The organism is Carboxydocella sp. ULO1 (assembly GCF_002049255.1).
Taxonomy (GTDB): Bacteria; Bacillota.
Genome location: NZ_BDLQ01000123.1, coordinates 1 through 48,672, shown reverse-complemented (window position 1 = coordinate 48,672; position 48,672 = coordinate 1). Strand labels below are relative to the sequence as shown.

At 48.3% G+C, this 48,672-nt stretch carries 44 protein-coding genes, 4 pseudogenes and 1 CRISPR repeat array; of the genes and pseudogenes, 42 read left to right on the top strand and 6 right to left on the bottom strand.

From position 1 onward, the window contains the following. The 33 genes from ULO1_RS12595 to pth form a co-directional block, all read left to right on the top strand. On the top strand, positions 1-186 hold a 186-nt coding region (locus ULO1_RS12595), incomplete at its 5' end, for a 3D domain-containing protein (RefSeq protein ID WP_200806968.1). A 61-nt stretch (positions 187-247) separates the two neighbouring features. Further along, positions 248-835, top strand: a complete 588-nt coding sequence (gene rnmV / locus ULO1_RS12590; RefSeq protein ID WP_200805693.1) for a ribonuclease M5 — start codon at positions 248-250, stop codon at positions 833-835. After that, positions 795-1,670: a 16S rRNA (adenine(1518)-N(6)/adenine(1519)-N(6))-dimethyltransferase RsmA gene (gene rsmA, locus ULO1_RS12585; protein ID WP_078665745.1), complete on the top strand. Its 876-nt coding sequence runs from the start codon at positions 795-797 to the stop codon at positions 1,668-1,670. Before rnmV ends, rsmA begins: the two co-directional genes overlap by 41 nt. A gap of 34 nt (positions 1,671-1,704) precedes the next feature. Next, on the top strand, positions 1,705-2,541 hold the full coding sequence (yabG, locus tag ULO1_RS12580) for a sporulation peptidase YabG (protein WP_242946689.1): 837 nt from the start codon (positions 1,705-1,707) through the stop codon (positions 2,539-2,541). Between the two features lie 75 nt (positions 2,542-2,616). Further along, entirely contained in the window at positions 2,617-2,790 is a 174-nt protein-coding gene (locus ULO1_RS12575) for a DUF362 domain-containing protein (protein WP_078665743.1), read from the top strand. Positions 2,791-2,897: 107 nt separating this feature from the next. Continuing rightward, entirely contained in the window at positions 2,898-5,318 is a 2,421-nt protein-coding gene (locus ULO1_RS12570; RefSeq protein WP_079933695.1) for a heavy metal translocating P-type ATPase, read from the top strand. 13 nt (positions 5,319-5,331) lie between these two features. Continuing rightward, complete coding sequence (locus ULO1_RS12565) at positions 5,332-6,135, top strand: electron transfer flavoprotein subunit beta/FixA family protein (RefSeq protein ID WP_078665741.1); 804 nt, start codon at positions 5,332-5,334, stop codon at positions 6,133-6,135. A gap of 21 nt (positions 6,136-6,156) precedes the next feature. Continuing rightward, positions 6,157-7,407: an electron transfer flavoprotein subunit alpha gene (locus tag ULO1_RS12560; protein WP_078665740.1), complete on the top strand. Its 1,251-nt coding sequence runs from the start codon at positions 6,157-6,159 to the stop codon at positions 7,405-7,407. A 5-nt stretch (positions 7,408-7,412) separates the two neighbouring features. Then, positions 7,413-8,705: an FAD-dependent oxidoreductase gene (locus tag ULO1_RS12555; RefSeq protein WP_079908029.1), complete on the top strand. Its 1,293-nt coding sequence runs from the start codon at positions 7,413-7,415 to the stop codon at positions 8,703-8,705. Continuing rightward, positions 8,702-8,980: a ferredoxin family protein gene (locus ULO1_RS12550; protein WP_200803484.1), complete on the top strand. Its 279-nt coding sequence runs from the start codon at positions 8,702-8,704 to the stop codon at positions 8,978-8,980. The genes ULO1_RS12555 and ULO1_RS12550 overlap by 4 nt, the downstream gene beginning before the upstream one ends. Before the next feature lie 142 nt (positions 8,981-9,122). Further along, a complete protein-coding gene (locus tag ULO1_RS12545; RefSeq protein ID WP_079908031.1) occupies positions 9,123-9,578 on the top strand; it encodes a chemotaxis protein CheW in 456 nt (151 codons plus the stop codon). 15 nt (positions 9,579-9,593) lie between these two features. After that, positions 9,594-11,621 carry a chemotaxis protein CheA gene (locus ULO1_RS12540; protein ID WP_079933694.1) on the top strand — a complete coding sequence of 676 codons (2,028 nt, stop codon included), beginning with the start codon at positions 9,594-9,596 and terminating at the stop codon, positions 11,619-11,621. A gap of 12 nt (positions 11,622-11,633) precedes the next feature. After that, positions 11,634-12,212: a chemotaxis protein CheC gene (locus tag ULO1_RS12535; RefSeq protein ID WP_079908034.1), complete on the top strand. Its 579-nt coding sequence runs from the start codon at positions 11,634-11,636 to the stop codon at positions 12,210-12,212. A gap of 12 nt (positions 12,213-12,224) precedes the next feature. Next, complete coding sequence (locus ULO1_RS12530) at positions 12,225-12,713, top strand: chemotaxis protein CheD (protein WP_079933693.1); 489 nt, start codon at positions 12,225-12,227, stop codon at positions 12,711-12,713. 17 nt (positions 12,714-12,730) lie between these two features. Next, positions 12,731-13,087 (top strand): response regulator, encoded by a 357-nt coding sequence (locus ULO1_RS12525; protein WP_078665733.1) that lies wholly within the window; start codon positions 12,731-12,733, stop codon positions 13,085-13,087. Positions 13,088-13,099: 12 nt separating this feature from the next. Then, the gene (locus ULO1_RS12520) at positions 13,100-14,179 is read left to right on the top strand and encodes an HD-GYP domain-containing protein (protein ID WP_079933692.1); all 1,080 of its coding nucleotides are present in this window, start codon (positions 13,100-13,102) and stop codon (positions 14,177-14,179) included. Between the two features lie 13 nt (positions 14,180-14,192). Further along, a complete protein-coding gene (locus tag ULO1_RS12515; RefSeq protein WP_079908040.1) occupies positions 14,193-14,663 on the top strand; it encodes a chemotaxis protein CheX in 471 nt (156 codons plus the stop codon). 85 nt (positions 14,664-14,748) lie between these two features. After that, positions 14,749-15,516, top strand: a complete 768-nt coding sequence (locus tag ULO1_RS12510; protein ID WP_159446650.1) for a cyanophycinase — start codon at positions 14,749-14,751, stop codon at positions 15,514-15,516. 6 nt (positions 15,517-15,522) lie between these two features. Then, on the top strand, positions 15,523-18,174 hold the full coding sequence (gene cphA / locus ULO1_RS12505) for a cyanophycin synthetase (protein WP_079908043.1): 2,652 nt from the start codon (positions 15,523-15,525) through the stop codon (positions 18,172-18,174). A gap of 3 nt (positions 18,175-18,177) precedes the next feature. Beyond that, positions 18,178-19,059, top strand: a complete 882-nt coding sequence (gene ispE / locus ULO1_RS12500; RefSeq protein ID WP_078665728.1) for a 4-(cytidine 5'-diphospho)-2-C-methyl-D-erythritol kinase — start codon at positions 18,178-18,180, stop codon at positions 19,057-19,059. 30 nt (positions 19,060-19,089) lie between these two features. Further along, the gene (locus tag ULO1_RS12495) at positions 19,090-19,785 is read left to right on the top strand and encodes a GntR family transcriptional regulator (RefSeq protein ID WP_078665727.1); all 696 of its coding nucleotides are present in this window, start codon (positions 19,090-19,092) and stop codon (positions 19,783-19,785) included. Then, on the top strand, positions 19,785-20,504 hold the full coding sequence (locus ULO1_RS12490; RefSeq protein ID WP_078665726.1) for an NTP transferase domain-containing protein: 720 nt from the start codon (positions 19,785-19,787) through the stop codon (positions 20,502-20,504). Before ULO1_RS12495 ends, ULO1_RS12490 begins: the two co-directional genes overlap by 1 nt. A 104-nt stretch (positions 20,505-20,608) precedes the next feature. Beyond that, positions 20,609-21,460 (top strand): pur operon repressor, encoded by an 852-nt coding sequence (gene purR / locus ULO1_RS12485; RefSeq protein ID WP_242946690.1) that lies wholly within the window; start codon positions 20,609-20,611, stop codon positions 21,458-21,460. A gap of 8 nt (positions 21,461-21,468) precedes the next feature. Next, a complete protein-coding gene (gene ilvA / locus ULO1_RS12480) occupies positions 21,469-22,656 on the top strand; it encodes a threonine ammonia-lyase (protein WP_079933699.1) in 1,188 nt (395 codons plus the stop codon). A 14-nt stretch (positions 22,657-22,670) separates the two neighbouring features. After that, on the top strand, positions 22,671-23,054 hold the full coding sequence (locus ULO1_RS12475) for a RidA family protein (RefSeq protein WP_079908046.1): 384 nt from the start codon (positions 22,671-22,673) through the stop codon (positions 23,052-23,054). 122 nt (positions 23,055-23,176) lie between these two features. Next, positions 23,177-23,455, top strand: a complete 279-nt coding sequence (gene spoVG, locus ULO1_RS12470) for a septation regulator SpoVG (RefSeq protein WP_078665724.1) — start codon at positions 23,177-23,179, stop codon at positions 23,453-23,455. Positions 23,456-23,574: 119 nt separating this feature from the next. Beyond that, the gene (locus tag ULO1_RS12465) at positions 23,575-24,051 is read left to right on the top strand and encodes a hypothetical protein (protein ID WP_079908048.1); all 477 of its coding nucleotides are present in this window, start codon (positions 23,575-23,577) and stop codon (positions 24,049-24,051) included. Between the two features lie 135 nt (positions 24,052-24,186). Next, complete coding sequence (glmU, locus tag ULO1_RS12460; RefSeq protein ID WP_079908049.1) at positions 24,187-25,575, top strand: bifunctional UDP-N-acetylglucosamine diphosphorylase/glucosamine-1-phosphate N-acetyltransferase GlmU; 1,389 nt, start codon at positions 24,187-24,189, stop codon at positions 25,573-25,575. A 3-nt stretch (positions 25,576-25,578) separates the two neighbouring features. Further along, positions 25,579-26,520 (top strand): ribose-phosphate pyrophosphokinase, encoded by a 942-nt coding sequence (locus ULO1_RS12455; protein ID WP_078665722.1) that lies wholly within the window; start codon positions 25,579-25,581, stop codon positions 26,518-26,520. A 79-nt stretch (positions 26,521-26,599) separates the two neighbouring features. Beyond that, positions 26,600-27,238: a 50S ribosomal protein L25 gene (locus ULO1_RS12450; protein ID WP_079933691.1), complete on the top strand. Its 639-nt coding sequence runs from the start codon at positions 26,600-26,602 to the stop codon at positions 27,236-27,238. 113 nt (positions 27,239-27,351) lie between these two features. Continuing rightward, a complete protein-coding gene (locus tag ULO1_RS15270; protein WP_242947961.1) occupies positions 27,352-28,053 on the top strand; it encodes a hypothetical protein in 702 nt (233 codons plus the stop codon). Further along, a complete protein-coding gene (locus ULO1_RS15265; RefSeq protein WP_242947960.1) occupies positions 28,032-28,919 on the top strand; it encodes an IS200/IS605 family accessory protein TnpB-related protein in 888 nt (295 codons plus the stop codon). Before ULO1_RS15270 ends, ULO1_RS15265 begins: the two co-directional genes overlap by 22 nt. Before the next feature lie 310 nt (positions 28,920-29,229). Then, a complete protein-coding gene (gene pth / locus ULO1_RS12440) occupies positions 29,230-29,802 on the top strand; it encodes an aminoacyl-tRNA hydrolase (RefSeq protein WP_079933698.1) in 573 nt (190 codons plus the stop codon). A 90-nt stretch (positions 29,803-29,892) separates the two neighbouring features. On the opposite strand, the gene ULO1_RS15465 is transcribed toward pth, so the two are convergent. The 3 genes and pseudogenes from ULO1_RS15465 to istA (ULO1_RS12430) form a co-directional block, all read right to left on the bottom strand. Continuing rightward, a complete protein-coding gene (locus ULO1_RS15465) occupies positions 29,893-29,985 on the bottom strand; it encodes a transposase (RefSeq protein WP_143325466.1) in 93 nt (30 codons plus the stop codon). A gap of 10 nt (positions 29,986-29,995) precedes the next feature. Next, positions 29,996-30,569 (bottom strand): annotated as a pseudogene (locus ULO1_RS15260) (transposase); the annotation flags it as partial. Between the two features lie 99 nt (positions 30,570-30,668). After that, positions 30,669-31,400: pseudogene (istA, locus tag ULO1_RS12430) on the bottom strand (IS21 family transposase); the annotation flags it as partial. A 301-nt stretch (positions 31,401-31,701) separates the two neighbouring features. On the opposite strand from istA (ULO1_RS12430), the gene cas6 reads away from it, so the two are divergent. The 8 genes from cas6 to cas2 are packed head-to-tail and all read left to right on the top strand — an operon-like array spanning position 31,702 to position 40,121. Continuing rightward, positions 31,702-32,463: a CRISPR-associated endoribonuclease Cas6 gene (cas6, locus tag ULO1_RS12425; RefSeq protein ID WP_242947959.1), complete on the top strand. Its 762-nt coding sequence runs from the start codon at positions 31,702-31,704 to the stop codon at positions 32,461-32,463. Then, on the top strand, positions 32,447-34,312 hold the full coding sequence (locus ULO1_RS12420; protein ID WP_159446902.1) for a TIGR02556 family CRISPR-associated protein: 1,866 nt from the start codon (positions 32,447-32,449) through the stop codon (positions 34,310-34,312). The genes cas6 and ULO1_RS12420 overlap by 17 nt, the downstream gene beginning before the upstream one ends. A 41-nt stretch (positions 34,313-34,353) precedes the next feature. After that, the gene (gene cas7b / locus ULO1_RS12415) at positions 34,354-35,265 is read left to right on the top strand and encodes a type I-B CRISPR-associated protein Cas7/Csh2 (protein ID WP_079933689.1); all 912 of its coding nucleotides are present in this window, start codon (positions 34,354-34,356) and stop codon (positions 35,263-35,265) included. A gap of 12 nt (positions 35,266-35,277) precedes the next feature. Continuing rightward, a complete protein-coding gene (gene cas5b, locus ULO1_RS12410; protein WP_079933688.1) occupies positions 35,278-36,006 on the top strand; it encodes a type I-B CRISPR-associated protein Cas5b in 729 nt (242 codons plus the stop codon). Then, positions 35,981-38,356 carry a CRISPR-associated helicase/endonuclease Cas3 gene (locus ULO1_RS12405; RefSeq protein ID WP_079933687.1) on the top strand — a complete coding sequence of 792 codons (2,376 nt, stop codon included), beginning with the start codon at positions 35,981-35,983 and terminating at the stop codon, positions 38,354-38,356. Before cas5b ends, ULO1_RS12405 begins: the two co-directional genes overlap by 26 nt. Before the next feature lie 59 nt (positions 38,357-38,415). Then, positions 38,416-38,850: a CRISPR-associated protein Cas4 gene (gene cas4 / locus ULO1_RS12400; protein ID WP_242947958.1), complete on the top strand. Its 435-nt coding sequence runs from the start codon at positions 38,416-38,418 to the stop codon at positions 38,848-38,850. Beyond that, the gene (cas1b, locus tag ULO1_RS12395) at positions 38,847-39,839 is read left to right on the top strand and encodes a type I-B CRISPR-associated endonuclease Cas1b (protein WP_079933685.1); all 993 of its coding nucleotides are present in this window, start codon (positions 38,847-38,849) and stop codon (positions 39,837-39,839) included. The genes cas4 and cas1b overlap by 4 nt, the downstream gene beginning before the upstream one ends. Positions 39,840-39,857: 18 nt before the next feature. Beyond that, a complete protein-coding gene (cas2, locus tag ULO1_RS12390; RefSeq protein WP_079933684.1) occupies positions 39,858-40,121 on the top strand; it encodes a CRISPR-associated endonuclease Cas2 in 264 nt (87 codons plus the stop codon). Positions 40,122-40,342: 221 nt separating this feature from the next. Next, positions 40,343-45,809: a CRISPR direct-repeat array (repeat unit 30 nt; unit sequence GTTTTGAGCCTACCTATGAGGAATTGAAAC). Positions 45,810-45,897: 88 nt separating this feature from the next. Here the strand turns inward: cas2 and istB are convergent. From istB to istA (ULO1_RS12380), 3 genes and pseudogenes are all read right to left on the bottom strand, one after another. Then, positions 45,898-46,371 carry an IS21-like element helper ATPase IstB gene (gene istB, locus ULO1_RS12385; protein ID WP_278308239.1) on the bottom strand — a complete coding sequence of 158 codons (474 nt, stop codon included), beginning with the start codon at positions 46,369-46,371 and terminating at the stop codon, positions 45,898-45,900. A 27-nt stretch (positions 46,372-46,398) separates the two neighbouring features. Then, on the bottom strand, positions 46,399-46,620 hold the full coding sequence (locus tag ULO1_RS15335; RefSeq protein WP_278308238.1) for a hypothetical protein: 222 nt from the start codon (positions 46,618-46,620) through the stop codon (positions 46,399-46,401). Beyond that, positions 46,608-47,909 (bottom strand): annotated as a pseudogene (gene istA, locus ULO1_RS12380) (IS21 family transposase). Before istA (ULO1_RS12380) ends, ULO1_RS15335 begins: the two are co-directional and overlap by 13 nt. Positions 47,910-48,145: 236 nt before the next feature. Between istA (ULO1_RS12380) and ULO1_RS12375 the strand changes: the two are divergent. Then, positions 48,146-48,672, top strand: a pseudogene (locus ULO1_RS12375) (transposase); the annotation flags it as partial.

Here is a 48,672-nt window from a genome sequence, read left to right as displayed (position 1 = left end):
GTGGCGGTGGATCCCAGGGTGATACCTTTTGGCACCCGCCTCTGGATTGAAGGGTACGGGGAAGGGATTGCAGCCGATATGGGCAGTGGTATTAAAGGCAACCACATTGACCTGTTTTTCGACAGTTACGGAGAGGCCATCAACTGGGGTATGCGCAATGTAACTGTATATGTTCTGGAACGTTAAGCAAAACTGTAAGGAGAGGGAGTATTCCCTTTCCTTTTCCTCTTTTACGGGAGGTTTGATGATGAAAATCAAGGAAATCATAGTAGTTGAAGGCCGGGATGATATTGCGGCTGTCAAAGCGGCAGTAGATGCGGAGGTAATCGCTACAGGTGGTTGCCGGATCAGCAAAAAGGTGATAGAACGGATTCGCACAGCTCAGGCCAGGCAGGGGGTTATCATTCTTACCGATCCCGATGCCGCCGGAGCGGCTATTCGCAGGCGGCTGGCTGAACTGGTGCCAGGAGCCAAACATGCCTATTTACCCCGGGCGGCAGGCACCAGAGAGGGCAATATCGGAGTGGAAAATGCCAGTCCTGAAGCCATTCAGGCGGCATTGGCTCAGGTCAAGACGCTGGTAAAGGAACGGCAGGAGACATTCACTGCTGAGGATTTAAATCTCTGGGGCCTGGCCGGAACAGCTGATGCTGCCTGGCGCCGGGAACAGGTGGGGGATCGCCTGGGTATCGGCTATGCCAATGCCAAACAGTTTTTACAAAGGCTAAATGCTTATGGAATCAGCAGAGAGGATATAGAAGCTGCTGTACAGCAGATTGACGAGGAGGAGAACCATGAAAATTGCCACTCCGGCCCGGACCAGGGCCATTCTTAATCAATATCAGTTGCGGGCCAAAAAGAAACTGGGTCAGAACTTTCTTATCAGTGAAAGGGTAACCTCGGCAATTGTACGAGCTATCGATTTACAACCCGATGATGTGGTGGTAGAAATTGGCCCGGGAATCGGCTCTTTGACTGAAGAGCTGCTGCAAAAAGCAGGGCAGGTAGTGGCGATTGAACTGGATCGGGAATTGATCCCGGTATTGCAGGATCTGTTTCGCGACTACTCCAACCTGAAACTGGTCAACCAGGACGTTCTGAAAGTGAACCTGGATCAATTGGTTCAGGAACAGACAGGAGCAACCCGGTATAAACTGGCTGCCAATTTGCCCTACTACATAACTACCCCGATTCTGATGCATTTACTGGAAAACCGGTACCGGATCAGTGAAATGGCTCTGATGGTACAGAAGGAAGTAGCAGAAAGAATCTGTGCCCAGCCCGGTGGCAAGGAATACGGGGCCATAACTGTAGCGGTCCAGTATTACTGCCAGGCCAGAATTTTCGTACAGGTACCGGCCACTTCCTTTATACCGACCCCGGAAGTGGAATCGGCGGTGATCCACCTGAAAAAACACAACCAGCCCCCGGTTGATCCAGGGGATGAAAAAATCTTTTTCCGGGTGGTGAAAGCTGCTTTTGCTCAGCGGCGCAAAACTCTGCTTAATACCTTGAGCAAAGCAGGCTTTAATTTAACCCGGGAGGAATGGTTACAGCTGCTGGAGAGCTGTCAGATTGAACCCGGCCGCCGGGGTGAAACCCTGAGCCTGGAGGAATTTGCCCGTATAAGTAGGGAATTAAGTGTCAACCCAGCCCTGACCGGTGCATAGGATAAAGAAAGCGATAGGCACCGGAGGGATGGGTGTGACAGCCTTTAAGATAGGGGATATTGTAGCGCGCCGTTCATATCAGGCCGATGTATTTTTTCGCATCGTCAGAATACGAGGTAATCACGCTTTATTGCGCGGGATAGATGTCAGGCTGGAAGCTGATGCTCCTTTGGATGATCTGGTTTTATTGAGTGATGAAGAAGTGCGTCGGCGGCGGCTGGAATTTATCAAACACCATCATGAGCATTTGCGGCAGATTCTGGTGCGGCAGGCGGCCAGTGGCCAGGAGGAACAGGATTTTTTTGAATTGCCAGGCCGGGTATTGCACCTGGATGGGGACCAGGAGTATCTTAACCTCTGTCTCAATTCCTATCAGCAGCTGAAAATAAACTGCTGGGGCTTTATGGTGCCGGAAATGGAGCAGCCGCAACGGGTGACGGAGTTACTGGCCAAATATCAACCGGATATTCTGGTTCTGACCGGCCATGATGGTTTGCTGAAAAAAAACAGTGACTGGAAAAACCTGGACTCCTACCGTAATTCCCGTTATTTTATCGAAGCTGTCAAGGCGGCCCGTTCCTGGCAACAGGATAAAGATGCTCTGGTGATTTTTGCCGGCGCTTGCCAGTCCTATTATGAGGCTTTACTGCAAGCGGGGGCCAATTATGCCAGCGCACCCCAGCGCATATTAATCCATGCCTTTGACCCTGTACTGGTAGTAGAGCGCGTGGCCTACTCCCCCTTCCAGATGACGGTGCCGGTGGAAGAGGTAATTAAAGCGACTATTTCCGGGGTAGCAGGAATTGGTGGGCTAGAAACAAGAGGTAAATTAAGAAAAGGTAAACCCAAAACAAAAAATTTTTTTCAATAAAAGCTCAGGAAAATGATGAAAAAGCCTGCCTTCCGTGGTAAAATATCAGCGATACCACTGAAGGGGGTGAAAAGAATGTCCTATCGGATTAGTGATGAATGCATCAGCTGTGGCGCTTGCGCTCCCGAATGCCCCGTCGATGCTATCAGTGAAGGTGATGACAAGTACGTCATTGATGAGGAAAAGTGCATTGAATGTGGCGGCTGTGCCGATGTTTGTCCAGTTGGTGCACCCCAGCTGGCAGAATAATTTTGTTGAAACCCTCCCATGCTAAGGGAGGGTTTTGAATTTTTGTTAATAACTTGACTTGAAACTACAATATATAGTATGGTGAGATTGAGGAAGGAGGAATGGAAATGAATGGTGTCGAAAAAAATCTGCAGAGGATACAGCTGGGAATTCGGGGGATGACCTGTGCAGCATGCGCCTCCAGAATAGAAAAGGGATTAGGGAAACTGCCTGGAGTACACACAGCAGCAGTCAACCTGGCGGCTGAGCAGGCAACAGTGGAATTTGACCCGGCTCAGATTCAGGTTGCGCAGATCCTGGCCAAGATCGAAGATCTGGGTTATCGTCCAGTTACGGAAAAAGTAGAATTCCGGGTTAAAGGTATGACCTGTGCTGCCTGCTCCGCCCGGGTGGAAAAGGGTTTAAACCGGTTACCGGGAGTAGTGATGGCCCAGGTAAATCTGGCTACTGAACGGGCTACAGTTACTTATCTGCCGGCTCAACTGGATTTTCAGCAGATTAAGGCTAAAGTTACCGATTTAGGCTATGGGGCGGAAACTCTGACTGAAACAGGAAAGGCTGTGGTGGACCGGGAGAAAGCCGAACGGGAACGGGAAATACGGGAGCAAAAGTTGAAAGTATTCATTTCTGCCCTTTTAAGTTTCCCCTTGTTCTTGGCCATGTTATCCCACGGACTGGGCTGGCATCTGCCTGATTTATTGACCAATACCTATTTTCAGTTTATTCTGGCTACCCCTGTTCAATTTGGTACAGGCTGGCAGTTTTACCGGGGAGCCTATAAAGCATTAAAAAATGGCAGTGCCAATATGGATGTGCTGGTGGCTCTGGGTACCAGTGCCGCTTACTTTTACAGTGTTGCCTTTACCTTCTTTCTGCCCGGCGGCCAGGTCTATTATGAGATCAGTGCGGTGCTTATTACCCTGATTCTGCTGGGCAAAATGCTGGAGGCCATAGCTAAAGGACGGACATCGGAAGCGATTCGCAAACTGATGAGCCTGGGGGCCAAACAGGCCAGGATCCGCCGGGACGGGACGGAAATGGAGATTCCGGTAGAAGAGGTACAGGTCGGCGATCTGGTTGTAGTAAGGCCCGGAGAAAAAATACCTGTGGACGGCAAGGTAGTGGAAGGTACATCGGCAGTGGATGAATCCATGTTGACGGGGGAAAGCCTGCCGGTAGACAAAGGACCGGGGGACCCAGTTACCGGGGCCACTGTTAATGGCCAGGGAGTGCTGGTAATCGAGGCGACCCGGGTGGGAAAGGATACGGCCCTGGCCCAGATTATCCGGGTGGTGGAGGAAGCTCAGGGTTCCAAAGCGCCGATTCAAAGGCTGGCCGATGTGGTTTCCGGTTATTTTGTACCTGTGGTAGTCGCAATCGCTGTTTTGACCTTTATTTACTGGTACTGGCGCACCGGTGACTTTACCACTTCTTTGCTAAACTTTACCGCTGTTCTGGTGATTGCCTGTCCCTGTGCTCTGGGGCTGGCTACGCCTACTTCGATTATGGTCGGTACCGGGCGGGGAGCGGAACTGGGGGTTTTGTTCCGCGGCGGTGAATATCTGGAGAAAACCCATAAAATCAATGCCATAATTCTGGATAAAACGGGTACAATCACAAAAGGGAAACCCACTCTTACCGATTACCGCAGTTTTGGTTCATGGCAGGAACGGGAAAGGGAATGGCTGTCCATTGCGGCCTCCTGTGAGCGAATGTCAGAACACCCTCTGGCCCAGGCTATTACTGCCTGGGCAGAAGAACAGCAATTGCCCCTGGTCAGCGTGGAGGAGTTTCAAGCTCTGGCCGGTAAAGGTATTAAGGCTAAGGTTGGACAACAGCCGGTACTGATAGGTACGGTGCGGTTACTAGAAGAAACTGGGATTGATATGGCAGAAGCCCTACCCATGAAAGATGAGCTGGAAGGCCAGGGCAAAACTGTCATGCTGGTAGCTATTGCTGGTGAACTGGCAGGGTTACTGGCTGTTGCGGATACTGTCAAGGAAAACTCCGCTCAGGCCATCAAACATTTACAGGAAATGAATATTGAAGTCTGGATGATTACCGGAGATAACCGCCGCACAGCAGAGGCAATAGCCCGGCAAGTAGGGATTACTAATGTGATGGCCGAGGTATTGCCTCAGGATAAAGCGGAAAAAGTAAAAGCCTTGCAGCAACAGGGTAAAGTGGTGGCTATGGCGGGAGATGGCATCAATGATGCCCCGGCCCTGGCCGCAGCCGATGTCGGGATTGCCATGGGTACGGGTACGGATGTGGCCATGGAAGCGGCAGCCATAACCCTGATGCGGGGGGATCTGCTGGGGATTGTGACAGCAGTGGAATTGAGCCGGGCTACAATGAGCAATATTAAACAGAATCTGTTCTGGGCCCTGATTTATAACATTATCGGTATTCCGGTTGCAGCTGCCGGTATGCTCAATCCGATTATTGCCGGAGCAGCCATGGCTTTCAGCTCCGTTTCGGTTGTCACCAATGCTCTGCGGCTTAAGCGTTTTAAAGTAAAGTGGTGAGGAGGTAGCAAGAATGCACATAGTTGTTTGTTTGAAACAGGTACCCGATGCTACGGAAGTAAAAATCGATCCCAAAACCAATACCCTGGTGCGGGAAGGGGTACCATCCATCATCAATCCCTATGATGCCCATGCCTTAGAAGAGGCACTGCGAATCAAGGATGAGCTGGGGGGAAAAGTCACCATTATCACCATGGGACCTCCTCAGGCAGAGGAAGCGGTACGCAAGGGTCTTTCCTATGGAGCAGACCAGGCTATCTTGCTCAGTGACCGCGCCTTTGCCGGTTCTGATACCCTGGCCACCAGTTATATCCTCACCCAGGCTATTCGCAAGCTGATGGAAAGAGAGCCGGTAGACCTGATTTTCTGCGGTAAACAGGCCATAGACGGGGATACGGCTCAGGTGGGCCCGGGAATAGCGGCCCGGCTGGGCTGGCCCCAGTTGACTTTTGTGGATAAAGTAGTTGAAGTAAATCCAGAGGAAGGGACTGTTACCGTACAGCGGAAGCTGGAAGCGGTAAAAGCGGTGGTCAAGGCAAAATTACCAGCCTTGATCACTGTGGAGAAAAGCATTAATGAAATCCGTTACGCCTCCTTGCCCAATATGATTAGAGCTGCTCAGATGCCCATAACTGTCTGGGGCAAAAAAGATTTTGACCTGGATGATAATGAAATCGGTTTAAAAGGCAGTCCAACCACCGTTAGCCGCATCTTTGCCCCACCCCAGCGGCCCGGTGGTGAAATCCTGGGCGGAATCGAGGCTGTGCCCAAACTGGTGGAACTCCTGGTGAAGGAGAAGATTGTAGCAAATAAATAAGGCGGGAAAGGAAGGGGAACCATGGCCGTAGAGATTAATGCCAAAGCCTGTATCGGGTGCGGAATTTGTGTGGATACCTGTCCTGTTCAGGCCCTCTCCCTGGTGGACGGGGTATCAGTAGTAGATCCCAAACAGTGTGTGGATTGTGGAGCCTGTGTCAAGGTTTGTCCCACCAATGCTATCACTCTGGACAAACCTTTAGCAGCCCAGAAAAAACAGCCCGCTACTCCGGCTGAGCCGGCAGTAAAGAAAGCTGCCCCTGCTGCTGAGGGTGACTATCAGGGGGTTTGGGTTTTTGTCGAACAAATGGAAGGCGAAGCGGCTCCCGTTTCCTGGGAGCTGATGGGGGAAGGGCGGAAACTGGCCGATAAACTGGGAGTGGAATTGGCCGGGGTAATTCTGGGCGCTCAGGTTGAACACCTGGTTCCGGAGGCCTTTGCTTATGGTGCCGATAAAGTCTATATTATCGATGACCCCGTTCTGGCCCGCTACCGGACTGAGCCCTATTTGCACGGGTTGGTGAAATTGATCAGGCAATACCGGCCGGAAATCGTTTTGATGGGAGCTACTACCCTGGGCCGGGACCTGTCCGGGACAGTGGCCACAGAGTTGCGGACCGGATTAACAGCAGACTGCACGGTACTGGATATTAATCCTGAAACCCGTTTGCTGGAACAGACCCGTCCTGCTTTCGGTGGCAACATCATGGCTACCATTCTCTGCCGTACCCGCCGGCCCCAGATGGCAACCGTTCGTCCCCGGGTGATGGCCATGCCGCCCCGCCAGGAAGGGCGCAGCGGCCAGGTGATCCGGGAAGAACTGGGCCTAAAAGAAGAGGAGATTCAGACCAAGGTACTGGAATACATTACCGCTGGAGCGGCTGGAGTTTACCTGGATAAGGCGGAAATCATCGTGGCCGGTGGCCGGGGCGTAGGGGCGAAAAACTGGCCTTTGCTGGAAGAGTTGGCCCGGGTATTAGGTGGCACGGTTGGAGCCAGCCGGGCAGCTGTAGAAGCGGGCTGGGCCTCGCCGGCACAACAGGTTGGGCAGACCGGCTATACCGTACGACCTAAGGTCTATTTCGCAGTAGGCATTTCCGGTGCCATCCAGCATCTGGTGGGGATGCAGACTTCCGACACCATCGTAGCTATCAACAATGACGCTAATGCTCCAATTTTCAAAATAGCCGATTACGGGATTGTGGGCGATGCAGCTCAAATCCTGCCGGCTCTGGTTGAAAACTTCAAGCAACAGCTGGCAGGGAGGAGGTAGAGAACATGGAAAAATTTGATGTGATTGTTGTTGGCGCTGGCCCGGCCGGACTGGCTGCAGCCTATACCTGTGCCAAAGCCGGGTTGAAGACGATTGTCTTTGAACGGGGCGAATATCCCGGCAGCAAGAATGTCATGGGGGGTGTTCTCTACCGCCAGGCAACGGAAGAGATAATTCCCGGTTTCTATAAGGAAGCGCCCTTAGAGCGGCCTATTGTAGAGCAAAATTACTGGTTCCTCACTGATAAATCCGGGGTAAAAATGGGCTACCGCAGCGAGAAGTTCGGGGAAGAGCCCTACAATAACTTCACTGTCTTGCGGGCCAAATTTGACCGCTGGCTGGCCAAACAGGTGGAAAAAGCCGGTGCCCTTATTATCAATGAAACTGTAGTAGAGGATTTGCTTTACGAGCGGGACCGGGTGGTAGGAGTGCGCACTGATCGCCCGGAAGGGGATTTAAGGGCAGAAATGGTGATTATCTGTGAAGGGGTTAACAGCCTGCTGACCCAGAAAGCTGGTTTAAGAGGAGATATTCCTCCTGAGCATCTGGCAGTGGCAGTCAAGGAGATAATTTACCTGCCGGCGGAAAAAATTGAAGACCGTTTTGGGCTGGAAAAAGGTCAGGGAGCGGTTATCGAACTGATCGGTGATCCTACCTATGGCATGATGGGAACCGGTTTCATCTATACCAACCGGGAAAGCATCTCTATCGGCGTAGGTGCCTTGCTCTCAGAAGTAGTGCAGCGCAAAATCAATCCCAATGAGTTGCTGGAACATATGAAGCAACATCCCCTGGTGCGGCCGCTGATTGAAGGGGGAGAAAGCAAAGAGTATCTGGCCCATTTAATTCCTGAAGGTGGTTACAAAGCCATGCCCAGGCTTTATGCCCCCGGGGTACTGGTAGCCGGAGACTCGGCGATGCTGGTCAATGGCATTCACCGGGAAGGCTCCAACCTGGCCATGATGAGCGGCAAGTTTGCTGCCCAGACAGCCATAGATGCCATCAGTACCGGGGATTTCAGCAACCAGATGCTGGCCCGTTACCAGGAACGCCTGCAGAATTCCTTTGTCTTGCAGGATTTACAGAAATACCAGAACGCTACCGGGCTGTTTGAGGAAAATCCCCAGTATTTCAGCCAGTATCCGGCTATGTTGAACCAGGTAATGCATGAATTCTTTACTGTGGATAATGTGCCCAAAAAGGAAAAGCAGAAAAAAATGCTGGAAATTATCCGCCAGCATCGCTCCCTGCGGCAGGTAGCCGGTGATATGTTTAAATTATGGAGGGTTCTGGGATGAAAAAAATTGATGACAAACTTTACCTGACCCGCTTTATCCCCGCTTCTGAAAGCCATTTGAAAATAATCGATGAAAATGTCTGTAAAACTTATTGTCCCGATAAAGTTTGTACCCTCTTTTGTCCGGCCAAAGTCTATTCCTGGGAAGAGGAACATATGCAAATCGCCTTTGAAGGCTGCCTGGAATGCGGGACCTGCAAATATGGCTGTCCCTTTGACAATATCGCCTGGAAAAATCCCCGGGGCGGATTCGGGGTACAATATAAGTTCGGCTAAAAAGCAGGCCACCCGGTTTAAAACTGACCGGGTGGCCTGCTTTTGTCGCTAATATTTTGAATTCACCCTCCAGGCAGGATAAGTACAGAATATGTCGAATTTTCATGGTTAGCAGAGTTTGGGCCAAAAGGAGCGATGTAAGATGGCTACAGAGAAGCAATTTGTGGTTTTTCAGTTAGGCAAGGAAACCTATGGCATTGATATTGCCAAAGTCTGGGAAATTATCACCATGCAACCCATCACCAAAGTTCCCCATACAGCCAGTTTTATCGAGGGGATTATCAATTTGCGGGGGCGGGTTATACCGGTACTGGATTTGCGTAAACGCTTTGATTTGCCAGTAACCGAACACACCCGTTCTACCCGGATTGTGGTAGTGGAGATTGAGGGCAATACTCTGGGTATGATCGTAGATGGTGTTTCGGAAGTATTGCGGATCAGCAGCGAAATTGTGGAAGCTCCGCCGCCGGCTATCACTGATGTGGATTCTGATTATCTGGAAGGGGTAGCCAAACTGGAGGATCGCCTGATTATTCTCCTCAATCTGGATAAAGTTTTAAACAAACAGGAGAAACAGGCCCTGGAACAAATGCAGTAAAGGGAAGGTGAAATGATGGGTCTGCAATTGGATGCCTCCCCGGAGGAGTTGAAGTTATTTCTGGAAGAAGCGGAGGAACATTTGCAACTCCTGGAAGAGGATCTGGTAAGGCTGGAAAATGAGGGGGATAACCAGGAGCTACTGCAGGAAATTTTCCGTTCAGCCCATACCCTGAAAGGGTCATCAGCTACCCTGGGTCATCAAAAAATGGCTCATTTGACCCATGCCATGGAAAATGTTTTTGATAAGTTTCGCAAACAGCAACTGGCAGTCACTACAGAAATAATGAACGTGCTGTTTGAGGCACTGGATAATTTAAAAGTCCTGAAAAGCGAAATTGAAACCCTGGAGGAAAGCGGCATTGATTTAGATAGTATCTTGCAGCGTCTGGCGGCAATTACCAGCGGGGAAGCGTCGGTTCCTGTACCGGTGAAAAAAGAAGCTGGACCGAGTCAACCAGCTTTGCAGCTGGATTGGCAGGAACAAAAACTGGTAGCTGAATGGGCCAGCCAGAAGGCAGGGCACTTCTGGCAGATCAATGTATTTTTTGCCGAAAGCAGTGAGATGTTACCGGTAAGGGCCCTGATTACCCTGATGACGCTCAGGGAAAAAGGGGAGATTATTAAATCCGAGCCGACAGCAGAAGAGATTGAACAGGAACAGGCGAAAACTACGTTGCGGGCTATTATCCATAGTACTTTTACTGCTGAGGAAATAGGCAAGGCCTTGAAGGAATTGCCTGATATTGTTGAGGTGGTAGTGGAACCCTTTGAACCAGCACAACAGGAGGAACCGGAACAAAAAACGGAAAAGAAAGCCGAAACCACCTCCGGTAAGGCAGTTGCCAGCAAAGCCAGCCGTACCGTCAGAATTGATGTAGAACTACTGGATAACTTGATGAACCTGGTGGGGGAGCTGGTTATAGATCGGACTCGCCTGGCTCAAATAATAACTGAAATTGAAAGCAAATATGAAGTCAGTGACCTGACAGAGGATTTGAACCGGACATCAGTGCATATCGGCCGGGTTACCACCATGTTGCAGGAAGAGATCATGAAGGCCCGTATGATTCCGGTGGAAAGCCTGTTTAACAAGTTTCCCCGCATGATGCGGGACTTGAGCCAGAAAGCGGGTAAGGAAATCGATTTTATTATGGAAGGTCAGGAGACAGAGCTGGACCGGTCCATTATTGAAGAAATCGGTGATCCTCTGATCCACCTGTTGCGTAATGCGGTGGACCATGCCATTGAACCGCCGGAAGAAAGGGAACGGCTGGGTAAACCCCGTAAGGGTACAGTGAAACTGGTTGCTCGCCATGAGGAAAATCATATCGTGATCCTGGTCCAGGATGATGGACGCGGAATTGATGCCAGTAAAATCAGGGAATCAGCAGTCAGAAAAGGAATTATATCTGAAGAAGCGGCCCGGCGACTCAGTGATGAGGAAGCTATTAACTTGATCTTTGCTTCTGGTTTAAGTACAGCCACCAAAGTCAGTGATATTTCCGGGCGGGGTGTGGGCATGGATGTGGTGCGCACCAACCTGGAAAAGGTAAATGGCTTAATCGAAATAAATACTCGTGTTGGCACAGGTACTACCTTTAAAATTAAGCTGCCTTTGACACTGGCTATCATCAGGGCACTGATGGTCAAGGTAGATGAGCGGGTTTATGCTATTCCATTGACTTCAGTGCTGGAAACCATCCGGGTAGAAAAAGAACAAATCCGGATTGTCAATAAACATGAAGCCATTGTGGTACGGGGACAGGTTCTGCCTTTGCTTTATCTGCGGGAACTCTACAACCACGGCAGCGGTAGGGAAGAAAAAGCCAAAATCTTTGTGGTGGTAGTAAACGTAGGGGGTAAACAGGTAGGACTGGTTGTGGACTACCTGATTGGTGAACAGGAGGTAGTAATCAAGTCCCTGGGCCGGTATATTGGGGATGTACAGGGCATAGCCGGAGCTACTATCCTGGGAGATGGGCGGGTAGCCCTGATCATGGATGTTCCCAGTTTGATGAAAAAGGTTATGCAAATCAGTTAGGGGGCCTGAAGGGTGCAGTTGGAAAAACTGGAACAAGCGATCAAAGATGCTTTGCAAAATTCCGGCCAGGTGTTTTCTGAAATGCTGGGCCTGGAAGTCAGGATAATCAGCCCCCGCCTGGATTTGCTGGACTTAAAAGAGGTGTTGAGCTGGGCCGGGGGCCCGGAAACAGTGGGACTGGGCCTTTACCAGGCTGTAACGGGGAACATCAGCGGTCACCTCTTGCTGTTTTTTGAAGAGGGACAGGGTTTTCGCCTGGCGGATTTTCTCCTGATGCAGCCACCGGGTACAACCAGGGAGCTGGGGGAGATGGAAAGATCGGCTCTGGCGGAACTGAGCAATGTAACCGGATCCTTCTTTATGAATGCCCTGGCTGATATGACCGGTCTGGAGATTGTTCCGTCCACACCAGCGGTTGTTTATGAAATGCTGGGGGCGATTTTTAGTGATATAGTGGCAGATTTAAGCCTTTCCGGCAACCAGGCACTGGTCGTAGAAACAGAATTTCATGTGGGTGAACAGGAAATGAAAGGACACTTCTTTTTCATGCCAAATCCGGAAAGTTTGCAAATTCTGTTGACCCACTTGTAGGAGCGGTTATACATGAATGAGACAAAAATTGGGGTCGGCCTGGGGGAAATGCACTGGTCTCGTACACCCAATACCGCTTTAGTTTGTTATGGATTGGGGTCCTGTGTAGGAATTGCTGCCTATGATCCGGTGAAAAAACTGGGAGCTATGGCCCATGTGGTATTGCCAGACAGCAGTATCATGCGGCCAGGTGACAGTGTCTATAAATATGCCGATACCTGTGTGCCTGCCCTGCTGGCAGAGCTGGAACGCCTGGGGGCAGAGCGCCAGCGGTTACAAATAAAAATAGCTGGCGGGGCCCAGGTACTGGCAGTAGCCGGGGCGGCCCGTATGGATATTGGCAATAAAAATGTACAGGCAGTAAAAGAAGCCGTGCGCAAATTAGGGCTTAGAATAAGCGCTGAGGATACAGGGGGCAACCATGGCCGCACTTTTTCCCTGTTTATAGATAGCGGTAAAGTAACTGTAAAAGTGGTAGGGAAACCTGAAGTGGAAATATAGGAAAGGAGAGCCTTTCGATGGCGAAAATACTGGTTGTAGATGATGCTGCATTTATGCGGATGCGGGTAGTTAAATTGCTGACTGAAAACGGATATGAGGTGATTGAAGCCGGGGATGGCAAGGAAGGAGTGGATAAGTATCTGGCAGAGAAACCGGATCTGGTGTTAATGGATATCACCATGCCGGTAATGGATGGTATTGCTGCCGTACAGGAAATCAAAAAACATGACCCCAATGCGATTATTGTGATGTTAAGTGCCCTGGGACAACAGACCATGGTGATGAATTCCATTAAGGCTGGTGCCAAGGATTTTATCGTTAAGCCCTATCAGCCGGACAAAATCCTGTCCACCATTAAACGGTTTATTGGATAGGCGGGAGGCAAAATGCGAGTTATCAGCACTAATCGTTTGCAGCCGGGAGATAAACTGGCCAAACCGGTTTATGGCACTGCAGGCGGGCTAATTATGCCGGCCAATTTGCCTTTGACCCGGGAGCATATTGAGCGGTTGTTAAAACAGGGAGTACAACAGGTATATCTGGATGATCCCCGGGTTGCTGATTTGCAAATAGAAGAGCCCATCCGGGAAATTACCCGGATTAAGGTAATCAAGGTCTTGCAGGAAGCCATGCAGGAAATAGGCAAGAAAGGCCTTGCGGTCAGCCTGAATAGCAAGGCAATAGAAGAAGTAATTCATGAGCTCCATGAAGAATTAATCTATGGGAGGGCTAGGGAAATAAACCTTTATAAAGTCCAGGCCGGAGAGGATTACTTGCCTTTACAGGCACTGAATACTGCTATTCTCGCAACTAATATGGCCCGACTGGGCGGGTTTGTCCAGAACAGTAAGGATGTGGTGACCGGGACCCTTTTAATGAATCTGGGCCTGGCCCTGATTCCGAAGGAGATCCTGTTTAAGCCAGGAGCTTTACTGCCAGAGGAAAAAATACAGGTACAAAAACATGTGGAGTACTCTCTGCAAATCGCAAACAACAATTTTCCCAATCTCCGTGCTCATGTAAAAGTAATAATCCAGCAACACCATGAACGCCTGGATGGCTCCGGCTATCCTCAGGGCCTAAAAGGGGAAAAAATCCATCCCCTGGCTCAGCTGGTTGGAATTGCGGAAACATACAGTGCCATGGTTTCCTGGCGGCCATACCGGGAAAGAATCAGTCCCCAGGAAGCTATCGAGTATATTATGGGTGGAGCTGGCATTGAATTTGACCATAAGCTGATCGATATTTTCAGTCGCTGTACAGTACCCTATCCTGTAGGTTCAATGGTGCTGCTATCTACCGGAGAAAAGGGAGTGATTATAGATCTGGGCAAAGGGCTGGCTACTCGCCCGCGAATTCGCCTTTTTACTGATGAAAAGGGACAGAATCTGGCCCAGCCAGTAGATATTAATCTATCTGATCCCCAGTACCAGACCCGGGTAATTGTGGGATTGCTCGATGAATAAGGAGGAAAAAATAATGAGGGTGGAATTTATCAATCCCTTTGTCAAGGCTGCCTATGATGTGCTGGAACAGGAGGTCCAGGCTGAAATCAAGAAAGGACAGCTGAGCATCGAGGAATCATCCGTTACCACCCAGGATGATGTAACGGTTTTAATCGGAGTTACAGGCCAGCTGGCCGGGGTGGTTATGTATTCACTGGCGGAGAGGACAGCCAAAAACCTGGTTTCCCGCATGCTAGGACAACCGGTCCCGGTTTTTGATGATATGGTGGAAAGTGCCGTGGCGGAACTGGGTAATGTTATCTCCGGTCTGGCCAGTGCCCAGCTGGAAGCCAATGGGTTTATTTGTCATATCGCCCCACCGACGGTAATTGTAGGCCGAGGGGTAATTATCTCAACGGTAAATATCAAAAAACTGGTTATCCCTCTGGAAACCCAGTATGGTAATTTAAGAATCGCTGTAGCTTTAAAAGAAACGGGAAAATAACTAAAGCTTGCCCTTAAGACTGCATAAAATGCAGTTAAATGGGGCAAGCTTTTCTTGTTGCCAGAATTTAGAGGTGATGGAACCTATGCAAGCCGGTTGGCTGGTAGCCATTGGCGGAGCTGAGCAAAAAGATCCACCGGGTGAGATATTGGAGCAGCTGGTAAAAAGATCACCTCCAGGGGAGATGGTGGTTATCACAGCTGCTTCTACACAGGCGGGGAAAACCGGTCACCAGTATGAAGAAGCCCTGCAAAAACTGGGGCGACAGGTCAGGATTTTGCATTTCAATAACCGGGCCCAGGTGCGCCAGTTTATTTATCAGGATTTAGCACCAGCGGGGATTTTTTTCACCGGCGGGGACCAGAGTCGTCTCACGGCTTTGCTGGCAGGGACGGAATTGCTGGATTACCTGACTGAACTCTGGCGACAGGGCTGTACCCTGGCTGGAACCAGCGCCGGAGCCGCTGTGCTGGGTTCAGTAATGATAGCCGGGGGCAGGGCCGAAGCCAGTCCTCGCAAGGAACTGATCAGCCTGGCCCCGGGATTTGGCTGGTTACCCAATACTGTCATTGACCAGCATTTTAACCAGCGCGGGCGGTTTAACCGCTTGCTCACGGTACTGGCTACTTTTCCCGGCATACTGGCTCTGGGCCTGGATGAAAATACCGCCCTATTCGTCAGGGAAAATATTGGCGAAGTGGTAGGAGAAGGGACAGTCACCGTGCTGGATGGGCGCGAAATGGATTTTTCCAGTGCCCCGGAAGTGGATGGTTTTACGCCCCTGACGGTGACTGATGTACGGTTGCATAGTCTGGCCGCCGGTTATAAGTTTGACCTGAACCAAAGAAGGTGAGAGAAAATGAAAATTATCCGCAGTCAATGTTATGAGGAAAAAAATATTTATTGCTTTCGGCCGGTGGTGAAGGGCACTATCCGGATTCCGCCGGAGCATAATCTCCCTTCCGATCGGATTCCTGGTTTGGCAGCCCTCATCCTGGCTTACCTGCCCGGTCTTATGGAACACCACTGTTCCCGGGGCTATGCTGGCGGCTTTGCCGAACGGCTGAGAGAAGGAACATATCCCGGCCATATTATTGAACATATCGCGCTGGAACTGCAGGTTCAGCTAGGACAGGATGTCTATTTTGGCCGTACCGAGGAGAGAGTGGAAGGATTGGTTGATATCATCGTCGAATGCCTTGTACCTCAGGTGGGGTTGGCAGCTCTGGCCTGGGCGGTAAAACTGGTGCGGTTCTGGTATACTGGAAAGCCGGTACCGCCTCTGCCCACAGTGCTGGCGGATTTGGGAGCGGTTTATGACCGCTTCGGACCGGGACCATCGACCCTGGCATTATTACAGGCGGCCCGTCGTCAGGGACAGCCAGTAATGGAGCTGGGTGGAGGCATCTGGCAAATCGGTTATGGCCGTTATGCCCGGCGGCTGGCAGGTAGTCTGCTGGAAAATACCTCTTGTCTTTCTGCCGATCTGGTTCAGGATAAAGCTCTCACCAAAGAAATTTTACAGCGGCAGGGCCTGCCGGTACTGCCCGGTTATCCGGTCAGAACCCTGGAAGAAGCCTGGGTGCGGGCAGAACAGCTGGGTTATCCGGTAGTTTTGAAAGACAATTTTGGGCATCAGGGCAAAAAGGTATATTGTCATCTTCAGAATGGGGCAGAACTGGCGGAATGCTGGTGGCAGAAAGAGAAAGAAGGCAGCTGGTTGCTGGAGAAGGAAGGCAGGGGGCGTAACTTCAGGGCCCTGCTGGTGGATGGTCAACTGGTAGCGGTGGCTGAGCGTTTACCTCCACGGGTCAAAGGGGATGGGCAGCGAACCATCAGGGAACTGATCGAGGAACTGAATAGAGACCCGCGCCGCGGTCAGGGCCATGGCCGGGAATTGACTCGGGTGGAAATTGATGCGGAAGTACTGCGCTGTCTGACCAGTCAGGGATATACCCTGGAGCAGGTATTGCCGGCCGGGGCTGAAGTGAACTTGCGCTTTCAGGCCAATCTATCCGGTGGCGGAGAAGCTGTTGACGTTACGGAAGAAGTTGGCCCTGAATTAAAAAAACAGCTGGAACTGGCAGCTCGCCTCAGTGGACTGAATGTCTGTGGGGTGGATTTTCTGGCTGAAGATTTGCATTCCCCCATGCCTGCTGATCAACAGCAGGGTATACTGGAAATCAATGCTGCTCCCGGATTGCGGATGCATCTGAACGGAAAGAGAGGTAAGGAGATAGCAGATTGGATTATAACACGGTTAGATCTTCAGCCCTCGCAAAAGCTTCCCCTCTTTGCGGTTACGGGTACTAATGGCAAAACCACGGTGGTGCGCTGTCTGGCCCATTTGCTGGCTCTGACAGGCAAGAAGGTGGGATATACTACTTCTGATGGCATATATTTTGATAAGCAATTGATTCGGGCCGGGGATATGAGTGGACCTCTCAGTGCCAGAGAAATACTGCAACATCCTCTGGTGGAGGCAGCGGTCCTGGAAACTGCCAGAGGTGGCATTCTGCGACAGGGATTGGGCTTTAGCTATTGTGATGTGGCGGTATACACCAATCTCAGCGGGGATCACCTGGGCCAGGATGGGATCAATTCCCTGGCGGAACTGGCAGATGTTAAGGCTCTGGTAGGGGAAGTGGTTTCCCGGCAGGGCTGGATAATCCTCAATGCTGATGATCCCCAGTTACTCAGTATGGGGCCTCGCTTTCAGGGCCAGCTGTTCCTGTACACAACCAGGGCGGAAAATCCCTGGCTGGCCCGGCATCTGGCCTTAGGTGGACAGGGATTACTGGTACGGCAGGGTTGGGTACTCTGGGTTCAGGGGGACCAGTGTCTGCCCCTGGTAAAGGTGAAGGAACTGCCGGCAGCCTGGGGAGGGCTGGCTTTACATAACCTGGAGAATATGCTGGCAGCAGCGGGAGCGGCCCTGGCCTATGGTCTCAAACCGGAATTGATCGCCCGGGGTTTACGTACATTCAGCTGTGACCCGGAAACCAATCCCGGCCGTTTTAACCTCTGGCAGCTGGGCAAAATCCAGGTCCTGGTGGACTATGGTCACAATGCCGCCGGTTTTGACCGGGTGTTGAGTGCCTTGCAAGCCGGGGGCTTTGGCCCTATAACTGCTGTGATTGGCATGCCGGGGGACCGGCGTAATCAGGATATTATCCGGGCCGGGATGGTGGCGGGCAAATATTTACATAGAGCCATAGTCAAGGAAGACAGCAATTTACGGGGGCGGCAGCCGGGGGAAGTGGCAGCTTTGCTCTGTCAGGGTTTGCAGACAGTGCTTTCCCCGCAGGATATACAGGTGATTTTGCCTGAACTGGAGGCTGTAAAGCAGGCTCTGCTTACTGCTGTTCCCGGCGAGACGGTGGTGGTTTTCTATGAAAAACTGGCTCCGCTCGTCAAACTTTTGCAGGAACTAGGAGCCAGGCCGGTGCGATTGGCAGAATACCATAAATATGTTATGATGAAAGGGAAACTGCAAATTAGAGGAAGGTAGGACATGGAGATTACGCTATTAGCACCGGCCAAAATCAATTTAACTCTGGAAATCAAGGGCCGGCGTCCCGACGGCTACCATGAAGTAGCCATGGTGATGCAGTCCCTGGAACTGGCAGATACCATTACCTGTCGTTTGCGTTCAGATGGCAAAATCTTTCTGGAGGGAAATCACCCGGAGGTAGCATGGAATGAAACCAACCTGGCCTGGCGGGCGGCCTGGCTCTTGCAGGAAGTCAGTGGGGTCAAACTGGGGGCGGAAATCCTGGTGGAGAAGCGCATCCCGGTGGCGGCCGGCCTGGCCGGAGGGTCCACCGATGCGGCAGGGGTTTTGCGGGCCCTGAATCAGCTCTGGAACCTGAACTGGTCCAGGGAGAAGCTGGCCGAACTGGGGGCTCGCCTGGGGTCGGATGTGCCTTTTTGCCTCTATGGTGGAACGGCCCTGGCCACCGGCAGAGGAGAACAGATTCAGCCCTTACCGGCACTGCCGCAGCATTCCCTGCTGCTGTTAAAACCACCTTATGGAGTATCTACGGCAGAGATTTACGGGCTTTATGCCCGAATGGGCCGAAGTCAGCAGGGGCAAACGGAACGGATGCTGGCAGCTGTAAGGACCGGAAACTGGCAGGAGGTGGCCCGGCATCTGGCCAATGACCTGGAACAGATCACTCTGGCCCTTGCTCCCGACTTAAAAGAGCTAAAGGAAGCGGCCTGCAGGGCAGGATGTCCTGGAGTGTTGATGTCAGGCAGCGGCCCAACGCTGTTTGCTTTAATCAATGATGAAGCTCAGGATCAGGAACTGGCTCAACGCTGGCAGGAGGCCGGACAGGTAATCAGGACAAAAACCGGTTTGCCCCTGCCATTGCCGGGAGAGGAGCAAATGTAGTAAAATGGAGCAGGAGAGGGGGATAGTTCCATGGAAAGAAGATTAATCCCGGTCAAACTGGATAGTTACAAACCTTTAAGGGAAATCGTTTTTGAATCCCTGCGGGAAGCCATTATCAATGGTACCCTGAAACCCGGGGAACGGCTGATGGAAATTCAGTTAGCCGAGGAAATGGGAGTGAGCCGGACACCGGTACGGGAGGCCATCCGCAAGCTGGAACTGGAAGGCTTTGTAGTAATGGTACCCCGGAAAGGGGCCTATGTAGCTGGCATTTCCCTGAAGGATATTGCTGATGTCTTTGAAGTGCGGGCCGCGCTGGAGAGTCTGGCTGCCGGCCTGGCGGCAGAGCGCATAACCGAAGAAGAACTGGAAGCGTTAGAGCGCAGTCTGGTTAAGGTAGCGGAATCGACAGAAGCGGATGACCTGACTTCCCTGATTTCCGCTGATACCGATTTCCATGATATTCTCTACCGGGCCAGCCGCAATGAACGGCTGGTGCAGATTGTCAGCAACCTGCGGGAACAGATCCAGCGTTTCCGCATGACTTCTCTGTCCCATCCCGGTCGGATGCGGGTGGCCCTGGAGGAACACCGCAAAATCGTGGAAGCCATTTCAGAACGGAATGTAGAACTGGCCCAGCAACTGGCTCGCGAACATATCGAAAATGCGGAAAACACCATGTTGAACATGATGCGCAAAATGGAGGAGGAAGGGGCGAAAGGCTAATGCGTGCCCTGGTTTTGGGCGGTGATGCTAAATGTTTACGTCCGTTAGGCCAGGAGCCCATGTTAAAGCGCATTATTGAATGCCTCTGGTCAGCCCAGGTGGTCAAAGAGGCACTGGTTGTGGGACCGGTGGCCCAGTCGCCCTGGCCCCTGCCCCCGGGGATAGCCTGGGTACAGGGAGGCGAAAATCTTTCTCAATCCCTGCAAATTGGCTGGGAAGCCCTGCGGCGGCGAGGAGTGGGTAACCGGGAATATATCCTGCTCCTCTCAGGAGATATGCCTTTGTTGTCCCCCCGGCATTTGCAGGAATTTCTTACCGATTGCCAGGGGGAACATGATGCCTATTATCCTATTGTTCGCCAGGAGGACAATGACCGCCTTTATCCCGGGGTAAGACGGACATATGTCCGTCTGGCTGAAGGCACTTTTACCGGAGGCAATGTTTTTTTGATTCGGGCCGGGGTAATGGATAACTGCATGGATTTGCTGGAACGCTTTATTTCCGCCCGCAAGCAGCCCTGGCGCCTGGCACGATTGCTGGGGCCCACTTTTCTGTGGCGCTGGTGGCGGCAAACCCTGACCATTGCCGATATTGCCCGCAAGCTCCAGCAACTGACAGGGTTTTCCGGTCAGGCGGTGATTTGTCCCCATCCGGAAATTGCCCTGGACCTGGATAAGGAGGAAGACTGGCTCTGGCTGGAAAAAGGCCAATATTTCTGAACATCCTCATGGACAGAGGATGTTTTTTTTATTATAATGATGGAAAAATGAAATTTTTTTGCCTCAAATGGATAAAATATTCGGGAAATGGGAGAGTGATTCCCGTGAAAATTAAACGCAGTGCCAGAACAATTATTATCGTACAGGAACTGCTCAATCGACCCCATCATCTCTTTCCCCTGACCTATTTTGCTGATGAACTGGGAGTAGCCAAATCCAGCCTCAGTGAGGATATTGGGCTGATCAAGGAAACTATAGCCCGGTTACAGCTGGGGATAGTGGAAACTGTAGCGGGAGCAGCCGGTGGGGTTCGTTTTTTGCCTTTAATCGGGGCGGAAAAACGGGCCAAACTGGCGAAAGAGCTCTGTCAGAGGTTACAGGAGACGGAACGCATCATTCCGGGCGGATTTTTGTATATGAATGATATTATCTATGATCCGGAAATCGCCGGCTGGATCGGCCAGATCTTCGCTTCCCGTTATGTCTACCAGCCGCCGGAATATGTCCTGACCGTGGAAACCAAAGGCATACCCCTGGCTATGATGACCGCCAGGGCTCTGGGGGTGCCTCTGGTCATCGCCCGGGATGACAGCAAAGTTACCGAAGGGTCATCGGTGAGTATCAACTATGTTTCCGGTTCCACACGACGCATTCAGACCATGGCCCTGGCCCGGCGCAGTTTGCCCCGGCAGGCCAGGGTCCTGATCATTGATGATTTCATGAAAGCCGGGGGTACGGCCCGGGGCATGAAAGAACTGCTCCAGGAATTTGAAGCGGAAGTAGTAGGAACCGGCGTCCTGATCGCTACTGTGGAGCCGGAACAGAAACTGGTAGGAGACTATTTCTCCCTGCTGGAGCTGGTAAATATTGATGAGGAAAAGAAACAGGTGGAAATCCGGCCAGCGGCCTGGGTAACCCAGCCGCTGGCAGAGGAGGAAGGTCTGTGGCAATTGTAGATTTGACCATGATTGAGCAGGCGGCAGTCCGCCTTCAAGGGGTTGCTCACCGCACTCCCCTGGACCTGTCCACTACCTTCAGCCGTCTGAGTGGTCGGGAAGTCTGGTTAAAACATGAGAATCTGCAAAAAACCGGTTCTTTTAAATTGCGGGGCGCCTATAACAGGATTTTAACCCTGTCCCCTGAAGATAAGGCCAAAGGGGTAATAGCCGCCTCAGCAGGGAACCACGCCCAGGGAGTAGCATACGGGGCCAGTGCTGCAGGCATTCCGGCTACCATTGTCATGCCGGAGGGAGCTCCTCTCAGCAAGGTATCCGCTACCCGCAGTTATGGGGCCAGAGTAGTGTTGAGCGGAATTTCCTATGATGAGGCTTACCAGAAGGCCAAAGAGATTCAGGAACAAACCGGAGCCACTTTCGTTCATGCCTTTGATGACCCGGAAGTCATAGCGGGGCAGGGGACCATCGGCCTGGAGATTCTAGAGGAGATTGAACCGGAAGTGGTGGTAGCCCCTATCGGCGGCGGGGGGCTGGTGGCCGGACTGGCTACAGCTATCAAAGGTCGCAATCCCCGCATTAAAGTGATCGGGATTCAGGCGGCCGGAGCTCCGGCTATGTACCTGTCCAAACGGGCCGGCAGCTGGCAGGAGATCATTCAGGTGGATACCATTGCCGATGGGATTGCAGTTAAAAAACCGGGACAACTAACTTTTCAGATTATCAATGACCTGGTGGATGAGATTGTGACCGTTACGGATGAGGAAATCGCCCAGGCCATTCTCATGCTGCTGGAACGGGGCAAAACCATTGTAGAGGGAGCGGGAGCAGTAGGCGTAGCAGCCTTGCTGGCAGGCAAGCTGCCTTTCAGCGGCCGAACTGCGATTGTCCTTTCCGGTGGCAATATTGATGTGAACATGGTGGCGACCATTATTAATCGCGGTCTCAGCAAAGCTGGCCGCCGTTTGCGCTTTCGCACCATTCTGGTGGATAAGCCCGGCAGCTTGCAAAAATTGCTGGAGCTGATCGCTGGTACCAGGGCCAATGTCATCTCCATTACCCATGATCGTACCCGTCCGACTTTAACCTATACCCAGGCGGAAGTGATCCTGGAACTGGAAACCCAGGATAATCAACATATTGGGGAAATTCTGGCGATACTGCAGAATAACCACTATCAAGTGGAAATAGTTAGTTAAAGGAGGAACGAGCAATGACAAAAGAAATTATTTCTACTACCGCAGCACCCCAGGCCATCGGACCCTATTCCCAGGCGGTCAAGGTGGGCAATTTGCTATTCTGTTCCGGTCAGATTCCCATTGATCCCGTCACTGGCCAGCTGGTTACCGGGGATATCCAAACCCAGACCCGCCGGGTGCTGGATAACATTAAGGGTCTACTGGAAGCTGCCGGCAGCTCTCTGGATAAGGTGGTAAAAGCAACGGTATTTATTAAGGATATGAATCAGTTTGCCACCATTAATGAAATCTACGCTACATACTTTACTGCCAATCCGCCGGCCCGCTCCCTGGTAGAGGTAGCCCGCCTGCCGAAAGATGTCGATATTGAGATTGAGGTAATAGCCTTATGTGAATAATTGTGTAAGAATTTGTATGAAACTTTTAGCACAAATAAGCAGGATTTTTTTGGGATGGAGAGAATAAAATAACCTGTATTGGAAAATAATATCTAGTAGGCAACCAGGAAGGTGGTGAGACTATGCTTAATATTACCGATGTACGGATTCGGAAACTGAGCCCGGAAGGAAAACTGAAAGCAATTGCCTCTGTCACCCTGTCCAATGTCTTCGTTGTCCATGACATCAAAGTGGTGGAGGGTCAAAAGGGCTTATTCGTGGCGATGCCCAGCCGCAAGACTTCTGAGGGGCATTACCGTGACATCGCCCATCCTATAACTTCAGATTTCCGGCAGCTGATTTCCCAGGTGGTTCTGGACGCCTATCAACAGGCAATGGTAGAGGAACAGGTCAGTGCTTAAACAGCAACACCCCGCGTCAGCGGGGTGTTTTTTTGGGTTTTATTTCATAAAATATAGAAATTTGCCTTTTGCCGGTCATTTTGTTATAATAATTACAAAAGAGGAGAGGAGGAGATAAAATGACTAAAAAAGTACTGGTACCTTTGCTCGCCTTTTTGCTGGGCGCAAGTCTATTAAGCGGCTGTGCTACCAACAAGTCTGAGCCAAAACAGGAAAAACCAGCTACTGAAACCAAGCAATCGACCACCCAAACCCAGCCTGAGCAACAGCCCGCCAAGAAAATTACCATTTCTCTGACAGGTGCAAAAAATGGTTGTAATGATTGCCATGCACCTGGTAAAGTCATTAAGACTAAAGATGGCAAGGAAAAGGATGTTTCCCTTGCTGGCGAAACCAAATTGATACCCAATCACCCGGAAATTGACAAGAATGCGCTGATTGCTGATTGCATGAATTGTCATAAGCTATCTCCCGAAAAAAGGGAAAAATTTGTTAACAAAATCCATGATGTGCACATGAATAGTGAGGCATTCACTGTTAAATATAAACAAACCTGTAGCGGTTGCCATGATATGAGTAAAGTAAAAGGTCTATAGGAAAAAAGAGGGGCAGTGACCCCTCTTTTTTTCATTTTTCGCGGCAGAAGGGCAGGAATTAAGGGAAAGCTGTTGAATATACAAAAAGTTAGGCATAATAACAAATGGATAGCTCATATAAAGGAGGCGTCTTTTTTGGAAGGGCTGGCAGCAGTCATCCTGGCAGCAGGAAAAGGGACAAGGATGAAGTCCCGGCTGCCCAAAGTATTACATCCGGTCGGGGGCCAACCGATGGTCAGCCATGTCATGGCAGCTTGCCGTACTGCCGGAGCGCAACCGGTGGTGCTGGTTATCGGGCATGGAGCAGAACAGGTGCAGGCCACTTTAGGGCCGGAGCAGATATATGTAGAACAGAAAGAACAACTGGGTACAGGTCATGCTGTCATGCAGGCAGAGACTGTATTGCGGGATTTTGAGGGAGATATTCTGGTTGTGTGTGGAGATACCCCTTTGTTGCGCGGTGAAACCCTGGCGGCTCTGGCCCAGTACCATCGCCAGCAAGAGGCAGTGGCTACGGTACTGACCATGACGCTGGCAAATCCGACAGGTTATGGCCGGATTATCCGGGATGAACAGGGTCAGGTGGCAGCCATCGTGGAGGAAAAGGATGCTACCCCGGAGCAGAAAGCCATCAGGGAAGTCAACTCCGGTACATATTGCTTCCAGGCGCAGGCCCTCTTTGCCGCCCTGCAGCAAATCACCCCCAACAATGCCCAGGGGGAGTATTATTTAACGGATGTGCTGGCTATTTTCCGGCAGCAAGGGCAAAAGGTAGCGGCCTGGCAGCTGTCAGATGATACAGAGGTGATGGGTATCAATGACCGGGTGGCCCTGGCAGAAGCCAACCGGCTGTTCCGGGAACGCATTAACCGGCAGCAGATGCTGGCAGGAGTAACCATTCTTGACCCGGCCACTACTTATATAGAGGCGGAGGTCAAAATCGGCGCTGATACCGTCATTTACCCCAATACCCACTTGACAGGCAAAACCACTATCGGAGCTGGCTGCCAGATCGGTCCTGATACCAAAATTATGGACAGCCAGATTGGAGATGGGGTGGAGATCCAGTTCAGCGTGGTTTTGCAGGCGGAGATCGGCAATGACTGTACTATCGGGCCCTTTGCTTACTTGCGCCCTGGTACCCACCTGGCGGCCGGGGTCAAGGTGGGCGATTTTGTGGAAATTAAAAATGCAGTGATTGGCCAGGGCAGCAAAGTGCCCCATCTCAGTTATATAGGAGATGCGGAGATTGGCTCCGGGGTTAATATCGGGGCTGGCACCATCACCTGCAATTATGATGGTTACAAAAAATCAAAAACCATTATTGGCGATGGCGCCTTTATTGGCAGCAACAGCAACCTGGTCGCACCGGTAACTATTGGCGCCGGGAGCCTGGTTGCCGCTGGTTCCACTATTGTTAAGGATGTACCGGCTGATGCCCTGGGGGTGGCCCGGGCGCCGCAAAAAAACCGGGAAGGCTGGGCTAAAGCTCGGCGCGAAGCAATCGAAGGAGGTAAAGCATAAATCATGGGTGTGCGCCAGATGAAAATTTTTACCGGTAATGCCAACCCGGCGTTGGCAGCGGAAATCGCCGAATATCTGGGGGTTAATCTGGGACAAGCTCAGGTTTCCCGCTTTAGTGATGGCGAAATCGTGGTCAAAATCAATGAGAGCGTACGGGGGGCGGATGTATTTGTCATTCAGCCCACCTGTAGCCCGGCCAATGACCATTTGATGGAACTGCTGATTATGATTGATGCCCTGCGTCGGGCTTCTGCTCGCCGCATTACTGCCGTTATTCCTTATTACGGTTATGCCCGGCAGGATCGAAAAGCCCGGGGCCGGGATCCCATTACTGCCAAGCTGGTGGCTAACCTGATTACCGTCGGGGGAGCTCGTCGGGTAATGACCATGGATTTACATGCTGGTCAGATTCAGGGCTTTTTTGACATTCCGGTGGACCACTTGCCCGGGGTTCCCATCCTGGCCGAATATTTCCGCAACAAGAACCTGGAGAACGCTATTGTTGTCAGCCCTGACCTGGGCGGAGTAACCCGGGCCCGGGCTCTGGCTGACCGGCTGGGCAGTGCCATTGCCATTATTGACAAACGGCGGCCGGAACCGAATGTAGCAGAGATAATGAACATCATAGGCGATATCGAAGGCAAGACAGTGATCATGATCGATGATATCATCGACACCGCCGGGACTATCACCCTGGGTGCCCAGGCCTTGATTGAGCGGGGGGCGAAAGAGGTTTATGCCTGCTGTACCCATCCGGTCTTATCCGGTCCTGCTATCTCCCGCATTGAAAACTCTCCCATCAAGGAACTGGTGGTAACCAATACCATTCCCCTCTCAGAGGAAAAACGCAGCAACAAAATCAAGGTCCTGTCAGTTGCGCCGCTTCTGGGTGAAGCCATTTTGCGCGTTCATGAGGACCTGTCAGTGAGTATGCTGTTCGACTAGGTATAATACTTATCTAAAACGGGCATAATACCAGCACAAACAAATGGTGCTGGTATTATTTTTTTTGGAGGTGTAGTCATTGACTGGTCAAAATCTGACAGCCCGAATTCGGGAGAGAGACGGAAAAGGGCATAATCGCCGCCTGCGCCGGTCCGGCTGGGTGCCGGGAGTTGTATATGGTAATGGTATTGATGGCAGTATTTTGGTCGCAGTGGATAAAGTACAATTGCGGCAACTGCTCAACAGTCCGGGCGGCCGTACCCGCTTGCTGAGACTGGATTCCGGCTTGCCTACGGGCCCTATTGACGCTTTGATCAAGGAAGTGCAGTGGGATCCTATTACGGAAGAGCTCCTGCATGTGGATTTGCAAAAGGTGGAAACAAACCGCAAAGTTCATGCCCAGGTACCGGTGCACCTGGTGGGAGAAGCCCAGGGGGTAAAGGCCGGGGGCATTATTCAGTTTAATGTTCGCCAGCTGGAAGTGGAATGTTTGCCCCAGGATATTCCGGCGGAAATCACCATTGACATCAGTCACCTGAAAATAGGCGGAATGATCCGGGTCAAGGATATCCCTGTTCCGCCTGGTTGCCAGATTGCCCAGGATCCCGATACTATTATTGCCGCAGTGATTGCACCCAGGATGCAGGTCGAGGACGTAGAAGTGAAAGTGGTTGAATCCGTACCAGCCAAACAAGCGACTACCACTGCGGCATCATAATAAAGTGACCCTCTGCCCACTGGCAGGGGGTTACTTGCTTCTGCTGGCTCTGGTTGTATATAATGAGGGAGAGCAAGGGAGGTATGCAGCAGCTTCAGAAAACTATACTATAATTGATTGTACCTAACTATTTTACTATTATAAAAGCATGGAATATTATCCATTGGAGAGGCAGCAAAGTCCGGCAGGGTTTCGGGGAGCTGATCAGGAATGCCAAAGAAACACGAGAAGAACAAATTAGCATAACTGTGTGCGGGGAGTTTTTTCCAGAGATTTACCCGGCTCACCGGTCTTCGAAGTGGAGCCGGGGCGAAGAAGACCCGCTGACTACGGAGATGCGTCTCTTCTGTGCCTGTATGCGGTGGGCCTTTAACCGGCTCCTGGAAGGTGCTTTCCGCCATGAAATCAAGAAGTCAGGACAAGAACTTTTCGGGCTGAACTCCCGCTATACGGATGATGCCAGACTTAAAGCACAGGCCCTGCTGGACTCCCAAACAGAACTGCTGAAGTTAGAAAATGAAGAAACAGAAAAGAAACTGGGCCGGGCCAGGAAGAAACTCAGCCTGACAGTCAAGGGGCGGAACAATCGGGTGGTTTCACTGGTAAAAAGGCTGGCTGAACTGAAGGACTACCGGGAGAAGGGGACAATGCCAAAGGTAGTCTTTGGGGGCAGAAGGCTGTGGGAAAAGGTCTGCCAGGGCCGGGCCGCCCGTGAAAAATGGCGGCACGCCCGCAGGAATCGCCTCTACTCCCGGGGAGACGAGAGCAAGGGAGGCAACCCCAACAGGAACTGGTGCAGATATGGCTGGCCATGAAGTTACCCTATGCGGTAGAACTGATCCGCACCCTGGAAGGACGCTACTTGGTACATTTGACATTTGAAGTGGTCAGGGTGCAGGAACCGGACTTTGCTAAAGGTTGTCTGGCTATAGACACAAACCCTGATGGGGTAGCCCTGTGTAACGTTAGCGCTTCCGGCCAGCCGGAGCTGTGGCCGGAGGGTTTCAGTGTTCCTTATCCCGGCAACCTGGGCAAGTATGAAGGAGAGTTTCAGGTTATCCCTTACCCGAACGGTTTTCTTTATATCAGAATACCAGACTTAGCCCATGCTTCCAGCTTCCGGCGTAACTACCTGATAGGCGTTTTAGCCAGAGTAGTGGTAGATATAGCTTTCTTTTCAGGCAAACCCATTGTTTTAGAAAACCTTAACTTTAGCAAAGACAGGCTAGACACTAATAAAAAGTTTAACCGCATGGCCTCTAATTTTCCATTTGCGAAGATGGTAGGGGCAATGTATCGGAGAGCGGTGAAAGAAGGGGTGCCTTTCAAGTTAGTATCACCCCGGCATATTTCAACCATAGGTTACTGGAAGTATATGAAACGTTACGCCGTTCCGGTGCATTGCGCGGCGGCACTGGTTACAGGACGCCGGGCGATGGGCTTCAGGGAACGGGTGACTGAAGAACTCAGGCAACTGGTATCGCAAATCAAGCAAAACCTGACCCGGAAGGATAATCCTGATAGACCTGGGGAAGGAAAAGGGATGACCCGTGGGGTCAGGGCCTGCTTGAGGCGGCTGGAGGAGAGGCTTTCTGTGCATAACGGGCTTGCTCCGTGTCAGCAGGAGGCGTATAACTCCGTCTGGCCTGACCTGAAGTTATTGGCCCTGTCCGTATGGTGACCCCGTTTAGCCGGTGTCGGAGAAACCGGTAGGCGTCCTAACAGGACGGTCCGGACGGCGGTGAGCTTGCCGCTTCTACTCCAGTTTACTTCGACCTGCGGGTGCCGAAAGACATTCCGAAGGCGAGCCTGGGGTACGGGAGAGGATAACCTCTTCGTTCGGGCTCCGGGTGGGACTCCCGGGCCGAGGTCCCCTGTCGCCCTGCCCCGCGGGGGCAAATCAAGTATTTGGAAAGGAGGCGAAAGCCTGGTCTGGGGGCCGACTTGACTGAAAATAAAAACAGTCAAGTTTTTTGAACCAGGGCGAGAATATGAAGATGCTGGTGGGACTGGGCAATCCCGGCCCGCAATATGAATTGACCCGGCATAATGTCGGTTTTCTGGTGATTGATGCCCTCGCTGATAAGGTAGGGGTTAGCAGTTTCAAGCAGCAGGCCGGCGCGCTGGTAGCTTCGGTAAATTATCAGGGGGAAAAATTGCTGCTGGTCAAGCCTCAGACCTACATGAACCTGAGCGGCCAGGCCGTAGGGGAACTGGCCCGTTATTATAAAATTCCCGCTCAAGATGTGCTGGTTATCTATGATGATATGGATAACCCGTTTGGTCAGCTACGCTTGAGGGCCAGGGGGAGTTCTGGCGGCCATAATGGGATCAAGTCGATTATCAGCCACCTGGGAACAGAGGAGTTTCCCCGCCTCAAGGTGGGGATTGGCCGGCCGCGGTCAGGCCAGAGTGCTGCCGATTATGTCCTGGAGCCTTTTAGTAGCGAGGAACGGGCGGCACTGGGGCGCATAATTCCTGCTGCGGTAGATCGGGTGTTGGCGGTGGTGGACAAGGGGATAGTGGCGGCGATGAATGAGTTTAATGGGAAGAGGGTTTGTTAGAGTATTTTGCAGTATTGTAACAAGAAAGAAGAAAATTGATTCTGATGGTGTTTGGCTATGTGGCGAGTTTGTCTTGAAAATAAGTTCGTTTCACTTGTTAAATGGGCTTTTTTCATCTTGTTCCATTAGCAAAGCGCCAATTAACCGGATAGCCGATTTCCGATTAGGGAAGATCCTAATCACTCTTTCACGCGTTTACACCAACAGCAATTAATACACCCCGTTGACGGACACTGCCATCTTCTCTAACTCTTATGACCATAGCATCAAATATGATAAAGGGGTAGCTGTGTTATCTAATAGGCCTTGAATTCCAGCTGGTTATAATCGGGTCAAGGTTTTTACAGAGTTCTGAAATTGTAGACTTTGAAAAGTCTGTACCGCAAAGTTCATAAGTTATCTCTTCGATTTTTCTGGTAGACATGCCATTAACTACCATTCCCATTAATGCCAGCAAAAGTGTCTGTTCGCTTCTCTGGTAACGGCGAAAGATATCAGTAGTAAAGTTACCTTCTCTAAGTCTTGGAACTCTTAAGGTAAGCATACCTACACGGGTAACTAAATTTCTTGGATAATAGCCATTGCGACAATCTTGTCTTTCGTCAATTCTTTCGTAAGGGTCAGCTTTGATTTGCTCTTTGGCCTGGCTCGGAGTATTTGACTAAGCAAGGATTCTAAAAGTTTAGCTACTCCTTCATCTTTTGCTCCATTGAGAATGAGGTGGTGCGAAATTTCGGAATTCAATGGGTAATATTATATTGAGCCATTTCTCATCCCTCCAGTTAGGTTTTTGGTTTGGTCACCTTTAATTCTAACCAGAGGGTGGGGATGGCTCAACTTTTTTAAATTGCCCTTTTTACACAATTATATGGACTTAACTCAGGCAGGGGTTTGAGGTTTTCTTCCTTCAGGCGGTCAATAGGCCTTTTCCCGGTAGTACCGTGTATTCTCCTGTTTTTCTTTTCGCACCACACTATTGCCTGGCGGTTTAAGTCACCGTAGTCTACGAACTTCCTACCCGGCAAGAAGTTGCTTTTAACAAAATCTATGCCGCTTTCTACTTTACCCTTGGTTTGGAGACGCCGTGCCCTGCACACTTTAGGAATAAATCCAAGGCTTGCGGCAAGGTCTTAAAAGGTAGGGTTGCATATGAGCTTTCTGTTTTCATCGGTGCCAAGTATTACGGTTTTCATTCTATCGCTAAGAACTATGTCGGTTATTCCGCCGAAGTATTCAAACCCGCGGATTAGACAGCGGATGAAGGTATGGACGTCACAGCGGTTTGTGAATTCCACGTATATGGCTCTGGAGTAGCCCAGCACCATGACAAAGACGTAAAGCTTACGTATTTCACCGGTTTCCTCGTCAATATAGGTGTATTCGCCCCAGTCAACCTGGGTTTGCTGGCCAGGCTTGGTTTCATAGCGGCATACGTCAGGAACCTGTTTTGGAGGTCTAAATTGCCTTACATAGTCCCTTAAAATGAGGAATTTTCTTACCGTATTTCTGGAATGACCTGTTTCTCGTGCGATTGCAAGAATACTCTTGCCCCTTTCTTTTAATTCATGCAACATGATAATAGATCCACTCCCTAGCATTTATTTCCCTCCGATCCTTTGCTGTGGTATCAGAGGGATATTTCGCCAGGGGGTGGGTCATTTCCTTTTCGTTGCCTCTGGGTCAATTATACACCGGCGGTGACACAGGCCTATGTTAGAGTGACAGTAGATGTCACACCCTTAGAGGAAAATACCCGTAAAAAAGGCTGCATGGGAGATAACAAGGCTGATGGTGCGCTATTCCTGCAAAAGAGAAAAATTTGACAAAAAAGAAGGGAAAATGGTAAAGATGACGAATAATGAAAGAGTCAGGCAAATCAAACAACAGGAGGACAAAAACGTGCATCTGTATTTCACCTTGCGCACCGCAGAAGAGGGACTTGCCTTGCCTATTCATTATAATCATTTACTGCAAGGGGCCCTTTATGGAATTCTCCCGCCTGAATTGGCCTCATTTTTTCATGAACAAGGCTATGAAACGGGCGGGCGCCGCTTTAAACTTTTCACTTTTTCCTGCCTCATGGGCGAGCGAAAGATCGAACAGGAAAACAAAAAAATTACTTTCCGAGGGGAAGTGAGATTAGTTGTCGCATCACCGCTGGAAAAATTCTGCACTGCTTTAGCCTGGGGTTTCCTTAACCGGGGATTTCTCCGCTTGGGGGAAACGGAAGTAGAGGTTGTAAAAATGGCCGTTCAGCATTACCGGGTGACGGGGGATGAAATCGCCGTCCGCACCCTCTCCCCGGTGGTGGCCTACAGCACCCTTTACCGTCCCGACGGCCGTAAATACACCTGCTACTTCCAACCGGGTGAACCTGACTTTGACCCTCTTATCACCGCCAACCTGCGCAAAAAGTACCAGGCTCTGTACGGTTGTGAACCCCCGTCGGGGGAGGTGGTGGTGAAAAAAGCGGGTAGGGGCAACTGGCATGTCCTGGAGTACAAAGGGTTTATCATTAAGGGCTACTCCGGCCCCCTGCGCCTTGCTGGCCCCCCGGAACTGTTGCAAATAGCCGTGGACGCCGGCTTAGGCAGCAAGAACTCGCAGGGGTTTGGGTGCTTGGAGATAAGAGGAGGTGGGAGAAGTGCTGACTGCGGTTAGAGAGTTGGGAGAATTGCTTTTGGAGGGGAAAGAACCAATTGAGGTTTTAACCAAGCCTTTAGGCGTTGATAAGGTGGCCGCTGTTGAAATCCAGCTTCTCACTAAGCTCCGTTTTAAGGAGAACAGCGCCGTTGAAGAAGCGAGGAAAAGGGGAAAAAAAGGGGAGGGGAGGAAAAAGGTTCGGTTGATTCCTTACCTCTTCCGTTACAAAGGAACAAAGCTTGAAGATTGGGACAGTTCCCGCCAATTGGCATACCTTTACCGCCAAGCTGGCGGTAATTCTCCTGATTTTTCCCTGACGACCAAGGTAAATGAGGATGAACCAACAAAAACTTTGGACAACAAAATTCTCGGCTGGTTCCGTAATGTGAGAAGTTTAAAAATTGGCCTTGGAAAAAAGGATGCTGCTTTCTTGGATGCACTGGAAAGAACGTTAGTAGAGAACAGAGAGGCGATTTTAAAAGATATAACGCAGATTCTTCAGGAAAAGAGCAAAAAAGAAAAAATAGCCTTGACTGTGAAAATTGTTGCGGGAAAAAAGAAATTTTATCCCGGTGAGATACCTCTCTTCCGCGAAGTGCTGCTGAAAAGAGTTTACGAAAAGGACATGGAGGTTGTAAGTTCAGATAAGATATGCTCCCTTTGCGGAGAAAAAAAGCCTTATGTTTTTGGCAACTCGAGCCCTTACAAAATTTATACCTTAGATAAGACGGGGTATATAGCAGGCGGTTTCAATCGCGAACTTGCCTGGCGAAATTTTCCCCTCTGCGGTGATTGTAAGCTGGCATTAGAGGAAGGTAAGAAGTTTATTGAAGAAAACCTGCAGTTCAGTTTTAGCGGCATCAGCTACTATCTCATTCCCAAGTTTCTTCTCGGCAAAGAGGCGGCCAAAGAAGTGGTAGCTGTCTTTACCGATTCAGTAAAGATTGTCTCTTTAAAGCAGCAAGTTAAAAAGAGCATTACCGGCAGTGAAAAAGATATTCTCGATACCGTCAAGGAAGCCAGCGATACAGTAATGCTTAACTTTCTCTTTTTACAAAAGATGAATGCGGCAGAAAGAATAGTCATGCTTATCGAGGATGTGCTTCCCTCTCGCTTGAAGAAAATTTTTGCTGCCAAAGAGGAGGTGGATAAACAGTTCGGCGGTGAGTTTAATTTTAGAATTTTACGGGAATTTATCAGCAAAAGTGACCAGGATAAGGCCAGGCCCGACCTGGATCGGTACTTCCTGGAGACCGTGGACCGAATTTTTAAAGACAGGCCTGTGGACAAAGATTTTCTGCTCAAATTTATCATGCAAAAAATCCGTTACGAGTTCCTCCACAACCGCTACTTTTTCCAGGCTGTCCGGGATGGGTTGCGGGTGATAGCCTTTCTTCAGGTCCTGGGAATTTGGAAAGGAGGCACAATGGTGAGTACAGGGGAACGCTTTTTTGATCAGTTTTTTGCCGGTTTCGCATCGTCTTTTACCGATCCTATGCAGAAAGGCTTATTTTTGTTGGGAGCTCTGACTGAATTTTTGCTCCGCCGGCAAAAGAAGGATAGAAATACTGACCGCCCCCCCTTCTTAAAAAAACTAAAAGGATTGAAAATGAATGAAACCGACTTTAAAGGCCTTTTGCCCAAAGTGCAAAATAAATTGGAGGAATACGAGGCTTTCGGTAGAGGCAGACGTCTTTTGGCGGCAGAGGCTGCTTACTACCTTTTGCAAAGTGGGAGCAACTGGAAGGCTTCTATCGACGAGATGAACTTTTACTTTGCTTGTGGGATGAACATGACCGACGAAATTGCCAAACTTATTTACCCGTCTGGTGAAGAGGTAGAAGAAGAGGAGGAAAAGACGGCGTGAGCTAAATTGAGCTAATTTAAAAATTAAAGGAGGAGATAAAAATGGAACAGATTAAAAACAGATCCGAGATTTTATTCCTCTACGATGTTAAGGATGCCAATCCCAACGGCGACCCTGTAGATGAAAACAAACCGCGTATTGACGAAGAAACCGGGGTTAATATTGTCACCGATGTGAGGTTAAAGCGGACAATCCGCGACTACCTCTATTACTACAAAGGGAAAGACGTTTTTATTATCGAAATCCGGGATGATAACGGGAACTTAACCACAAAAGAGAAGCGGTTGGAGGATTTTAAAGACAGCAAGGATATCCTGGAAAAATGCATCGATGTGCGCTTGTTTGGAGCAACGACGGCGGTGAAAGGGAAGACTATGACCCTGACCGGACCAGTCCAATTTAAATTTGGCCGTTCCTTGCACAGGGTAGATCTTACCTACATAAAAGGGACCTCGGTGATGCCTTCTGCCCAGGACAAAAAGCAGGGAACCTTTACCGAAAAATACATTTTGCCGTATTCTCTCATCGCTTTTTACGGCATTGTGAACGAAAACGCTGCCAGGACCCAGGGGATAAACCTTACCGAGGAAGATGTGGAACTCATGCTGGAAGCGGCCTGGCTGGGAACCTTAAATTTAGCTTCTACCTCCAAGTTTGGTCATATGCCCCGCCTGCTGTTACAGGTAATTTACCGCGAAGGAACCAATACCTTCATTGGCGAACTGGATCGCCGCCTCAAGTTTGTCAGCGAGAAGAACGATGAGGCCATAAGGGATATTACCGACGGCGTCCTGGTAATTGACGATTTACTGGCGGCCCTTAAGCAGCATAAAGACGAAATTGTCAAAATCAAATTTAAGGTCGATGACAGAGTTACCGTCCAGGCCAACGGTAAAGTTGCTCCCTTGTCTGAACTGTTAACCGAATTCAATCTTGAACCCTTTGCCTTTTAAGAGGGGAAAGCCATGAGAGTGCTGGTATTTGACATCTGGGGAGATTTTGCTCATTTCAAAAAATTTTATACCACCTCGTCCCCCCTTACCTTCTCCTTTCCTCCACCGCCTACGGTTAAAGGGATGCTGGCGGCGATTATCGGGATAAACCGCCATGAAGAAGATTATCTTTACCTTTTGCGCAATGAAGTTTGCCGGGTGGGGGTGCGAATTTTGCACCCCATCCGGAAAACCAGGTTAGGACTGAACCAAATTGATACCAAAGATGATTATTGGCAGCCAGTAGAAAGGAGTGGTCGAGGCGGAAGGACCCCAATAAGAGCAGAATTTGTCAAATTCCCTGCCTACCGCATCTACGTTCATCTTGCAGCAACTGACCTGTATGTGCAATTGAAAGATTGCCTGCAACAGCACCGTTCCTACTACACCTTTTCTTTAGGACTCAGTGAGTTGCTGGGGGACTTTCGCTTTGTCGGCGAAAAGGATGTGGAGGAAAAAGAAGAAATGATGGAAGAAAGGGAGTGCTTTACGGTTATCCCGGTAAGCCTGCTGGCGGAAAAAGGCTTGGTTATTGAACCGGACAAAACGTATTTCAAGGAGAGGGTGCCGGTAGAAATGATTCCAGGCCGAGAAGTGGTTAGGTACGAGGATGTAATTTTTGATCCCAACGGCCGGGGGATAAAAGCGAGACTGAGCAGGTACTGGGAGGCGGACGATGGTGAGTGCATTGCCTTCTTCTGATTTATATTCCCATCCTGATACTCTGTTGGAAGACCATCTTTTAGGTACTGCCCGGGCGGTAGAGACTTTTCTGGCTGAGAAGGAACAGCAGCTCCTCCCGGCAGAGGTGCTGCTGTTCCTGGCCAAAACTATTGCCCTTCTTCACGATATAGGAAAAGCGACACCTTATTTTCAGGAATATTTATTTGCTTCTGAGCAAGAAAAGAAGGGGATGAAGGAATTAAAAGAAAAAAATCACGGATTGTTTTCAGCAGTAGTTGCTTATTATGCTGTCAAAGAAGGAATGCATAACCTGCTCTGTAGCGAGGAAGACAAATGGTGTCTGCCAATTGTAGCTTTTCTGGCCGTAAAAAGGCACCATGGTAACCTTCAGAACGCCATAGATGAATTATTTATTGAAGACGAGGAATTAAAAATTCTTCGGAACCAGGCGGAGAGTCTGGATGAGGAAAAATTCGCTCGCTTAGTTGCTCATCTGCAAAAAGGAGGACTTACTATCCCCCTGAGTAAAAATCTTATCTTAGGGTGGATGACTGAAGACCTGTGCCGGGAATTTCTCAGGCTGCGGCGACGTCTACGCAACAGCGGGAGCACAGAGTTGTATTTACAAATGAACAAGATTTATTCTCTCCTAATTGACGGTGATAAGAGCAACGTAGTGCTTACTACTACCTTTTCCCGCCCGGAACTAAATACTTCGCCAGAATTTGTTGATCGATTCAAAGAGAAAAAAATTAGCCCTGCTCCCACGGCAATAAATAACCTTCGCCAACAAGCTTACAGAGAAGCCTTAGAGCAGGAGATAGACCTTGCCCAAAAAATTTATTCTTTAAATCTACCTACCGGCATGGGGAAAACTCTTACCTCTCTTGCCTTTGCCTTTAAACTGCGGGCGGAGATCCAGCAAAAAACCGGCGTTATTCCTAGGATTATTTATTCCCTGCCTTTTATAAGCATTATCGAACAAAACGCGGACGTAGTGGAGCAAGTGCTGGTGGCAAATGGAATAAATCCGGAGACGTCTGTCCTGTTAAAGCACCATCATCTGGCTGATTACACCTATTTTTACGGAGAAGAAGAACAGGAACCGGATACAGCCAAAATTCTCATTGAAGGGTGGAATTCGGAGATAATTGTAACCACCTTCGTTCAGCTTTTTCATACCTTAGTCTCCAACCGTAATGTGCAATTGCGCAAATTCCACCGTCTTGCCAATAGCATAATCATCCTGGATGAGATTCAGGCTATTCCAGCGCGCTACTGGCTTCTGTTACGGGAGCTGTTGCGGGAAATAACAGAGAAGCTAAGAGTTTATGTGATTTTTTGTACGGCAACGGAACCTTTTATCGTTCCCAGAGAAGAAATAAAGGCCCTGGTAGAGAGGAAAAAATATTTCGACAAGTTAGAGCGAGTCACCTTAAAAACCCGGTTAGAAGAAGAGATGACTTTAGAAGAATGGCTCTTGGGGTTAGAGCTAAAGTCCGATAAGTCGTATCTTTTTGTTTTGAATACCATCAACTGCGCCCGCCGTTTTTATCAAATGCTGCAAGAAAAATACAATTTACACAATGAGATTACTTTTCTATCTGCCCATGTAATTCCTCGCCACCGTCTGGAGAGGATTCGCGAAATAAAAGAGGGTAAAAAGCGGATAGCAGTAACAACTCAGTTGGTTGAAGCGGGAGTGGACATCGATTTTGACGTTGTTTACCGTGATCTGGCCCCCCTTGATTGTATCAACCAAACGGCGGGAAGATGCAACCGGGAGGGGAGGAAAAAGGGCAAAGTTATTGTAGTAAAACTGCGCGATGAGCGGCGCAAATACGCTTCTTATATCTACGACCAGGTTTTACTTCGGGCTACAGAAGAGATCCTGAAAGAAGAAAAGGAAATAAGCGAGAGCAGATTTTTACATTTGGTAGAAAAATATTTCTCCCTTGTGGAGGAAAGGAAATCGGCCGAGGATTCACGTAAGCTTCTCAATGCTCTCCAGTCCCTTTTTTATGACAGCAGTGACAGTACCGAAGGTAACAAAATTCCAGTGTCTGCTTTTAGCTTAATTGAAAATGATATTCCCCGGGTAAGCGTTTTCGTGGAGTGGGACGAAGAGGCGGCGGAAATTTGGGAGAAGTACAAACGGTTAAAAGAAATTCCAAATGTTTGGGAGCGGAGACTGGAGTTTAACCGCTTCAAAAGTAAGTTTTATCAGTACGTTGTTAATATTCCTAAAAAAAGCAAAAATCTCCCACCATTCGATTATGGATTTGGTTATGTTGGCCGCAGCAACTTGGAAGAGTATTATGACACCGAGACCGGTTTTAAATGTGAGGGTGAACTCGCACTATGGTAGGACTGGTGAATGGCACCCTTGTCCAGAGTTATATGATTTGCCCTCGGCAGGCGTGGCTGATGGCTCACCAGATAGTTCCCGACCAAGAGGATCCCATTTTGGAACTAGGCAGATTAATTGACAATGAAAGCTACCTACGGGAAAAGAAAAAGAAGATTCACCTGGAGAACATGGCTGTAGACTTGATTAAAACAGAAAAAGGTGACCTGCTTGTTGGTGAGGTAAAAAAGAGTTCCCGGGCGATGAGCAGCGCCCGCTTTCAGCTTCTCTTTTACCTTTATTGTCTGGAACAATCTGGCTTGAAGACAAGCGGCGTCTTGCTTTTTCCTGCGGAGCGTAGAAAGGAAAGAGTGGAATTAACAGAAGAAAGTAGGAAAGAAGTTGAAGACCTAATCAAAAAAATTCAAAGGTTGATCCTACAGGAAAAACCACCTTCTTATCGACGTATATCCTATTGTTCTAAATGTGCTTACAAGGAGTTTTGCCAGTCATGAAAAAGACATTTTACATTTTTTCCAACGGCGAGCTGAAGCGAAAAGAAAACACCATTTATTTCGAGAACAATGAAGGCAAAAAGTTTATTCCTGTGGAGAACACCAACGAGATTTATGTTTTTGGTGAAGTGAACGTCAACAAAAAATTTTTAGACTTCATTAGTTCCCACCAAATCCTTCTCCACTATTTCAACTATCATGGCTATTACTCCGGCACTTTCTACCCGCGCGAACACTACAACTCCGGCTACATGATTCTGCGCCAGGCCGAACATTATCTCGATGAAGAAAAAAGGCTTTATCTTGCCAGGCAATTTGTGTTAGGGGCCTACCGCAACATAAGACAAGTGCTGAAATATTACGAAAACCGAGGGCGGGCAGTAGGAGAAACTCTGAATGCAGTGGAAAAGCTGAGTTTGCAAATTGAAAATTGCCCCGACATTCCGGCCTTGATGGCCATAGAGGGCAACATGCGCGAACATTATTATCGGGCTTTCGATACCATTATCGGCGACGATAATTTTGCTTTTGAACAGCGAACCCGGCGTCCTCCCCAAAACAACCTCAACACTCTTATCAGTTTTGGCAACAGCCTTCTCTACACCGTAGTTTTGAGCGAAATATATAAAACCCACTTGGATCCTCGCATCGGTTTTTTGCACGCTACTAACTTCAGGCGGTTTTCTTTAAATTTAGACGTGGCAGAGATATTCAAGCCGATTATCGTCGACCGCGTAATCTTTAACCTTCTCAGCAAAAAGATGATAACCCCTTCTGACTTTGACAAAGAAACTAACGGCATTGTGTTGAAAGACAGGGGCAAAAAAGCCTTCGTGGAAGAATTTGATAGTAAGTTAAAAACCACTATAAAGCATCGGAAATTGAACCGGGAGGTGTCGTATCGACGTTTGATTCGGCTTGAACTCTACAAACTGGAGAAGCATCTTATGGGGGAAGAAGAATATACTCCTTTTGTGTCCCATTGGTGAGGAGGCCAGATTGAAGGCGTGTTTATAATAATGGTTTACGACGTGAATCAGAAGAGGGTCAACAAAGTGCTGAAGAAGGCTCGCCAATATTTGCACTGGGTGCAGAATTCTGTGTTGGAAGGGGAGATAACAGAGGCAAATTTCCTCAAGCTAAAAATGGAATTGGCGAAGATCATTAATGAAAAGGAGGACTCGATAATCTTTTACAATTTTCGCACGACGAAGTACTATAAAAGAGAAAGCATTGGAATAAAAAAAGGCGGGGATAATAATATTTTTTAAAATTTACTGGAGGTTGGAATGAAGAATACTAGTCGTCGACCTCCAGTAGTGCAAAAACCCCCGGGGGTCGACGACATATCTTAAATGACGGCGAAGCCAGGTATATCATGGCTTTTACAACTGCTGACTACCAACAAAACCATTGAAAAGAGAAAAGCAAGCCTAAGACAATACCAAACACAAATCCTTGTCTTGCCTGCATTCTCATAAACCCGCAATGGGTTTTGAGCCTACCTATGAGGAATTGAAACTGTTACCACCTCCGGCAAGGCCTTAGCCTGTAGCTGGGGTTTTGAGCCTACCTATGAGGAATTGAAACATGATTTTGATTTTCTTGAATTCTGCACCTTTATCGGTTTTGAGCCTACCTATGAGGAATTGAAACATCGTTACGCCATACTCATCTTTATCTTCTCGCCTGTTTTGAGCCTACCTATGAGGAATTGAAACACTATCGGATCCATCCAATACCCCCAATCCTAGCTGTTTTGAGCCTACCTATGAGGAATTGAAACAAAGTTAAAAATGTATCTTCTGCTATACTTTTCTGAGTTTTGAGCCTACCTATGAGGAATTGAAACTTTTTCTTCCCTGTTAAACTAATGTTTAACCCTTTCGTTTTGAGCCTACCTATGAGGAATTGAAACTATGGATGGCTATGTTGATCAACAAAATGAGATCTTGTTTTGAGCCTACCTATGAGGAATTGAAACAACAGTATGGCGACTTCATTGAAGTTTCCGACAAACTGTTTTGAGCCTACCTATGAGGAATTGAAACGCGTTCCCGGGTGTTTGCATGTCCAATTCCTTCAGGTTTTGAGCCTACCTATGAGGAATTGAAACAGGAATTAAAAGGCAAGCATTTATTGACCAGAATACGTTTTGAGCCTACCTATGAGGAATTGAAACGCCTGTGACACAAATGGCCTTGCTTTTTTCTTCCGAGTTTTGAGCCTACCTATGAGGAATTGAAACTTGACCGCTTGTAGCTTACACTGCTTTTCAGTTGCTGTTTTGAGCCTACCTATGAGGAATTGAAACTTTTTAGGCCTGTTTTCTTCTTGCAGGTATAATTACAGTTTTGAGCCTACCTATGAGGAATTGAAACATATAAAACTTACCCCGTCGCATCTCCATAACGTACGTTTTGAGCCTACCTATGAGGAATTGAAACTAGCAGCTATCTTGCCTATAGGTACTTTGAAATCATGTTTTGAGCCTACCTATGAGGAATTGAAACGGAAAAACTTTAACTCTGTGTCCGTTGCACCTTTCGCGTTTTGAGCCTACCTATGAGGAATTGAAACGGCTATGCGAAAACTAACCGGGTCGGCAGCCAAAAAGTTTTGAGCCTACCTATGAGGAATTGAAACTTGATAAAATTAGTTATCCTGGTAATCATTTTAAAAGTTTTGAGCCTACCTATGAGGAATTGAAACATATAAATAACAGATTCATCAAAAAAATTGCTAACAGTTTTGAGCCTACCTATGAGGAATTGAAACATGTCTGCCTCCCTCATGTCTGCCTTCCTCAGGTCAGTTTTGAGCCTACCTATGAGGAATTGAAACGGGTTCGGAGTATGTGCGATTAGTTTAGCTGTTGGCGTTTTGAGCCTACCTATGAGGAATTGAAACGTATTATTTCGGCAAACGGGGCATGTCTAATGAACTGGTTTTGAGCCTACCTATGAGGAATTGAAACTTGTGTTGCATAAGGGGGAGGATAGGACATGGACGGTTTTGAGCCTACCTATGAGGAATTGAAACCGTTGCCAGCCTCGTGTTCTTCCGCCAGCTTTTGCAGGTTTTGAGCCTACCTATGAGGAATTGAAACGGTGGTAGAGCAACTGCACAAAAATTTTACGGTCCACCGTTTTGAGCCTACCTATGAGGAATTGAAACATGGTACAGGGCATCAAACCCACATGAGGTAGCGGCGTTTTGAGCCTACCTATGAGGAATTGAAACGATTCACCCTGTATCGCAATGTCTTGTCCCAAGTGTTTGTTTTGAGCCTACCTATGAGGAATTGAAACTCAGATCAGAACTGGCCAAAACTCTCAATGCCTTCGTTTTGAGCCTACCTATGAGGAATTGAAACGGAAATCTATGTCTTTGGGTGGCTGCCCGAGTAGGGGTTTTGAGCCTACCTATGAGGAATTGAAACTAATATATCGGGCCCTGTGTGTGTGTGGGCCCAGGGGTTTTGAGCCTACCTATGAGGAATTGAAACGAATTTGAGTTGTGCAAGTATTTATGTAAGGTTGATGTTTTGAGCCTACCTATGAGGAATTGAAACAGGGTTAGCGGCCATTTTGCTTATGCAACAAAATTTCATGTTTTGAGCCTACCTATGAGGAATTGAAACGTCTTTCCAGTAAAGGCATGTTGTTATCTTCCAAAGGTTTTGAGCCTACCTATGAGGAATTGAAACTATACTCTCGTGTAACAGATGTCATAAGATTCAATAAGTTTTGAGCCTACCTATGAGGAATTGAAACCGACAGAGGATGAGTTGGAAGAAAGCTGCCGGAACTTGTTTTGAGCCTACCTATGAGGAATTGAAACACGAAACCGTATACACATGTCCGGAGTGCAAAATAAGGTTTTGAGCCTACCTATGAGGAATTGAAACAAAGCTCAGAAAAGTGAAAACAAACCGAACTCGCCAGTTTTGAGCCTACCTATGAGGAATTGAAACCCTTCAATAGTCGTGTGTCCTAATTCGCTAAAGCTGGTTTTGAGCCTACCTATGAGGAATTGAAACCTTGCTAATGCTGGTACTGCACTGGGTGCAGTAGTAGTTTTGAGCCTACCTATGAGGAATTGAAACGGAACTTGGCGCTATCTTGTAAGTGTTACTGGCAATGTTTTGAGCCTACCTATGAGGAATTGAAACTTCTTTCATAGTAATCTACATGCATATCGCCGTTGGTTTTGAGCCTACCTATGAGGAATTGAAACTATAAATTCTATAAGGAGGAGGTTAGTAGATGATAACGTTTTGAGCCTACCTATGAGGAATTGAAACGGCACTTGCTTATTGCGTTATCCACCTGAAACAAGAGTTTTGAGCCTACCTATGAGGAATTGAAACTTAGAAGATGTACTTAAAACCGCCCCCTCTAAAGGGTTTTGAGCCTACCTATGAGGAATTGAAACTTAAAAGCGGTTGAAATGGTATTTAAACTGGTTCACGTTTTGAGCCTACCTATGAGGAATTGAAACGTCTCTTTATATCGTTCACTCTATACCCCCCTTTATTTGTTTTGAGCCTACCTATGAGGAATTGAAACTTTTGCCGATGGAGGCAGACCGCAACGGTATGACGGTTTTGAGCCTACCTATGAGGAATTGAAACAGTCCGGAAACGTGCGGCGGAAGACGATAATGCGGGTTTTGAGCCTACCTATGAGGAATTGAAACGAGCAGGAGCCAGGTTTGGCAATGTGTCCAGAACCTGGTTTTGAGCCTACCTATGAGGAATTGAAACTCTGCCAAACTGCGGGCAGAGTATGAGACCCAGAAGGGTTTTGAGCCTACCTATGAGGAATTGAAACGCCTGCAGAAATGCAATATCTCCCGCAGGTTCATCGGTTTTGAGCCTACCTATGAGGAATTGAAACCTGGGTGGAGTTAGTTGCTTGCTCATGTTCAATCCCTGTTTTGAGCCTACCTATGAGGAATTGAAACGCTTATCCTTGCCTGCGACATCGGCTACCGTTAGCGCGTTTTGAGCCTACCTATGAGGAATTGAAACCGCATCGCCGAAGAAATGGACAAGCTTAGGCAAATAAGTTTTGAGCCTACCTATGAGGAATTGAAACCTTAGAATTAGACACCTTTGGCGGATTTGGCTCTATTTGTTTTGAGCCTACCTATGAGGAATTGAAACTGGAATTTGTCCAGCCAATCAGGGACAAGGCCAAAAGTTTTGAGCCTACCTATGAGGAATTGAAACGAATACTCAGGCCTGTCCTCATAGTCCAGCAAAGTTTCGTTTTGAGCCTACCTATGAGGAATTGAAACCAATATATGCATGTTGCGCAAAAGGTGCTGCCTCCTGGTTTTGAGCCTACCTATGAGGAATTGAAACACTAGTAAACTACTTACTACCTAAAGCTAAAAAAATGTTTTGAGCCTACCTATGAGGAATTGAAACCAACATAGGCATGTTGCGCAAAAGGTGCTGCCTCCTGGTTTTGAGCCTACCTATGAGGAATTGAAACTCTACAAGCCCTCCTCATTTGTTCTTTTATTTTTTTCGTTTTGAGCCTACCTATGAGGAATTGAAACAACTTTAATTGGTCCCGTAGCATCGCGCATAATCAAAGTTTTGAGCCTACCTATGAGGAATTGAAACCAAACTACGGCCTGACCAGCCGCTTTTCCTCGGCCGGTTTTGAGCCTACCTATGAGGAATTGAAACTGTTTAAACCTCCCTTCTACACTTTGCGCAACAGCGGTTTTGAGCCTACCTATGAGGAATTGAAACAGTACCAGGACCCAGCAGAAGTGCAGAGGCTGATTGGTTTTGAGCCTACCTATGAGGAATTGAAACTATTGCATATCCTATATTCCTACTTATGTGATATGAGTTTTGAGCCTACCTATGAGGAATTGAAACTTAGTTTTGTAAGCATAAATTTGATTTTGATTCTTTTCGTTTTGAGCCTACCTATGAGGAATTGAAACTATCATAACACATTGAATAAGTTTTACCAGCACCCGGGTTTTGAGCCTACCTATGAGGAATTGAAACGCCTTTGGTATAACCCCACGTGCTATATAGGTCCGCGTTTTGAGCCTACCTATGAGGAATTGAAACTATATTGGCACAATTTCAACAAAAAAAGCAGGTCTGTTTTGAGCCTACCTATGAGGAATTGAAACATCTGGTGCGAAATAAAGGGGGGTATAGAGTGAACGTTTTGAGCCTACCTATGAGGAATTGAAACTAGTCCGGGAGCGCAAAACCGGGAAACGAAAAGAAAGTTTTGAGCCTACCTATGAGGAATTGAAACGGTTAGCCTTTTGGAAGTTTGCGCCTCGAAGGTTTGTTTTGAGCCTACCTATGAGGAATTGAAACGCCACTCTCGAGGAGGGACTTTATTTTCTCCCTCCAGTTTTGAGCCTACCTATGAGGAATTGAAACCAGGCTATGCCTGCACCTCTGCCCGGTTCCACCAGGGTTTTGAGCCTACCTATGAGGAATTGAAACCCGATTGCCCCTGTCTTGTTCCACATCGAGGGGTCAGGTTTTGAGCCTACCTATGAGGAATTGAAACTTGCAGGCACTGTTCTTTTGTCGGCAACCATACGTCGTTTTGAGCCTACCTATGAGGAATTGAAACCTTGTTGCGCCTTGATATCGACGATGAAGAAGTACGGTTTTGAGCCTACCTATGAGGAATTGAAACCTTTTAGTATAGTTGACTATCAGTGAACTTGTCAATGTTTTGAGCCTACCTATGAGGAATTGAAACAGAAAAGGGGGTGGGCTATTGCACACAGACGCAGAGTTTTGAGCCTACCTATGAGGAATTGAAACGCTGCTTTCCTTTTGCGTTTTGCTATTGCCGCTTGCGTTTTGAGCCTACCTATGAGGAATTGAAACCCCTGGAAAAGGCTATAAATCTTGATGTGGGCTTATTGTTTTGAGCCTACCTATGAGGAATTGAAACTATTTTCGCACCCATTTCCCGTATGTGTTTGGCAAGTAAAAAATCATGCATTTGGAAATTTATTTTTCCAGCACCCCAACTTACATATTTAGCAATTTATGGTTGAGTGTCTAAGCCTATAACTACTTCCGGTAAACATCAATAGATGACTATGATGAATAACTCTGTCAATTAATGCACTAGTAAGCTTTTCATCATAAAATATGCTATTCCATTTACTGAACTCAAGGTTGGTAGTAATAATCAGGCTTTTCTTCTCGTAACATTCCGAGATTACCTGAAATAATAATTGTGAACCTTCTTTTTCGAAAGGAATATAGCCCCATTCATCGCAAATGAGCAGATCTAAATTCTTAAGTTGTTTAAGAAATTTCTTCAGCTCCCCGGTTCTTTTGGTTTCCAGCAGCTGATTAACCAGAGCTGCAGTTCTGTAAAATTTAACTTTCTTAGCTCTACTACATGCCTCTACACCTATGGCTGTTGCCAAGTGTGTTTTGCCAGTCCCGACCGGCCCATATAATATCAAGTTTTCCTTCTTGTTTATGAAGGCGGCCGTCTTAATTGTTTCAGTATCGATACTGTTAGGGATTTATATATCATCAAAAGAGTAGTTCTCAAAAGTTTTGATCACATCAAAACAGGCATTTTTTAACAGCCGGTTTTTAAGATTAATTTCCCTGGCTTCAACTTCCATACGGAGGAGCTTTTCGAGGAATTCTTCGTGTGTTTCAGCTGTTATCTTTTTGTAATTTTCAACTATCCTGCCTCCAAATTTCAGCTTATTACAGTGCTGGATTATCAGTTCTTCCATCCTGCGTCACCTCCCTTGAGAGGGCAATCGTAGGATGAATTATCTACGCTATAAGGCGTGATGTCCGGAATTTTATCACCCAGTTTAATTTCACTGGCTGCTGGCGATTGATTAGTCATTGTGTAAAATGTAGCCCATATACTATCCAGATCGGTCAAGCCATGTTTTATCGTTGTTTCAAAAGCCTTAGTAGCGGTATGGATATCAGTTAAAGCAACCATTTTTGATAATACTTGTAGTGCTGCTTTCTTTTGCTGGTATTCGCATCTCTCGAAGTAATCCTGTATAGTTTGGGGCAATTCTTTAAAAAAGCCGCTGTATTTAAGGGCTGTAGGTCTTTTTGCCATTAGCTTTAGGTATGGTAGCCATTTCATAGATTCTTTCTGCTCACCGTAAAGCCGCTTGTGTTTTTCTATATAGCGATAATCCTGATCGAGAATTACTATGTCAAAAGCACTGGCTTTTATCCAAACTTGCTTGCCCGCATATTCAGGGCTTGTGGAATATATACGGTTATCAAATTTAACTTTGCCGTAATTATTTGTTTTTTCTTATAGTGCTGCCTATTCATTTTTATGTCAGCTAGTTCCAGTAGATTTTTGTTGTACTCTGCCATATCCTTAAATTCCGGAATTGGAACAAAGAAGTTTCTGCGGTGGTAACCCACCTTGCTTTCTACAGATCCTTTTTCATGCCCGCTATTGGGGTTACAGAAATTACATTCAAAACCATAATGAAGAGCAAATCTTTTGCACATCGCCGTTAGATCACGTTCCCCATGCTTTTTAATATTTACTACAGCTGCCGATAGATTGTCCAACCATATACGATCAGGAACGCAGCCAATATGTTCAAAAATATTTTTTAAACCAGTTAGAAAGCTTTCCTGATTTTCGCTCTTGAACACCTGTGTGTATCCACCATTACTGTAAGGGAAAGAGACATTTAAGTAATGACCTGTAATTTTAACGCCATTTTCTATAAATTCCGCCTGTCCAAAATCCACCTGGGCTTCTCCGGGCGGGTGTTCTAGTGGTAAATACCCTTCTTTCTGCCCGAAAAGTTCCGATTTCTTTTGAGAAACGTAGGCCCTAACAGTGCGGCTCGAGATTTCAAACTCTCTGTTTGGGCTTTACCTTTAAATCTTCTTGTAACCATTCATCAATAAGATATTTGTATGGTTCAAGCTTGCTTTCCCTTTGCCGTCTTTGTTTTACCTCATTAAAATCTTCTTTATTGACGTATTTCTTAACTGTAGCAAAATCATGCCCAGTATCTCTGGCGATAATTCTTAGGAGCTAATTGCGCTGTCAGAAAATCCTGACAATCCAAGGGATTAGCGAAAGGTCAAAAATAAATTTACCCCAGAAAAAGGTGTATAGAAAAGGGTTTTTAGCGCAAAACAAGAGGCTGAGGAAAAATTCACCCCAGCCTCAAATGTTGTAAAAAATAAGCAACAGGCATCCACCTGTGGTAAAATTGAAGTTGAAAGACAAACAATTCCACACAGGGAGGGATGCCTGTTATGGCTATTATACCACAAATTAAGCTATTTGAGTGGACAGAAATACAAACAATTGGAGATTTAGTTCGTTTACGGCTGGTTTTGGATTACATGCCAGACGAAGAATTGATGAGGACCCTTGAGAGAAGCCGGGGTAAAGGGCGAAACGATTATCCGGTTCGGGCAATATGGAATTCCATACTAGCTGGTATTGTGTTCCAGCATGAGAGTGTGGAGAAGTTACGGCGGGAACTGGCCCGCAATGGTCAATTACGAGAGCTTTGCGGGTTTAATGAACAAGTACCGTCGCCCTGGGCATACACCCGGTTTTTAAAGGCACTGATGAAACAGGAGAAATTAATCATTTGCCAAACACAAAAATAAAAAGGGAGAAAGAGACGGTCGCCGGGATACAGATGCGGACTATGGCAGGAAGGGATATAGAGGGGTGTACGAGAACGGTAAGGCATGGGAGAAGATCGTGAAATGGTTTGGGTACAAACTGCATCTGATAGTTGACGCGACCTATGAACTTCCGATAATATTCA

Coding starts and splice junctions, on each gene's coding strand:
- rnmV (WP_200805693.1), top strand. CDS start 248: ATGAAAATCAAGGAAATCATAGTAGTTGAAGGCCGGGATGATATTGCG.
- rsmA (WP_078665745.1), top strand. CDS start 795: ATGAAAATTGCCACTCCGGCCCGGACCAGGGCCATTCTTAATCAATAT.
- ULO1_RS12575 (WP_078665743.1), top strand. CDS start 2,617: ATGTCCTATCGGATTAGTGATGAATGCATCAGCTGTGGCGCTTGCGCT.
- ULO1_RS12570 (WP_079933695.1), top strand. CDS start 2,898: ATGAATGGTGTCGAAAAAAATCTGCAGAGGATACAGCTGGGAATTCGG.
- ULO1_RS12565 (WP_078665741.1), top strand. CDS start 5,332: ATGCACATAGTTGTTTGTTTGAAACAGGTACCCGATGCTACGGAAGTA.
- ULO1_RS12560 (WP_078665740.1), top strand. CDS start 6,157: ATGGCCGTAGAGATTAATGCCAAAGCCTGTATCGGGTGCGGAATTTGT.
- ULO1_RS12555 (WP_079908029.1), top strand. CDS start 7,413: ATGGAAAAATTTGATGTGATTGTTGTTGGCGCTGGCCCGGCCGGACTG.
- ULO1_RS12550 (WP_200803484.1), top strand. CDS start 8,702: ATGAAAAAAATTGATGACAAACTTTACCTGACCCGCTTTATCCCCGCT.
- ULO1_RS12545 (WP_079908031.1), top strand. CDS start 9,123: ATGGCTACAGAGAAGCAATTTGTGGTTTTTCAGTTAGGCAAGGAAACC.
- ULO1_RS12540 (WP_079933694.1), top strand. CDS start 9,594: ATGGGTCTGCAATTGGATGCCTCCCCGGAGGAGTTGAAGTTATTTCTG.
- ULO1_RS12530 (WP_079933693.1), top strand. CDS start 12,225: ATGAATGAGACAAAAATTGGGGTCGGCCTGGGGGAAATGCACTGGTCT.
- ULO1_RS12525 (WP_078665733.1), top strand. CDS start 12,731: ATGGCGAAAATACTGGTTGTAGATGATGCTGCATTTATGCGGATGCGG.
- ULO1_RS12520 (WP_079933692.1), top strand. CDS start 13,100: ATGCGAGTTATCAGCACTAATCGTTTGCAGCCGGGAGATAAACTGGCC.
- ULO1_RS12515 (WP_079908040.1), top strand. CDS start 14,193: ATGAGGGTGGAATTTATCAATCCCTTTGTCAAGGCTGCCTATGATGTG.
- ULO1_RS12510 (WP_159446650.1), top strand. CDS start 14,749: ATGCAAGCCGGTTGGCTGGTAGCCATTGGCGGAGCTGAGCAAAAAGAT.
- cphA (WP_079908043.1), top strand. CDS start 15,523: ATGAAAATTATCCGCAGTCAATGTTATGAGGAAAAAAATATTTATTGC.
- ispE (WP_078665728.1), top strand. CDS start 18,178: ATGGAGATTACGCTATTAGCACCGGCCAAAATCAATTTAACTCTGGAA.
- ULO1_RS12495 (WP_078665727.1), top strand. CDS start 19,090: ATGGAAAGAAGATTAATCCCGGTCAAACTGGATAGTTACAAACCTTTA.
- ULO1_RS12490 (WP_078665726.1), top strand. CDS start 19,785: ATGCGTGCCCTGGTTTTGGGCGGTGATGCTAAATGTTTACGTCCGTTA.
- ilvA (WP_079933699.1), top strand. CDS start 21,469: ATGATTGAGCAGGCGGCAGTCCGCCTTCAAGGGGTTGCTCACCGCACT.
- ULO1_RS12475 (WP_079908046.1), top strand. CDS start 22,671: ATGACAAAAGAAATTATTTCTACTACCGCAGCACCCCAGGCCATCGGA.
- spoVG (WP_078665724.1), top strand. CDS start 23,177: ATGCTTAATATTACCGATGTACGGATTCGGAAACTGAGCCCGGAAGGA.
- ULO1_RS12465 (WP_079908048.1), top strand. CDS start 23,575: ATGACTAAAAAAGTACTGGTACCTTTGCTCGCCTTTTTGCTGGGCGCA.
- ULO1_RS12455 (WP_078665722.1), top strand. CDS start 25,579: ATGGGTGTGCGCCAGATGAAAATTTTTACCGGTAATGCCAACCCGGCG.
- pth (WP_079933698.1), top strand. CDS start 29,230: ATGAAGATGCTGGTGGGACTGGGCAATCCCGGCCCGCAATATGAATTG.
- cas7b (WP_079933689.1), top strand. CDS start 34,354: ATGGAACAGATTAAAAACAGATCCGAGATTTTATTCCTCTACGATGTT.
- cas5b (WP_079933688.1), top strand. CDS start 35,278: ATGAGAGTGCTGGTATTTGACATCTGGGGAGATTTTGCTCATTTCAAA.
- ULO1_RS12405 (WP_079933687.1), top strand. CDS start 35,981: ATGGTGAGTGCATTGCCTTCTTCTGATTTATATTCCCATCCTGATACT.
- cas4 (WP_242947958.1), top strand. CDS start 38,416: ATGGCTCACCAGATAGTTCCCGACCAAGAGGATCCCATTTTGGAACTA.
- cas1b (WP_079933685.1), top strand. CDS start 38,847: ATGAAAAAGACATTTTACATTTTTTCCAACGGCGAGCTGAAGCGAAAA.
- ULO1_RS15335 (WP_278308238.1), bottom strand. CDS start 46,620: ATGGAAGAACTGATAATCCAGCACTGTAATAAGCTGAAATTTGGAGGC.